Raw genomic sequence first — 57671 nt, 5'->3', positions numbered from 1 at the left:
GGTCCTGGTCCTGGTACTCGACATCGGCAAGAAGGCCGGAGCTGTTCCCGGCTCCGACAGTGAAGCGACCCCGGACGCCGAGACCATCACCCAGGCCGTCATCAAGAGCAACTTCGGCACCGCCCTGATGCTCGGCATCGCCTACGCGGCATCGATCGGTTCGCTCGGCACCATCATCGGCACCCCGCCCAATACCTTGCTGGTCGGCTACCTGGAGGGTCAGGGAATCACCATCGGATTCCTCCAGTGGATGATCGCCGGCGTTCCGCTCGCCGTGATCCTGCTGGCGATCGCATGGTTCCTGCTGACCCACGTGATGTTCAAGCCGGAGATCGACGACATACCCGGTGGCAAACAGCTGATCAGAGGTGAACTCGACGCCCTCGGCAGAATGTCGCAGGGTGAGATCCGGGTCGCAACGGTGTTCTTCGCAGCAGCCGCTTCCTGGGTTGCAGTTCCACTGCTCTTCGACAGCCCTCCGATATCCGACACCGGAATCGCCATGACAGCAGCTCTCCTGCTGTTCCTACTTCCCAGCGGCAGCAAGAAAGGCGTACGCCTGATCGATTGGGAGACCGCCGTCAAACTCCCGTGGGGCGTGTTGCTGCTCTTCGGCGGCGGACTCGCGCTCTCGGCACAGTTCGAGTCCAGCGGCCTGACGGAGTGGATCGGTAGCGTCGCAGGCGGTCTCGACACGATTCCAGTGGTCATGTTGGTCGTCATCGCCACGGCCGCCATCATCTTCCTGACCGAGATCACCAGCAATACCGCGACGGCGGCAACTTTCCTTCCGGTCGCGGGTGGCGTCGCAATGGGTATGAACATCGACATCCTGGTGCTGACCGTCCCCGTGGCACTGGCAGCGACCTGTGCGTTCATGCTGCCGGTCGCGACTCCGCCGAATGCGGTGTCCTACGCCAGCGGCTACATCACGATCGGTCAGATGATGCGAGGCGGTTTCTGGCTCAATCTGATCGCCATCTCACTGATCACCATCGCCGCGTACACGGTGTTCGCGTGGTCTCTGGGCATTCAGTTCTGACGCAGAGGGCAGAAGAAATCGGTAATCACGCACCCACTTCGGCCGATTTCGCCCAGACAACCGTGCTTCGGGTTTACGATGACGACTTCATCCAGGCGGATGACCCGTTCCAGGTGCTCGCCGCCATCCCCTGGTCGGTGCTGAGTCGGCATTGCTGTCGGCTCGGCAAGGCACGGGGGTTGGGGCATGGTCTCGGACGTCATCGACTGCAGCACGGTCTTCGCACACGATATCGAGCAGGTGTGCGGGGTGTTGAGCGCGGTCGAGCTGTACCCGCGCTACTTTCCCGGGCTCGACTACTGCACGCTTCGTGAAGCCACGGCCGGCTACCGATGCGGAGTCGGCGGTGTCGAGCATGCCCTCGACCTGGTGGTGAACAGACGAAACCGGCCGATCATCACCATCGAGCACGTCGAGTCCGGCGGGTTCATCAGATTCACCCTCACTGCCCGCTCGGCAGGCGAGACGAAGATCGATGTCACCGTGTTCAGAGCGGGACTCGGCGGGTCCTACTCACCCCAACCCGAACACAACCGGGCCGTGGTCGAATGGGTGATGGGTGGTCTGCGTCGACTGGACAACTCCCTGTCCGGAACCTCGACGTCGATCGTGTCCAACACCGGGGATTCGCGGTCGCTACCGCTGGCTATCATGAAGACGATGGTGGGAACCGGCGTCATTCGTGCTGCACGTCCCGACCGCGCGTACCGGCAGTTGAACTCGCTGGCGAAGTGGGGCTTCACCCTTGGCGGCGGTTTCGCTGCCGCAGCAGCGAAGTCCCCGAACGAGATCGCGTTGATCGACGACAGAGGGACCAGGACCTTCGCAGAGATCCACCACCGTTCGCACCGCATCGCGGCAGGTCTCCACGCGTCCGGAATCAGCCCTGGAAGCACCGTCGGAATTCTGGCCCGCAACCACTCGGCGATGATCGAGTGCACCGTCGCGTGCGGCATGCTCGGAGTCGAGGTGGTTCTTCTCAACACCGGTCTCGCTGCCCGCCAGATCGAGACGATCGCTGCCCGCCACCAGCTCCGAGTACTGTTCGTCGACGACGAGTTCGACTCGATGGTGCGCTACCTGCCCGACGATGTCACCCGTGTGAGCCTGTCGTCTCATACCGCCGTTCCGCGTCGGCGCACGCTCGAACACTTCGTCGCACCACCGTCCGCCACATTCACCAGGCCGGATCGGCCAGGATCGGTGGTCGTGTTGACCTCCGGAACCAGCGGGTCGCCGAAGGGTGCGGTACGTCCCACACCGAAGGGCTTCGGAACAGTGGCGGCCATGCTGTCTCGCATGCCCCTTCGGATGAACGAGAGGATGCTGATCGCGGCACCGATGTTCCACAGCTGGGGACTGGCGGCACTGCAGATCAGTACTCCGCTGCGCGCCACGGTGGTTCTCCAGGATCGGTTCGATCCGGAAGATTGCTTGCGGGCGATCGAGGCGCACCGTTGCACCTCGTTGATTGCAGTTCCGATCATGCTGCAGCGGATACTCGACCTGCCCGACGAGGTCCGATCACGCTACGACACCTCGAGCCTGCGAGTCGTCGCGTGCAGTGGGTCGGCATTGACCGGATCGACCGTGAGCCGCTTCATGGACGTCTTCGGTGACGTCCTCTACAACTTCTACGGTTCCACCGAGGTCTCGTGGGCCACGATCGCTACTCCGGAAGACCTGCGCGCAGCCCCCGCCACCGCCGGACGGCCCCCGCTGGGGACGACGGTCGCGGTTCTCGACGCGAACGGTACTGCCGTTCCGGTGGGAACCCTGGGCCGAATTTTCGTCGGCAACGACATGTTGTTCGACGGGTACACCAACGCCGAACCGCCGTCGACCGCGTCCGCCCGTGGAGCTGCCCTGATGGATACCGGCGATCTCGGCTACATCGACTGCAACGGTCGGCTGTTCGTCTGTGGCAGGGACGACGAGATGATCATTTCCGGAGGCGAGAACGTCTTTCCCGGCCCCGTCGAGGATGCGATCGCCAATCTTCCTCAGGTCGGCGAGGTCGCGGTCGTCGGTGTGCCCGACCCGGAATACGGGCAGCGTTTGGCCGCATTCGTCGTCGGCCGCGGATCGGCAGGCCTCGATGCAGACATGGTGCGCGCCTACATCCGAAATCGGTTGAGCCGCTTCTGCGTTCCCCGCGACATCACGTTCCTCGACGAGCTGCCCCGAACGGCGACCGGCAAGGTGATCAAGAGGATGCTGATCGAGCCGCCCACCGCCGCTGGGATGTAGCCCGTCAACCGAAGGCGCGGGCAGCGATGGCCGGCCCCTCTGCGATGCGTTGCAGCTTGGGCACCCTCGACGCCCACACACACCGTTAGGATTTACTCGATCGCCACCTCCTTCCGATCGTTCACTTAGTGCCGCGCTTTGTACCTACTGTCTCAGTTGCTTAACTATTCAGAATCTGAGACTGTTGTTCGCGACACGGGAGGAACGCGAATCGCTATGTCGAAGGCATCGGAAGACCCCCGAGAGGGAAGACCCGCGCAGGACCGAAGCGCGCATTCTTCCTTCCTTCAACTGTTCCTCGAAGCAACTCGCGCAGAACAAGTCTCCGACGACACACAGGCTTCACGCGACAACCGTGACGGTGGGCCAGTTTCTCTGCGCTGAACAGATCGACAGATACCTCCGTCCTGGTTCCATCACCCGAGCCGGTCCCATGCCTGATAATTGTCAGTGACCGGTGGGTTGACCGAAGGTGAGGATCGGAGGCCGTCATGAACACATCGTTGGCGCTGGTTGCCGTAGTCGCCGGCTTCGCCGTCGTTCTGGGAGCCTTCGTCGTCGTTGCACGCATACTTCGCTCGCGCATGCGGCGAGGTCGCTTCCACGGAATCGACAGTGCTGTCGGAGGATCGGCCTTCATGGGCTCACCACGCGAGCGTGGGATCACTCCCCCCGATCACGGTGATCCACGTACGAACACCGAACAGATCGAACCGTAGCCGAGTTCGCCTCCGCCTGCGGTTCCGCTGGAAACCCCTGCCATGATCTGTCGACACCGCAGACAAGGGAGAGGGACGCCATGATCGACGAAGAATCCACGAATCGGAACAGGGGACCACGCTTCGAGGACGGACTCGAGGTCCGCCAGAACGTGATGGGCGAAGACTACGTCGACAAAGCGTTTGCCGATGCCGCCGACACCGACTCCGCTGCACTGCAAGACTTCGTCACCGACACCGTGTGGGGCGGCGTGTGGACGCGCCCCGGACTCGATCACCGCAGCCGCAGTCTGCTCAATCTCGGAATCCTCATCGCGTTGCGCGCCCACGAGGAACTTGCAGGCCACGTGCGCGGAGCGCTTCGTAACGGCCTCACCAGAACGGAAATCACCGAGACCGTCATTCACACAGCGGGCTACTGCGGAGCACCGGCCGCGCTGGCGGCGATGCGCGTCGTACAGAAAGTGCTCGACGCCGAACTAGGACCACTCGGTCCCGCACGTGGGTCGAACGACCGATGACGGCACATACTTTCGCTTAAGATGTTGCGATTCGACGCGGTCCAGGGAGCAAGATGTCCGACATTCGAGGGTGATCGCAGACGACGACGTACTGCTGCGTGAGGGCATGTCCAGCCTGCTCACCGAGGCGGGTCTGAGCGTCGTCGGCCGAGCAGGCGATGCCGAAGAACTGCTGGCGCTGCTCGCTCGAGACCAACCCGACCTGGCGATCATCGACATCAGGATGCCACCGTCCTACACCGCCGAGGGGCTCGATGCGGCACTGCGTATTCGGTCCGAATTCCCGGACGTGGCGCTGTTGCTGCTGTCCGCACACGTTGAGGTCGACCACGCACTCGAGCTTCTCGACAGTGGACACAACGGCGCGAAGGGCGTCGGATATCTACTCAAGAGCAGGGTGACCGATGTGGCCGATTTCGTCTCGACGATCGATCGCGTCGCCGCCGGCGCATCGGTGATCGATCCGGCGCTGGTCTACGAGTTGGTGGCGGCGAAGCGTCGCGGAGACCCTTTGGGCGCATTGAGTACTCGCGAACGCGACGTTCTGACGTTGATGGCCGAGGGACTGTCGAATTCCGGCATCGGTAAGCGTCTGTGGATCACCGAGGGAACCGTCGAGAAACATGTGCGCAGCATCCTCACCAAACTGGACCTGGCGGAGACGGCCGACGACCATCGTCGGGTACGGGCAGTGATCCTCTACCTCGACACCGTCGGATGACACCCGGTCATGGGCGCAGCATGGTGTCGATGGCGGCGGCCGAGAGTTCGAACTTGGGAAGGAACCCGACAGCCGAGCTGGCTTCCACCAGGTCCACGAAGTCGTCCGCGTCGTGTGTGGAGACCAGAATGATGGCCGGTTTCGGTGTGAGGACCACCGAATCGAGCGCTTCGACGACGTCGAAGCCGCTGTCGGTGCCGAGATCTATATCCACCAGTACGAGACTGGGGTGTGTCGACTGTGCGGCGCGAACGGCGTCGAGCAACGTCGATGCCGTGCCGACCACAACGATGCCCGCCGATTCGAGCAGCCGACTCGCAGCGACGCAGAACGCGTCGCTGTCGTCGACTATCAAACACCGCAGGCTGGAAGACGTCACTCCATCGAGGGTGTCAGAGATAGCGGGATCCGGCATTCCAGCTAACGGTACTATCGTCCTCCGGATTCGGCGATGACCGCCGACATCGCTCTTCGCGATCGGCTCACGACGCTCGTTCTGCGACCGAGCTCGCCCCCGGTTGCGTGGGGAGCGGTGCTGGCAGCTGCGTTGATCGCGGCCGAAGTATTCATCGTGCTGCTCCTCAAACGCATCGCCCCCGAGAATGCCTTCGGAGCCGTCTTTCTGTTCGGCGTTCTGGTGGTGTCGGCGGGTTGGGGCTTCCGATTGTCGATAGCGACGTCAGTTGCAAGCGCTGCCGCTTACGCATACATCCACGTCATCGAGAGCAGTGAAAGCCTCGTCCCCGCGGTCATCGTTTTTCTTGCGTTGGCCCTCCTCACCAATATGCTCGTCGGTCAATCACGTTTGCGTGCAGCCGAATCCGATCAACGACGCTGCGAAGCAGACCTGCTCGCGTTGTTCGCACGGACGATGTTGCGCTCGGATTACACACCCCAGATGCTCGATGCCGCCAGCAGCAGACTCGCTGCCGTACTCGACCTGCCCTATGCAGTGTTGGGGTCCGAAGACGCTCCCGTGTCCCCTGATCAGGAGAAGATCCTGTTGCACGACGGGCCCGTCGTGACGGCGTCCCTCGTCGTACCCGAGAATCTGGATCCGACCGCGTCTCGCCGCATCCGACGGGTCGTGCCATCACTCGAGGCTCTACTGGCCGCCGCGCGCGAGCGACAGGACATGCACGGCCGTACCGTTGCACTTGCGCGACAACAAACTTCACTGCGCCGAGTCGCCACCCTGGTCGCGCTGCGTGCCAAACCCGAGGATGTCTTCGCGGCCGTCGCACACGAACTGGCCGACGGTCTCGACAACGAACATGTCTGCGTGGTGCGGTACGCACAGGGTCACTACACGATCGTGGCCCACCGCGACGATGTCGAACACTCACTGACCGTCGGCGATCAGCTGCCGCTCGGTGGACGAAATGTCGCCACCATCGTTGCGGAGACGGGCAGGCCCGCGGCCATCGACTTCACCACCGCGACAGGAGACATCGCGGTTCGGCTGGAAGGTCGAGGAATTCTGCAGTCCGAAGGCGTACCGATCTCCGTGGACGGCGCCACGTGGGGAGCTGTCGTGGTCGGCACCACCACCGTTCGGAACTTCGTGGGCGACGGTATGCGAGATCGATTGACCGACTTCGCCGACCTCATTGCCACCGCCGTCTACAACCACGACACCCGGCTCCAGCTGACCCGGTCTCGATCCCGCGTCGTCGCTGCGGCAGACCAGGCACGACGCGGCATCGAACGTGACCTGCACGACGGTGCACAGCAACGAATCGTCTCGTTGGGAATGGAGCTGCGGGTTGCTCAGGCTGCGGTGCCCGGCCACCTCGGCGAATTGCGGGACAGTTTGGACCGCAGTGTCGAAACGCTTGCTCAGGTGCACACGGATTTGCGAGAGCTCTCGCGCGGCATCCACCCCGCGATACTCTCCCGAGGCGGATTGGCCCCCGCGTTGAAGACCTTGGCGCGGCGCAGCCCTGTGCCCGTCTCACTCACCACCGACATCCCCTCTCGCCTGGACGATTCGGTGGAGGTTGCGGCGTATTACGTTGTCGCCGAGGCGTTGACGAACACAGCCAAGTACGCCGACGCAACGGATGTCGAGATCACGGCGCGCGTGATCGACGAGAACCTCGAACTCACGGTGGTCGACGACGGTCGGGGTGGCGCGGATCCGAACACAGGGTCCGGTCTGATCGGTCTACAGGATCGGGTGGCCGCGGTCGGTGGATCTCTGACCATCTCCTCTCCGCCCGGTGTCGGCACCGTGCTGTCGGTGCGGATCGACCTCACTACCGGGTAGCCGGTAGTGAGAACGCCGATATCCCCTCCCCCGAGTTGGACGCCAGCAGCGACGAATTCGCGGCGATCCTGGACGAATGTTGTCGGTACCCCGAAGGAACACCGACACGCAGGAGCACACCATGCCGTACATCACCACCACCGACGGAACCGAGATCTACTACACCGAGCAGGGCACCGGAAAGCCGGTGCTGCTCAGCCATGGCTGGCCGTTGTCCTCGGACGCATGGCAGCTCGAACTCAAACTGCTCGCCGACGCGGGCTACCGCGCCATCGCCCATGATCGCCGCGGACACGGGCGGTCGTCCAAGACGTCCGTCGGCAACGACATGGACACGTACGCACAGGATCTCGCCGAACTGGTCGAGGCGCTCGATCTGCAGGAGCTCACCCTCATCGGTCATTCGACGGGTGGCGGCGAGGTGGTGCGCTACGCCGCACAGCACGGTGGCAGTCGCGTTGCTCGCATCATCACCGCAGGCGCAGTTCCTCCCATCATGGTGCAGTCGGAATCGAACCCGGAGGGCACCCCGATCGAGGCGCTGGACGATATTCGCAACGGCGTTCTCACCGACCGCTCTCAGTTCTACCGGGATCTGGCCCAGCCGTTCTTCGGAGCAAACCGTGAGGGCTCGAACGTCTCGCAGGGAGCCAAGGACGACTTCTGGCGTCAGGGCATGCTGGTGAACCTGTCCGCAGCCTACGACTGTGTGAAGGCCTTCTCGGAGACCGACTTCACCGAAGATCTCAAGGCGCTCACCGTTCCGATATTCATCGCGCAGGGTGACGACGACCAGATCGTTCCCATCGCCGCGGCTGCGCTCAAGACCGCTGAGCTGGTCAAGGACGGCACCCTCAAGGTCTACCCCGGAGCGCCTCACGGAATCTACGGTGATTACCAGAAGGCCCTGGACGCAGACATTCTCGAGTTCATCGCAAAGTAGACAAAGCTTGGCCCGGTTCGCGTCTGATGTGGCCAACCGGGTCGTTCCTCGAAAGCGAGTCAAATCTCATGACTTCCAAACACGTTCGGTCTTTACTCGACTCCGATCCCCAACACGCGAGTGAGCTCGGTTCGATCACCAGGCTCACCGCAGACACATTTGCGCTATTGAACCGGATGTCGATCAAGCGTCTCGTCCTCGAACCTGGGAGTATTCGCGAGCCGCACTGGCACGCCAATGCGGACGAGCTCGGCTACTGCATCTCCGGGAGCGCTCTTGTCTCCATTCTCGACAACGGAAGTGTGTTCTCCTCCTTCACCATCGATGCCGGTCAGATGTTCACCATCGAATCGGGTTCGCTGCACCACATCGAGAACATCGGCGACACCACAGCGGAATTCATCATCGCGTTCTCGCACGAACAACCGGAGGATTTTCCGTTGCGTTCGGCATTCGGGACGATGACGGACGCGGTGCTGGGAAACACGTTCGGACTCGATGCCGCCGCCTTCGCTCCCATGGCTCTGAACACCACCTCCGCCGATATTGTGTCGCGCAGCGGACCCGCGGTGATCCCCGATACGGCCGGCTTCGGCAATCCACACAAGTTCGACATAGAGTCGATGGCCGCGCCCATCAGGCACTCCTACGCATCGGTGAAAACGTCCCGGTCACAGTTCTGGCCGGCGCTGAAACACCTGTCGATGTATTCGTTGACCATCGCGGAAGACGGCATGCGAGAACCTCATTGGCATCCCATCACCGCCGAGATGGGGTACGTCCACACCGGGCATGCCCGAATGTCGATTCTCGATCCCGACGGATCCGTCGACACGTATCTATTGAAGCCGGGCGATGTCTATTTCATCCCTCGCGCGTATCCGCACCAGATCGAAGTCATCGGTGACGAAGACATCCACTTTCTGATCTTCTTCGATCAGCCCACCCCGGGCGACATCGGCTACCGCGCATCGATCTCGGCGTTCTCTCGGCCGGTGATCGCCGCGATGCTCGGAGTCGAACTCGACTCACTGCCCGAGTTCCCCTTCACACCATCGGATCCACTGCTGGTACCGCGAACCAATCCGGTCGATCCCGTTGAATACGACGTTCCGTGACCTCGGTCGACTCCTCAGGAGGTAAAGCCATTTCCGCGGATGCGAACACATCGGCATGGGCTCCGTTACGAAACACCATGTACCGCAGCCTTTTCATCGCGCAGTTGGTCTCCAACATCGGTGGGTGGATGCAGACCGTGGGCGCGCAGTGGTTTCTGGTCCAGCGAGAAGCGTCGACCACCGTCATCGCAGCTGTGCAAACGGCCAGCCTGCTCCCCACCCTGCTGCTGGCCCTGTTGGCGGGGGCATTGGCGGACGCGCTCGATCGCCGGGTCCTCCTGATCGTCGTCGGATTCGCCTCGATTCTCACCGCAGGCATTCTCACCGCACTCGCATGGACCGACACGTTGTCACCGTGGGGCCTGCTCGCGTGCACGTTCGTTCTGGGTTGCTGGTCGGCTATGTCCGCTCCGGCGTGGCAAGCGATTCAGCCGGAACTGGTTCCGCGTGAGCAGATTCCGGCGGCGTCCGCGCTGGGCGGCGTCACCGTGAACGGTGCGAGAGCAATTGGGCCGGCACTCGCCGGAGTCCTGGTGGCCGTCGCCGGTCCGACGTTCGTGTTCGCCATCAACGCGGCGTCCTTCCTCGCTACGTTGGCTGTCTTGATCGCGTGGAAGCGCCCTCGTAACGTCGTCGTGGATCGGGAGGGTTTGACAGAGTCGATCGTCTCCGGGGTGCGCTATATCCGATCCGGTCCGGTGATTCGGCGAATCATCCTGCGCTCGGCGCTGTTCGCATTTCCGGCGTCCGCTTTGTGGGCTCTTCTACCGTCGGCATCGTCGGCGGTCCTCGGGCTCGGAGCCGTCGGGTACGGCGTGCTGTTGGGTGTCCTGGGTGTCGGAGCCATCGCTGGCGTCGCGCTGACGCCCGCGTTGAGGAGGACCTTCGGTGCGAACACACTTCTCACCGGTTCGGCCGTCGGATACGCCGTCGGGATGGCGGCAGTTGCGTGGCTACCGTTGTGGTCGGTGGTGCCGGCGCTGTTGCTCTCGGGCATCGCGTGGATCACTACCTTGACCGCACTGAACGCATCGATCCAACTGTCGCTTGCGTCATGGGTGCGTGCTCGCGGTATGTCGATGTACCTGCCGGTGTTCATGGGCGCGCAGGCTGTCGGCTCACTGGCGTGGGGTTGGCTGGCGTCCAGAATCGGCATAGTCGATGCACTGGCGGTGGCGGTCGGTGTACTCGTTGTGGTGGCGGCCAGTGTTGCGGTGCTCCCCTTGCGCCCCGAGACGGGGACTCTCGACCGAGCTGTCTCCGTTGCATGGCCCACCCCGACGGTCCTGCTCGAACCCGTGCCCGAGGACGGTCCGGTGCGCGTCACCATCACCTATCGAGTCACGGAAGACGCTGTCAGCGAGTTCATCTCGTCGATGGCACCGGTGGGCGCTGCACGGAAACGAACGGGCGCGTATTCCTGGAACCTGTACCGCAGCCTGGACGTGGCCGACTCGATGGTCGAGCAATTCACCATCCCGTCCTGGAACCAGTACCGGCGACAACGGGACGAACGATGGACCGGATCCGACCACAACGTGATGCAGAATGCGTTGACTCATGTGGTCGGGGGCGCCACCCAGAGCGAAACACACGACATCGCGATTCCGGTACACACCGAGGCCTCGGGGTGGCGCCGGCGGTAGCCGCACGGTGAGCCGATCACATGGTGCATCAGTTGGACTACCCGTTGATTTCGGATGTCCGGTGCGTGAAATTTCGTAACCCATTAGTAACGCCTGCGCTATTGCTGCAGGTCATAGCGTGGCATACGTTTTCCAATGTTAAGTACGGACAGTGTCCGATCTAATTGGGAGCGACATGACAGAAGCTACATCTCACCAATCTCTGAACACCAACTCGATCGGCCTCGTCCAAGGAGTGTTTCAAGCACTCACGCACATGGGACCGGCATCGGGAGTGGCGTCGTCGCTGCTGATTGCAGTGTCGTTCGCCGGACCTGCGACACCTCTGGCGGTTCTACTCGCCCTGGTCGTCGTACTCCTCGTCGGCGTAGCCGTCGGCTCGTTGGCCCGCGTGTTCAGTTCTGCAGGCGGCTTGGCGGACTACGTCGAACAGTGTCTCGGACGGCGCGCAGGCACCTTCGTCGGGTGGCTCTACGCACCGCTCGAGCTGATGATCTCCCCTATCGTCTTCGTGTTCTTCGGCCAATTCGCGTCGGGAACGATCAATTCGTCGCTGGGTGTGAACATCCCCTGGTGGGCCTTCGTCATCCCTGCCGCGCTGCTGGTGTGCTTCCTGAACGTGCGCGGGGTCAAGCAGTCGACTGCCACCGGTGTCGTGTTCGGAATCGCGGAGATCGGCATCATCGCCGTGCTGGCGGTATGGATGATCGTCGACGGAGGAGACCAGAACACCCTCGCCGTCTTCGATCCGTCCAATGCCCTCGAACCCGGCTGGTCCGGCATCTTCAAGGCCGTGGTGTTCTCGATCCTGGCATTCCAGGGATTCGAGACCGCCGCACCACTCGCCGAGGAAACGAAGGACGCTCGCCGAACCATTCCCCGCACGATCATGTACTCCGCGTTGGCATGCGGGTTGTTCTACTTCCTGTGCTCCTACAGTGCAGTGATCGGTTGGGGTCCGAACAACATGGCCGACTTCGCGTCCGCAGACAGCCCGTGGATCGATCTGGCGCACAAGTTCTGGGGTCCACTCTGGGTGCTCGTACTGTTCGCCCTGGTCAATAGTTTCATCGGAAATGCAAATGCCGGGACCATCGCCGCCTCCCGAATCGTGTTTGCGTTCGGTCGAATGGGTCGACTACCCGCTCGATTCGGTCGAACTCATTCCACCCATGCGACACCGACTTTCGCCATCTACTTCCAAACCGGCCTGACCATCGTCGTTGCGCTGGTGCTCGGACTGGCTCTCGGTCCGGTGGCCGCCTTCAGCGTGCTCGGGGCCATGATCACGGTCTTTGCTATCATCATCTACATCATGACCTGCATTGCATGCATCGCGTACCACACCCGCGATCGTGCATCGCGAGGCACCAATCTCGTTGTCCACGTGGTTCTGCCGTCCCTCGCGGTTCTCATCCTGCTCGCACCGCTCTATTACCAGTTCTTCCCATGGCCGTCGTACCCCGGCAATCTGGGGAACATCGCGGCCATCTGCGTGGTCACCGCCGCTGCAGTAGCTGCGTTCCTCTCCACCGGGCCGACTGCGGTCGAGGGGACAGTCGTCGAACCTCTCGCGGTCGATTCGAGGGACCGCGGGTGAGCACAGCTCCGTTGTTCGACAGTCCGCAGCGTGCGAGAGTGCGCAACCGCCGTTCGATTCTCGATGTGGTGCACAGTAATCGCGGCATCACCAGAACGCAGCTGGGCTCGATCATCAAGCTGTCCAAGACTTCCATCAAGGAGATCTGCGACGACCTGATCGCCGAGGGTCTGCTCGAGGAATTTCAGCCCAAATCCGCGGAGCGTCAACAGGGCCGTCCTGCACTGTCTCTGAGAGTCACCACGCATCACGGCGTGCTACTGGGGATCGATATCGGTGCCGACAAGGTGAGCGCGCGCTCGTCCACCTTCGCCGGTGATGTACTCGACTCTTCCGAGGTACGGACTCGCCGCGAAAAGCCCGATAGGGCTTACCTTCTCGGACTTGTCGAGCAGGCCGTATCGGCAATCCGCCCCACCGGTGGCGGTACTGCCGAACAGTTCCACACCGTCGTCGTCAGCACCCCCGGCGTGGTGGATCCGCAGACGAATGTCGTCAGCCTGGCTCCGCAGATCGCCGGGTGGGACGGACTCGACCTTCGTGCTGCAGTGGCCGAATGCATCGGCTGCGATCCGACAAGGGTGTTCGTCGAACGTCAGACGGACCTGTCGGTGCTCGCGGAATCCATTGCGGGAGCGGCGAAAGGGATCGATACCGTCCTGTACGTCCATCTCGGGATCGGCATCGGCGGTGGAATCATCGTGCGAGGCGAGTTGAGTCGAGGTGCCTCCGGTGCAGCAGGCGAGCTCGGCTATCTACCGCTCAGCTTCGGCGACGAACCACCCGCAGGCAGCCGGATAGGTGCCTGGGAATGGGCCGCGGGTGGTCGTGCGTGGGCAAGACACGGCCGTGCCGCAGCACTGGAGCCCGGTGGCGCTCGGTTGTTGGAATTGGCAGACGGTGACGCCGACAGTGTCGACGCCGAAGTGATCTTCCGCGGCGTTCGCGAAGGTGATACCGCCTCTGTGGATGTCTTCGACCGGATGGCCTATCGAATCGCGGCCGGTATCGCTGCTGCCGTATGCGTCATCAATCCCGAACGCGTTCTCGTTGCCGGTGGATTGTCCAAAGGCGGAGAGCTGCTTCTGGATTCGCTGCGAGACGATCTGAGCACACTCGTTCCGATCATGCCGGACATCCAGCTGGCGACGTTCGGCGGCGACGGCGGCGTTGTCGGCGCGCTACACAAGGCAACTGCGCGCGCGTTCGACGCGCTCAATCCCCTGCCCTGATCCAAGGCTTTCGTTCACAGGGCGGGCTCTCTGCCTGCTCACATCATCCGTATTCATCGAAGGAGAACTGCTGTGCAAAAAATCTCGAAGTCGTCCCTGCTCGAATGGTGCTCTGTACCTGCGTCCGAGTTGGAGAATCACCCCGCCCGTCGGGTTCCCTTCCGCATGGTCGAGGACTCGAATGCCATGGGTCGCATCATGGCTCAGGAATTCGTCGATTCCGTCGTGGCCGCACAACAGGACGGCCGCTCGTATCGGGTGATCCTCCCGTGTGGACCGACCGCGTGGATGGCACCGTTCGCTCAGATGGTCAACAGCGGCAGGGTGAATCTCCACAACCTGGAGGTGTTCCACATGGACGAATGCCTGGACTGGCAGGGCCAGGAGGTGCCTTCGAATCACCCCTACAACTTCCGCGGAACAATGGAACGCGACTTCTACGGCGCGATCGACAGTGACCTCCGCCCACCGATCGAGCAGCGTCACTGGCTCAACCCGGATACTCTGCTGCACATCTCAGCGGCACTCATCGCCGAGCCTGCGGACCTGGCGTACGGCGGCTGGGGACAGGACGGCCATGTGGCCTACAACCAAGCTCGACGCAATGCATTCAGCGAAATCAGCGTCGACGATCTGAAGAACTCCGTGGCACGTATCCAGGACAACAACGTGGACACCATCATCGCGCTCTCACAGCGCACACTCGGTGGTGCCTATCAGTTCGTGCCGCCCATGTCCGTCACGTTGGGTATGCGGGAGATACTGGCAGCACGCAAGATTCGACTGTTCAGCGACACAGGTGCGTGGAAGCAGACCGCATTGCGGGTTGCGCTGTTCTCCGATCAAACCCCCGAATACCCGGTCACCCTGCTCCAGGACCACCCTGATGCCCTCCTGACTGCCACCGTCGCAACCGCGGAGCACGTCATCTCGCTCAACCCGGCGTGGGACCTCTCTCAGTGACCGGCGAACAGCTACATCCGTACGACATCGTCATCGGCACGGGTGGTTTGGGAACCGGCACGTCGTTGGCGCTCGAGGGCAATCACACCCTCGGGCGCGAGGAGAGCAGAACCGTCCGAATGCTCGATGTGCAGGACCGTTGCAAGCTGCACATCATCACCCATTACATCGCTCGGCTGGCACCCGCGTCTCTTCGCGTCGTGCCGGTCGGGCGGGTCGGCAACGACGTGATGGGCCACTCCGTTGTCGCAGAACTCGCCGCCGAGGGAATGGACGTCACTCACGTCGGTGTCGACGAGAGCCGTCCGACGTTGCATTCCGTCTGCTTCGGCTACCCGGACGGCGACGGTGGGAACCTCACTGTCGGCGACTCTGCCAGTTCCGCCGTCACCTCGGCGGATATCGAGTCCGCGGAAGCGCTCTTCGCGGAGCACGCAGGGCGCGGCATCGCCCTGTCCGCACCCGAGGTCACCCTCGACGCACGTGTTGCACTGTTACGTAGCGCCACTCGACACGGATTCCTTCGATTCGCGTCCTTCCTGTCCGGAGAGATCCGACAGGCGGCAGCGGACGGAGTACTCGATCTCGTCGATGTGCTGTCGATCAACATCGACGAGGCCGCAGCACTGTCCGATCACAGTGCACCGGCCGATCCGCAGCGCGCCGTCGATCGAGCCTGCACCGATCTTCGGCACGCTAATCCGAATCTGAGGTTCTGCATCACCGCAGGTCGGGCCGGAAGCTGGGTGTGGGATGGCGACACTCTTCATCACCAGGAGCCCGTCACCGTGGAGGCATCCAACACCGCGGGTGCGGGAGACGCCCACCTCGGTGGACTCATTCTGGGGTCCGCCGCAGGCCTAGATCTCGTCACCGCCAACGAGGTTGCCACGGCGCTGTCTGCACTGAGCGTGACGAGTGCGGACACCATCAACACCGAGATCGACCACGACCTGCTCGCAAGGTTCGCACGGCGACGAGGACTGTCCGGGACCGATTACCTGGGCACGGTTGTCGACGGAGGGGCGGTGGCCCGATGAGCACTGTCGAGCTCCGACCGTTCGGGACCACTCATGACGGACACACAGTGCAGCGCGCCGTCCTGTGCAACGACCGTGGAATGACGGCCTCGATCCTGTCCTTCGGTGGAATCCTGCATACTCTCGACGTTCCGGATCGGCACGGTGAGACCACCAATGTCGTCCTCGGTTTCGCAGATCTCGAGAGCTACGAGGCGTCGAACACGTACTTCGGTGCCCTGATCGGCCGCTACGCCAACCGAATTCTCGATGCGACGTTCGCGTTGGGCGATGCGACCTACACACTGGATCGAAACGACGAGTTCGGTACGGTGCACGGCGGCAGCAGCGGTTTCGACCGTCGGGTCTGGGACATGCAGGCCATCGGCAGTTCCGAAGCGGTCGGCGTTCGATTGTCGACCGTCAGCCCGGATGGGGACAACGGTTTTCCCGGAAACCTCACCGTCGAGGTGGCGTACGAGCTCATCCGTGACCGCAATTCTCTGCGAGTGACCTATACGGCCACCACCGACGCAGCGACGGTGGTCAACATGACCGGTCACAGCTATTTCAACCTCGCCGGCGAGGGCTCGGGAAGTGTGCTGGACCATCTGCTCAAGGTGGAGGCCGACGCGTTCCTTCCCGTGACCTCGCAGCTGGTGCCGACCGGCGAACTCGCCGCCGTCGAGAACACTCCGTTCGACTTCCGTGAATCACGGCTCATCGGAGATCGGATCCGGGACAACCACGAGCAGCTAATTCTCGGTCGAGGGTATGACCACAATTTTGCGCTGAGGAAGGAATACTCTGCAAACGCTTTCGAGTGTGCTGCAGAACTTGTCGAGCCGATCTCGGGTCGAGTTCTTGCGGTGTGGACCACCGAGCCGGGGCTCGACGTCTACACGGGCAACTTCCTCGATGCATCTCTGGTGGGCACCAGCGGTCGCATCTATCGCCAAGGAGATGCCATCGCGTTGGAGCCGGAGCATTTCACCGACTCACCCAACCGCCCCGAATTTCCCTCCGTCGAGCTGTATCCCGGTGAAACCTACCGAAGTGCGACCGAGTATCAGTTCGGCATCGTGGAATCGGAGGACGTGGAATCGGAGGACGTGGAATCGGAGGACGACGAAACAGGAGGCGAGGCATGACGATCGACGCGAACATTGCATCCGCGCGGCTGCGTGTGGCGGAGCTGCACGCCGAGCTGGTTCGAAACGAGCTCGTCGTGTGGACCGGCGGCAATGTGTCCGAACGGGTTGTCGGCGGCGACCTGATGGTGATCAAGCCCAGCGGCGTCGCGTACGACGACCTGGGCCCCGAGGACATGATTCTGTGCACCCTGGACGGGCAGGTGGTCCCGAATTCGATCGGCTCACACAGGAACCCGTCGAGTGATACCGCGGCGCACGCCTACGTGTATCGGAACATGCCCGATGTCGGCGGAGTGGTGCACACGCACTCCACCTATGCAGTCGCGTGGTCGGCATTGGGCATTCCGATACCGTGCTGTATCACCGCAATGGCCGACGAGTTCGGTGGGCCGATTCCGATCGGCCCGTTCGCCGTCATCGGCGACGATTCGATCGGTCGCGGCATCGTCGACACTCTTCGTGGCCACCGCAGCCGCGCCGTGCTGATGGCCAACCACGGACCGTTCACGATCGGAACCGATGCGCGTGACGCGGTGAAGGCGGCGGTGATGGTCGAGGACGTCGCCAAGGCGATGTACGTGGCTCGCCAACTCGGAGATCCCGACCCGATTCCGCAGGAGTCCATCGATCGACTTTTCGCCAGATACCAAGGTGTGTACGGACAGCCCGATGCGCACACCGATCGAAGTGTGCCGACATCGTGAGAGGTCGGCCATCGAGTCGAATCGGCTGAGCACTGGGGTCCACCATCCACACCGTGAGTCACAATGACTACGTGAGCTTCGAGTTGTGTGAAGACGCGTCGGCCGGCCAGTGGCTGATCGATCAGAATTTGCCGTGGTACCGCTTGGCCGGTCGCGGTCCGGTCGGGTTCGAGAAGTACTTGCGGGTGTTGTTCATTCCCGATCCTGACTTTCCGGGGCAGCGCACCAGCGACGTCGACTTCGAGCAGAAGATCAGCGAATTGGCACAGGTCGGCGTGGCACTCGACCTCCTGTCTCACTACACGACCACGCCGGACGAGTGTTACTTCGCTCTGTGGGACGGATGGAGTTCGATCGACATCGCCTCACAGCCGAAGTTCGAGGTCCCCAACCGTGACTATTTTCTCTTTCGAGGTTCACTCGCGGACTACGTGAATTGGAGCAGCGACGATCCACTCCTCTGGCCGTACGGCGACTCACCCGATCCCGCGTTCATCTGGCCTGCCGATCGTGCGTGGTGCATCACCAATGATGTCGACCCTCATTTCGCCACGGTCGCAGGCAGCGCCGAGGCCGTCGACCGCGTTCTGGCCGAGACGGCCATCGATACCGTCACCGATCATCCCGACATCGAGCCGCCCTACTGGGACTGACCCACTCGGATCGACCGACCGCGCATAGTGCCCACGAATTGGGTACACCGGATGCATGCCGGAACTACCCGAAGTCGAAAACGCCCGACAGGTCGTCGAGAAAGCTCTCGGTCGCGTCATCGTGGACATCGATGACACCGACACGTTCGAGTGCCGACCACACATGCCGGGCGATATCGCCCGCGCACTGACGGGCGGGAAGCTCACCGAAGCGCGTCGACGAGGCAAGGCGATGTGGTGCGAAACCGTCACGGCAGACGGCTCGAGCGGCCCGACTCTGGGCATTCACCTGGGCATGGGCGGACGCGTCATCGTCACCGCTCCCGACGGTGAGCGGACCTCGCAGTACGGAGGCGGCGATCCACATGTCGGTGAGCGTCCGACCGACAAGCCGGAGTGGACGCGGTTCTCCATGACGTTCGACGACGGTGGGCACCTCCGACTCTTCGACAAGCGCCGCCTCGGCCGGGTTCGACTCGAACCCGATATCGACGCTCTCGGTCCGGACGCTGCGGAGATCACGCGAGACGACTTCCGTCACCGAATCGGTTCCAGCGGTGCACCTCTCAAAGCGAGGCTGCTCGACCAAGCGGCGATAGCGGGGGTCGGCAATCTATTGGCCGACGAGGTGCTGTGGCAGAGCGAGCAATCCCCGTCCAGGCGAGCCAAGACACTCACGACAGAGGAGCTCGACGACCTTCGCGTCGTTCTGCGTCGTGCGATCAGATCAGCGACGAAGAAAGGCGGCGTGCACACCGGCGAGATCATCCCCTTCCGAAAAACGGATGCGGCGTGCCCTCGATGTGGTGCCCCGATGACACGCGGAACGGTGGGCGGACGCACGACCTGGTGGTGTTCTCGCGAGCAATCCTGATCTCGTCCAGTGCGTGGGACGGTGCTCGATCGCGCTGTAGGACAGCATTTTTCGATAAAGTCAAGCGAATCCTGGATGCGGCACAACTACACCGGACGGCGTACGGTGTTGGCAGCTTCGGACGTCACCGAGGCTGCCGACTTCGCCGGAGGGTGCATGCTTTCGACCGCCGACACAGACCCAGCTCCTCACGTCACCTATCTGCCTCACCGTCATTGTTTCGCCGTCTGGCACAGCACCCCGGAGGCGACACTCGAAGGAGAGTCCACCCCCATCGAGCTCGCGCTTCCCGGCGCGGACGGAACCGTTGCCGTTCGTACCGTAGGCGCGCAACTCGTGGCAGCGAACGCCGGCGAGCTCCGAACCGCAGCCCGCTCTGCGACAGGTCCATCTGCTCGCGGATGGTTGGCGATCCTGAACCACGTCGAGGACAACCCCGACGTGAGTGGGATTCCCCGAGCTCTCGTCGATGCACTCCCGCCTGCGGCGCACGCAGTTCCCAACACCGGCGGGTCGAGCATGTTCACAGCACACGGTGCCGCTGAGGCACTCCGCGCCAGCCTGCACCTGCAGAACCATCTGATCGAGCATGCGTCGGCCTTCACGCCCAGGCCCTATCAAGTGCACGGTGCGGCCTGGATGCCGACCGTTCACGAGGTGGGAGGCGGCGGAATCCTCGCCGACGAGATGGGGCTGGGCAAAACGCTCCAGGCCATTTCGCACATGATCGTCGGCGCGCGTCGAGGCGAAGGAAACTACCTGGTTGTGTGCCCGACGTCGTTGATCAGCAACTGGCGGCGAGAAATCGAGAATTTTTCCGACGGCGAATTGGTCGTCAACGTATACCGCGGGCCGTCCCGCACCCTCGAGGAATGCGCCGACGCAGGCTCGGTGACAGTCACCGGGTACCCCACTCTGCGCATCGATACCGAACGATTGTGTGAAATATCCTGGAACACAGTGTTCTTCGATGAGGCGCACGTCATGAAGAACTCCCGGACCAAAATAGCGCGGGCGGCGCGTCGGCTCGATGCCACCACACGCATCGCCCTGACCGGTACACCCGTCGAGAACCGCATGGACGAACTCTGGGCCTTGATCGATCTCACCAACCCCGGTTTGCTCGGAACCCGGGCTCGGTTCACCCGACGATTCTCGGCACCGATCGAGCAGGAAGGCTCGGCGGCCGCACTCGCACAATTGTCGAGCGCCATCGCGCCGGTCGTCCTTCGCCGGACGAAGGCCGAAGTTGCCACGGATCTACCGCCGAAGCAGCACATCGATGTCTTGTGTCCGATTTCGAGTGAGCAAGTAGCACTCTACAATTCGGCCGTCGAAGAAGCATTCGATACCGGGTTCGGCACCAACCGCGGCCGTGGAACAGCAGTGTTGGCCCTATTGACCTCACTCAAACTGATCTGCAACCATCCTGGGCTCGTCAACGGCGACTTGTCTCGGTTGGCCGATCGCTCGGGCAAACTCGACAGGCTTACCGAGATCATCGAAGAACTTGCCGAATCGTCGCAGGCTGCGCTCGTCTTCACCCAGTACCGCCGGACCGGAGAAATCCTGGCGCAGCATCTCGCAGACATCACCGGAGCCCCGATTCCGTTCTTTCACGGCGGGCTCGACGTGGGCGAGCGCGACAGGATGGTCGACGAATTTCAGAACAGCGACCGATCCCCCGTCATGGTCCTCAGCCTGAGGGCGGCGGGGTACGGCCTCAATCTCACCCGTGCCAGCACGGTGATTCACTACGACAGGTGGTGGAACCCCGCCGTCGAGGCGCAGGCCACAGACCGAGTTCACCGTATCGGGCAGAAGTCCGGGGTGACGGTCATGGCACTGACGACGGAGGGGACACTGGAGGAGCATATCGCTTCACTCCATACCCGGAAGAAGGCGATCGCCGGATTGACCGAGAGCAACAACGAGTCGGCTCTGGCGGCGCTCGACGACTCGACATTGCGAGAAACGCTGTCGCTGCGGGCGGTGACGCGCTGATGGCCACAACACCGCAGCCTGCCGCCTTCGGGTCGACGCCCTGGGGGAAAGACTGGATCAGGCGAGTCGAACCCATCGCCGTCACCCGGCCGAACCCGATGCTCCCGCGAGCACGAAGCCTGGTGCGCAACGACGCAGTTGCAGTGGACCCCAGCAAGATCGGAGAGTTTCGCTGCGTCGTGTCAACGGGCAAGAAGGTCGAGACCGCCGTGATCTCCCTCCCCCGGTATGGAGCGGGCGAACGGAAGTTGGTGCTGCGCATCCTCGCCCGCCACACGCGCGGGGCCGTAGCCAGCGGAGACCTCCCCGACGAGGTCCACGCCGAACTCGTAGCGAGCGCACTGTCGCCGGTCCCGAACGTAACCGAAACGTCCTGCACGTGCTCCAGAAGAATCGATCCGTGTCTCCACGTGACGGCCGCTACCTACGCCGTCAGTCTGATCGTCGATCAGATGCCGACGTCGGCATTGGCCGTCCGTGGAGTCGATCTGTCGGCTACAACCGTGTCGACGGACTTTCCACGGCGTTGGATGCCGATAGAAAGTGTCGATGCCACATCGTTTTTCGGCTGAGCCGAGACTGTGCGACTCAGACCAGTCCGCTGGTCAGGAAGTCGCTTCGACTGCCAGCCGAGCGAGTGTGTCGTTCAGCTGGTCCTCGGTGACCAGCGGGAACTTGATCTGCTGCAGAAGCTTTTTGTCCGTCACCTTCGACCAGTCGTAGGTGTGGCGCACCAACGTCTCGTTGGGACCCTGAGACTCCAACTCCCACAGCCACTCCCAGCCGGGAGGCTCGTTGCCTGCGGGTGCCGTCTTCCATGCGAGCAGCTTGTCCTTGATGTAACCGCTGACATGGTTGTCGGTTTGGTACTCGCCTCCCATGTGATCGCCCTGCATGTTCATCGTGAACTTCTCGCCGACCTTCTGAATGCGGTCGGCGTGGTCCACGCTCCGGACGAACCCGGATCCGTCGAGAGCCTGATGACGCTCGGGGTTGGACAGCACATCGAAAACTGCGTCGACGGGCGCTTCGATGGTGCGTTCGACTGTGACCTTGGTGTTCTCTGTCATGCCTACCGCTTGCCCAGAACTCGCCACCTTCAATCGCCGAGCCACGGAAGACGCGACGCCGATGTTGCAGTCCCCCTGCATTCGAGCGTTTTCTGAAACTTTTTGCAACCTATTGCAACAACCTGAACGTCGTGTGAAAGTGGTTACACACAGCTCGGGTTGAGATGTACGCAACAGGACCGAAATGAGGAACCGTGGTCGCAAAGTTGAAGGACGTTGCCATCGAGGCCGGAGTCTCCATGGCGACTGCCTCGCGAGCGTTCACTTCGGTCGACCTGCTGGCCCCGCACACTCGACAGCGGGTATTGGAAGCCGCTCGCCGGATCGGCTACGACGCACCGGCACCGACGAGGGCGCGCACCATCCTCGTCCTGGTTCCCGACGTGTCGAACGCCGTGTACGCGAGAATGTTGCGGGCAATCCAGGAAAAGCTGTGGCCGGGTCGTCACCGCATGCTTCTTGCCGACACCGCCGAGGATCCGGCACGCGAGATCGAGTTGCTCGACACGGTCGGCCGAGAAGCCGACGCGGTGATTCTGTGCTCTCCCCGATCGAACCCAGCGGACGTGGCCCGGGCGATCGGTTCGACCCCACTCGTCGTCGTCAACGGCGAGTCGAACGGCTCTCCCGTTATCTTGATGGATGTCGAGCAGGGTCTGCGTCAAGCTGCAGAACATCTACAGTCTCTCGGGCACCAGTCTTTCGTCTACGTTCCTGGCCCGGCGGCCTCGTGGGCCAACCGCACGCGCGCGCAAATCCTGTCCGACCTGTCGTCCGAGCGAGGGTTCGACCTTGCGGTCGTCGGCAACCAATCGGCGGACGTGCACGGTGGGTTGGCCGCGGCCGCGGCTGTGGCGGCAAGTGGCGCAACGGCGGTAGTCGCGTACAACGACATGGTCGCCATGGGAGTTCAAGCCGGAATCCGTTCCCTCGGCTATCGGTGCCCGACCGACATCAGCATCGTCGGTATCGACAACGTCGATGTCGCAGCAGCATCGGATCCCGGTCTGACCACGGTGATGGTCGACATCGAGAGCAGCGGGTCCCTGAGCATCGGGCTCATCATGGACCAAATCGACGGAAAGCCATGGCGTGAGGGCTCGGTTCGATTGCGATCCCAGCTCATCGTCCGTGGGTCGACGGCCCGACCGCCGGAATCCGCACCCCGATCTGCTCGCAGCGCGCGCGAAATCGAACGCAGCGCGTCAACCTCTCGTTGAAGAAAGAGACGAACAATCATGTTTCATCGATCGAAGTGTGCCGTTTTCACGGCTGCCGTGGTCACGATTCTCGGGATGACCGCGTGCGGTAGCTCGACCGTGGACCGTCCCAATGATTTTCCCGAGGGCTCGACCATGGCCGAGTTGGCGGCGGCACCGAAAATCAAGGTGGGCGCGTCACCGAACCAACCTGGTTTGGCCGAGCTGAACCTTCAGCACGACTGGGAAGGGTTCAACATCGATCTGGCGGTGTTGCTCGTCGAATCCTTGGGCGTGTCCAGCGATGACATCGAATGGGTTCACACCACCGCCGCCAACCGAATTCCCTTTCTGAAGCAGGGGAAGGTGGACCTGTTCGCCACAGCCCTAGCCATCACTCCAGCGCGCGAAGAGGCCATCTCGATCTCCGGACCTTACCTCGACACGGCCCCTCAGTTGATGGTCAGAAAGGACGACGCCGAACGCATCAAGTCGCTCCAGGATGTTCCTGCAGGCACCAAAGTGTGTGTGCTACAGGGCAGCCAGGGACAACCACGCGTGGCGGAGTTCATCCCGCAGGCGGAGATCTCCGAGTTCAACACTCTGACGAACTGCGTCCGGGCACTCGAACAAGGCACCGTCGATGCCATCGACTCGACCGCACCGCTGCTTGCGGGATTCGTGGTCGACAAACCGGACGAGTTCGCTCTTGCGCCCATGACGTACGGCGACGGTGAGAAGTGGGGTATCGGTTTGGCCGACGATCGCAGCGACCTGTGCGAGTACTTCAACGAACAGCTGACGCAGGCTTTCGACGACGGCACCATCGAGGAACTCTGGGACCGCCATATGGGTGCCTCCGGCCTGAAGGCCCCAGTCGCCCCCGAATCCATGACCAGCTGCTGATGCCCGGACCGATTCGGGAAAGGACCTACTCGACATGAACGCAATCATCGACAATATCGACGTCTTCTGGGAAGGGTTCGTCAATACCGTTCTCCTGGTGGTGATCTCGGGACTGATGTCCATGGCGGCCGGATTGGTGCTCGCGTCTTTCGCGATCTCGCCCATCCCGCTACTACAGAGAATCAGCGGCATCTATGTCGGACTCATGCGGAACATTCCCGCCGCAGCGCATCTGTTCTTCACCATCTTCATACTCCCCCTGCTCGGCGTACGTCTGTCGTTCTTCGCACTTGCCACCATCGGCATCACGTTGTACTTCTCGGCCTACTACTGCGACGCAGTCCGTTCCGGTATCAATGCCATCGGCCAGGGCCAACTCGAAGCATCACGCGCCATCGGGCTACGCAAGGCGCAGACGCTTCGGTTGATCGTGTTGCCTCAAGGACTACGTAACTCCGTTCCACCACTGATCAATACGACGATCGCACTCGTCAAGGTGACCGCAATTGCCGGCGTCTTCGGCGTGACCGAATTGTTCGGCGCAATGCTGCAACTCATCAATACCAACGATTCGGCCGTGATCGCACTGATGCTGTTCACCGCACTGCTGTACTCGGCAATAACTGTTCCGGCCGGACTTCTCGCGGCCGCCGTGGAACGAAAGGTTGCGTTCACTTCCTGATGACTACAACACTTTTCGAGCAACCAGGACCAAGGGAACTGCGCCGGATCCGGGCGTGGACCGCAGGCGGGGCCATCCCCATCGTCGCGGTGGTCGCCCTGGCGGCAATAGTCCTGAACAACGCGGACCTGTTCGACCCCGAGATATGGTCGGTACTCGGTCGCGCCGACCTCGCCGCGGCGCTGCTCCGCGGTGTACTCGCCACCCTGCAGGTCGCCCTGTTCACGGTGGTGCTGTCACTGTTCTTCGGTCTGCTGCTCGCGCTTGCGCAGATGTCGTCGAATCCGATGGTCAATGTCCCTGCCCGGATCTGGGTTCAGACACTGCGCGGACTGCCGGAACTGCTCCTGGTCTTCTTCATCTACCTGGGTGTGCCGGCGGCCACCGGTTTCAACATCAGCACCTTCTGGGCGTTGGTCATCGGACTCGTACTCTGGGAGAGCACGTCCATGGCCGAGGTGTTCCGCGGTGGATTCCACGCCCTCCCTCGCGGCCAGAGCGAAGCTGCGATGGCAGTGGGGCTGCGCACCGTCAAGACGCTCCGATTTGTCCTACTCCCCCAGGTCGTACGGCAGATTCTGCCCAGTCTCGTCAGCGAGATGGTGCGCGTCACCAAAGCGTCGTCGCTCGGTTTCGTGATCGGCTACACCGATCTGCTGCTCACTGGAGAACTCGCGATCGAATATCTCGGCGGAGAGTACGCAGCACCGGTCTTCGTCGCCGTGGCTGCTCTGTACGTGCTGCTGTGCCTCATTCTGGGTCGACTGTCGAACATATTGAGTGAAAGGCTTCACTGACAATGACTTTCGTAGAACACAAGGGTTCCGATCATGAGCAAGGTGCATCCTTGCGGGAGGCCGGAACGATGATTTCGGTCAAAGGAGTTCAGAAGTGGTTCGGCAGCCATCAGGCGTTGGCCGATATAGATCTCGAGGTCTCGACCGGTGAGGTCGTCGTCATTCTGGGGCCCTCCGGTTCCGGCAAGTCGACCCTGTGTCGAACCATGAATCGATTGGAGCCGATCGACGGTGGCGTCATCGAGATCGACGGTGTGCCGCTGCCCGAGGAGAGCGCCGAACTCGCCCGGCTGCGCTCGGAAGTCGGAATGGTGTTTCAACAGTTCAACCTGTTCGCACACATGACGGTACTCGAGAACGTCATGCTCGGTCCGGTTCAAGCTCGAGGCGTCGACGCCGGTGAAGCCCGTACGCACGCAATGGATCTCCTCACCCGTGTCGGAGTCGAATCTCAAGCAGACAAACGCCCCGCTCAGCTCTCGGGTGGCCAGCAACAACGTGTCGCCATAGCGCGGGCTCTCGCGATGAACCCCAAGGTGATGCTGTTCGACGAACCGACGTCGGCTCTCGATCCCGAGATGATCAAGGAGGTCCTCGACGTCATCGTCGAACTGACCAAGGGAGGCATGACGATGGTGGTGGTCACGCACGAGATGAAATTCGCGCAGACCGCTGCCGATCGGATCATCTTCATGGCAGACGGGAGAATCGTCGAAGAGAGCACGCCCGACGTGTTCTTCACGGACTGCAAGACCGATCGAGCACGCGAGTTTCTCGCCAAAGTGCTCTGACATCTCACCCGCATCACTGAAATGAGCCTTCTCACAATATGACTCGAAAAATAGTCGACGCCCGCGTCATCGTCACCAGTCCTGGACGAAACTACGTCACTCTGAAGTTGACGACCGACGACGGTCTGATCGGGTGGGGCGATGCCACGGTCAACGGCCGGGAGCTCGCTGTTGCCAGTTACCTTCGCGATCATCTCGCGCCGTTCTTGATCGGTCGCGACGCCGAGCGCATCGAGGACACCTGGCAGTACCTCTACCGTGGTGCCTACTGGCGTCGCGGACCGGTCACGATGGCCGCCATCGGGGCGGTGGATCTGGCCCTGTGGGACATCAAGGGCAAAGCCGCCGACATGCCGGTCTATCAGCTCCTCGGTGGTGCTGCGCGCGACCGTGTTCTGACCTACACGCACGCCACCGGTTGGGACCTGCCCGAGCTTCTCGAATCGGTGAACAAGCGCCGAGACGAGGGGTTCCGTGCTGTCCGTGTGCAATTCGGCGTCCCCGGTCTGGACAAGGTGTACGGCGTCACTCGTGGTTCGGCAAGTTACGAACCCGCGGGGCGCGGCGTCGGCCCTGTCGAGGAGCAGTGGGACACCGCCGCGTACCTCCGACACGCACCGGACATGTTGGCGGCCGTACGCGAGGCGGTCGGACCCGAGTTGCACCTGCTGCACGACGTCCACCATCGGCTCAATCCCACCGAGGCAGCGCGACTCGGCAAAGCCCTCGAAGCGGTGAACCTGTTCTGGCTCGAAGACGTGATGCCCGCCGAGAATCAACAGCTGCTCCGCACGGTCCGGGCGCACACGACGGTTCCACTGGCGATCGGCGAGGTGTTCAACACCGTCTGGGACTGCCAGCAATTGATCACCGAGCGTCTCATCGACTACATCAGGACTGCGATCGTGCACGCGGGTGGCATTTCGCACGTCCGCAAGATATTCGCTCTCGCAGAGATCTTTCAGGTCATGGGTGCGCCGCACGGTCCGTCGGATGTGTCTCCGATCAACCTGTCCGCGTCGTTGCACCTGGGTCTGGCCACCACCAATTTCGCGATACAGGAATTCATGGGTTATCCCGAACAGGTCTCCGAGGTGTTCCGCCCGAGCTACACCTACGACGACGGCTACCTACATCCAGGCGATGCACCCGGCCTCGGCGTCGAGGTGGACGAGGCTGCCGCCGAACGCTTTCCGTACGAACGCGCGTATCTGCCGGTCGCACGTAATCTCGACGGTTCGGTGAAGGACTGGTGACGATCATTCGTACTCCGTTGCCCCGTTTGTCGGCTGCCACGGCCCCACCGTCGTCAACGGGTAGAAACCGTCCACCGGAACGAGGCATCGTCCACCTCGGTCTCGGTAACTTCCACCGGGCGCATCAAGCCGTGTACACCGAGGCAGCACTCGCGCATCAGGACGGTGCCTGGGGCATCCTGGGCGTCGCAAGTAGATCCGGAACGGTAGCCGATGCCTTGCGCGCGCAGGACCTGAGGTACTCGGTGGCGGAAATCTCGCCCGCGGGCGCGACCTACAGCGTTCCTTCGGTTCATACCGGCGCGCTTGTGGCCGCTCGGGAACCGGACGACGTCGTCGCTGCGATCTCGGATCGGACCACGAAGATCGTGTCCTTGACTGTGACCGAGAACGGGTACACGTACAGCCCTGCCATCAAGGGTCTGCAACTCGACCACCCTGATATCGCTCATGATCTTGCCGGCGGTGCACCGAGATCCACCATCGGCTTGATCGTCCGCGGATTGCAGGGGCGCGTCGCGCACAACACGCCTGTGACGGTCCTGAGCTGCGACAACCTGAACGACAACGGTGAGCACACTCGAAGACTGGTGCTGGAGTTCGCAGCCCAGCTGCCGGGCTCCGAATCAGGTGAGCTCTCGACGTGGATCGAGCAGAACGTGGCGTTTCCCTCCACGATGGTCGACCGAATAGTCCCCGCCACCACCGACGCTCATCGGTCGAACCTCTCGCGCGACATGGGTTTCGAGGACTCGATACCCGTGGCTGCCGAACCGTTCAGCATGTGGATTCTGGAGGACAACTTCGCCGCCGGTCGGCCGGCGTGGGAAGCCGGCGGTGCAGTGTTCTCGGACCAAGTCGGCCGGTACGAACAGCTGAAAGTACGACTGTTGAACGGAACTCATTCGCTCATAGCGTATTTGGGTGCCCTGTCGGGCGCGGCGACGATACCGGAGTCGGTTGCACAGAGCTTCGTCGAACGGGCCGCGCACACGATACTGCGGGACGAGTATCTACCGAGCGTGGACGTTCCCGATGGCATAGATCCTGACCTGTACGAGGAACAACTGTTCGTCAGATGGAGCAACACGGCGTTGGGGCACCGTACACAGCAGGTGGGGTCCGACGGTTCGGTCAAACTGCGAGAACGTATTCCGGAACCAGCGATGATGTTCCGTGAGGCCGGGCGGACTCCCCACTTGATGGCTTTGACCACAGCGGCGTACTTGAGCTGCCTGGCCCCGATCGACGGCTTCGATCCAGGACCTCATGCGACCGCCATGCAGGATCCGGCGCGAGGATGGCTTTCCCAGCTTGCATCGCGAAGCACATCAGGTGCGCAGATGGCGAGGGGCGTTCTCACCGACCGGCGGTTGCTCGGTGACGACATCGCCGACTGGGTCCCGTTCGTCGAACGAACCGGCGAGTTGATCGATGTCATCGTCGGACACGGAATCGACGCAGCGACGTCCGAAGCATTGAAAGGTGATCGATGAACCGCAGGAGCGAGCCGTCGGCGCTACTTCGCCAGACCCGCGTCGTAGCTGTCCTACGTGCAAAATCTGCCACCGAGTACGCGCCGGTCGTGGAGGCACTGATCGCCGGTGGGGTTGTGAGCATCGAACTGACCCTGAGCACCCACGGCGTCATCGACGAGTTGCCGAAGCTACTGCAGCGATTCGGTTCAGACGCCGAACTCGGTGTGGGCACCGTGACAACACCCGACCAGGCGAGCGAGGCCATCGATGCAGGTGCCGCGTACCTGGTCACACCGATCACCGAGACACCGATCATCGACATCGCGATCGATCGAGGGGTGCCGGTGTTTCCTGGCGGGTTGACTCCGACCGAACTACATCGCGGCTGGACGGCAGGTGCCACCGCAGTGAAGGTCTTCCCTGCTTCGAAGGTCGGTGCGAACTATGTTGCCGACCTACGTGGACCATTTCCCGATATCGAAGTCATTCCCTCGGGAGGAGTGGGCATCGCCGAGGCGGCCGCGTGGATTCGAGCAGGCGCGGTGGCGGTGAGCATGGGCGGGCCTCTGCTCGGCGACGCGTTCTCCGGTGGAGACATCCGTGAATTGACAAGGCGTGCCGAAGAAATACGCCGTGTCGTGGATGAGGCGGCGGCACTGTGAGGTCGCGACTGTCCGCTCCCTACGTCGTGACCTTCGGCGAAACCATGGCGCTGTTCCGCAGCGAACATCCAGGACCGTTCGCCCATGCCGGAAACGTGGCAGTGGGAATCGGCGGGGCCGAGTCCAACGTCGCGATCGGACTGCAACGGCTGGGTACTTCGGCAGTCTGGTGCAGCAGGCTCGGCTCCGATGCACCGGGTGAGTTGGTACGCAGAGAGATCAGAGCCGAGGGCGTCCACGTCGTCGCGCCCGAGGACTGCACTGCTCCTACCGGCGTCATGGTCAAAGAACTCAGAACGCCCTCCATGCAGCGGGTGACCTACTATCGCGCACACAGCGCGGCATCACGGATCACCCCCGACGACGTCGACTCCGACATCGTGTCGGGCGCAGCCCTGTTGCACGTCACCGGGATAACTCCTGCCCTGTCGGCGCAAGCCTCCGAGACCTGGCGTCAGGTGATCGCTCGGACTCGCGACAGCGGTGTGCGCGTGTCATTCGACGTGAACTATCGCAGCGCTCTCTGGTCGAGCGACGTTGCTGCCCAGGTCTATCGAGACATACTCCCCTTCGTCGACGTCGTGTTCGCGGGCGAGGACGAAGCTGCACTCGTGCTCGGGCCCGCTCACGCCGACGACCCGGAATCACTGGCCCGAGGGCTCGCCGAGTTCGGCCCCTCGCAGGTGGTCATCAAGCGCGGCGCCGACGGTGCCCACGCGATCATCGATGGCGAGACCTACCGACAGGATGCGATCTCGATCGATCCCGTCGACACCGTAGGAGCGGGCGATGCATTCGTCGCGGGCTACCTCGCCGAGTTGATCGACGGCCACGATGCCGCACAGCGGCTGCGCACCGCCGTGCGGACCGGAGCCTTCGCATGTCTGGCCCGTGGGGACTGGGAGGGGTTACCGCGACGAAGTGAGCTCGATCTGCTCGAGGGGTGCGAACCCGTCATCCGATGAACGGGTGATCGACGGTCGAGCAGTTCCTCGTTGTCGGCTTCCACGCGACTGCACAACCGTCAGAGAATGCGACTCAAGAATTGTTGTGTACGAGCGCTTTTGGGACTGTCGAAGAACTCGCCGGGAGGTGCCTCTTCCACGATCTTCCCGTCGCTCATGAAGACGACCCTGTCTGCGGCCGCTTTCGCGAAGCCCATTTCGTGGCTGACCACCACCATCGTCATGCCCTCGTCGCGTAATCGAAGCATGACGTCGAGCACTTCGTTGACCATCTCGGGATCGAGGGCAGACGTGGGCTCGTCGAACAGCATCACTTCGGGCTTCATCGCCAACGCTCGGGCGATCGCCACGCGTTGCTGCTGTCCACCGGACAGTTGCGATGGGTAGTTCTCCCCCTTGTCCGCAAGGCCGACGAGGTCGAGCAGTTCCTGAGCTTGCCTGCGCGCCTTGTCCTTCTGCGTGCCTAGGACATGACGTGGACCCGATGCGACGTTGTCCAGCGCCGTCATCATGGGAAACAGGTTGAAGCTCTGGAACACCATTCCTGTGTGGTGCCGCTGCTTGGCGATCTGTGCCTCCGACAGCGGCGTTCGCTTGGCCCCTTCCGAGAAGCCCATCATCTCGCCGCATACTCGGACGGTCCCGGATTCGATCGTTTCGAGGCAGTTGAGCGTGCGTAGCAAGGTGCTCTTTCCACTTCCCGACGGCCCGAGGAGCAGGACCACTTCCCCCTTGTCCACCGTGAAATCGATGTCGTCGAGAACGACGAGATCGTTGTAGGCCTTCGTCATATTCCTGACCTCGACCATCGTCGTGGTCTTCGTGGTCGCAGATGTCGCACTCGTCATCGGTTCACGGCCTCGGCTTTCATCGCGCTGTCGTCGATCTTCGGACTCGACGGGCCGCCCTTACGGCGGTAATTGCGGTCGTATCCACGCCCTACTCGTACTTCGATCATCTTCTGAATCAACCCCCACAGAGTCGTCAGCACCAGGAAGTACAACGCTGCCGCGCAGAGCCCTTCCAGCACTCGGAAATTCACCTGCACCAAGAACTGTGTGCGTCGCAGCAGTTCCTGTACGGAAATGACCGACACCAGAGTTGTGGTCTTGAGCAACCCGTTGAAGCTGTTGCCGAGTGGAGGAATCATCACCCGCAGCGCCTGTGGAAGAACCACCACGCGGAAGACCTTCGTGGGTGACATGCCCAGGGCCCGTGCCGCTTCCGTCTGTCCGGTGGGAACCGACAGCAACCCGGAACGGACTATTTCCGACAGGTATGCGGCTTCGTTGAGAACCAGGCCCACGAGTGCCGCCTCGATCACACCCAGTTTGATGCCGACCTGAGGCAGTCCGGTGTAGATGATCACCAGCTGCACCAGTAGAGGCGTGCCGCGCATCAGCCACACGTAGAACCCGGCGACTATCCGCAGGGGCACGAGCTTGGATGATCGCGCGGAGGCCACCACCACTGCGAGAGCGAGTCCGAGGATCATGCTGACCACGGTGAGCCAGATCGTGACCCACGCGCCTTCGAGCAGCTGAGTGCTCGTCAGGATGGAGAAGAATGCGTCCCAGGACCACATGGGGGTGCCTTTCGACTTGCGTTGGTCGGATCAGCTGTCGAGAGGACCGGTGCTGACGGCAATATCGCCGTCGTATCCAGTGACGTCGTACTGCTCGAACAGCTCGGGCAGATATCCATCGCTCCTCATCTCCGACAGCACTCGCGCCACCTCAGCGGAGGATTTGCTGCCCTTGGCGAATCCCATTGCCAGGGGTGCCTCGTTGATTCCACCGACGGCTGTCTCGAAGCGTCCGTCTTCCTGGTAGAACGACGTGACCGACTCGACGATGGAGGTGCCGTCGAGCTGTCCCGCCGAAAGCGCCTGATAGGCATCGGCATTGGTTTTGAACGTCTGCACCGTCAGCGCCGGCTTTCCCTCGGCCGCGAATTGCTCGGCCATGGCGGTCAGCGTGTCGAATTCGTATCCGGGCGCTTCGACCCCGATGGTCTTGCCCGCCAGGTCGTCCACGCTGGAGATCGATTCGGGGTTGCCCGACGGCACCGAGATCGAGACTGCCTGCACCTCGTACGGAACGAGATCGATGGTCTCGGCACGTGCAGGCGTGTAGAACATGCCGGTGTCGATCATGTCCCAGCGGCCGGCCTGCACACCGGGAATCTGTGCCTCGAACTCGATGTTGACGAACTTCGGCGTCAGACACAGGCGCTTGGCGATCTCCTTACCGAGGTCGACGCGCATGCCGATCACGTCGCCGTTCGGATCGACGTACTGCATCGGCGGAAGAGTCGCGTTGGTGGCCATCGTCAGTACGCCTTCTTCGGCGAGGTCCGAAGCACCGAGCGTGGGTGTGCAATCCGTCGGCGCGGCTGCGGAATCGTCCGAGGAACTACAGGCAGTGAGGCCGGCCACCACAACAGCGATAGCGGCGAGTCCTGTTAACTTGCGCATTGAGCGAGCCTTTCGATATCGACTGCAGCACTACACGTTCGAGGACGGGGCGGCAGCGATGATGACGGAGTGATTCGAGAAGGGTCGATCCTTTGGGATCGATTGCATCAAGCGTCGCAGACGAATTCGGAGGCGTCAACGCGGTTAACACTGCCGACACGCGGTACATCAACTGTTAACCGTTCGCACGTGATCGCGCTCCCCGTTCCTGCGATCCGAGAACGTCGATCACAGTGCGGCACACGACGCCCGCTCCACCAGACGAGCACCGATTCGATACGTACGCCCGTCGGGTTCGAGTGAGTCCTTGATCTGCTGGAACAACAAGTCCATGGCCACGTTGGCCAATTGGGCCGCGCCGTTGTCGACGACTGTGATTGCCGGCTGCCACATCGCGAGCCACGGCATGTCCTCGTGGCAGATCATCGACAACTCGTCCGGTACCGACACACCTCTGCCGACGAGCGTGGGCAGGATGCCGAAGACAGCCTCGTGGTTGGCCGCGTACAGAGCAGTCATTGCCTGGGGTGCATCCAGTAACGAGTTGATCGCTTCGGCACCGAATTCCGTGGTGAACGGACCTTTCCGGACGATCGTCTCGTCGACCGGAACACCTGCGTCGGCCAGCGCCAGTCGATAACCCTCGTAGCGCTCACGTCCGGACGTCGCATCCTCGTTTCCACCGATATAGCCGATACGACTGTGCCCGAGCTCGATCAGATGCGCTGTCGCATCGCGAGCACCCGTGACGTCGTCTGCCAGCACCGTCGACGCCGAACTCCCCTTTACCGAACGGATCAGGTTGACCACCGCGCGGCCCTGCTCCAGAAGCGCATTCGACGCCGCCGCACTTCGACCGCTGCCGATCACGATGGTTCCGTCGACGCCGTGCTCGCCCAGCATGGCCAGTACGTCGTCCTCGCGCGCCGGATCGGCATCGGTGATGCAGAGCAGGACCTGAAATCCGCTGGCTGCCGCCCTCTTCTGGACGACCTCGGCGACAGTGTGAAAGGTCGCGTTGAGCAGGTTGTTCATGACCAGACCGATCAAGTGCGACCTGTTCGAGCGCAGCGCGCTCGCAGCCCTGTTCGGCCGATACCCGAGAACGCGGGCCGCATCCTCGACCGCTGCCCGTGTCTCCGCGGAGATCAGTGACGATCCACTCAATGCGCGTGATGCCGTGCTGCGCGAAACCCCAGCAGCGCTCGCAACGTCGATCAAGGTGACCGCCATCGGTTCTCCGTTCTCTTGCTTCACGCCTCGGACAAACACATTCGACCGTGGTCGCGTTACAAGTACGTTTCCGGCTTGACGACTCGACCACCCCGAAGGCAGTCTATGCAATCGATCCCACAAATGCGGGTACGACGCGTCGTCGATCGTCCCGAGCCCGAAAGGCACTCCCATGAATCGCGATGATGTCGCGTGGTCCGGTTACTGGCCCGCTGCCCCCACACCGTTCACGCAGTCGGGTGACGTCGACACCGAGGCAATTTTCGACCTGATGAATCTCTACGCGCAGACGGGTGTTCACGGTGTGCTCGTGAACGGCAGCACAGGCGAATGGTGCAGCCAGAGCGACCACGAACGAAAGACCGTCGCGGAAGCGTCGATCGATGCAGTCGCGGGCCGCTTCCCTGTAGTGATCGGTGTCAGTGCGTACACAGCTGCGCAGTCCTCCGCGCTCGCGAAGCACGCTGCTTCCGTCGGCGCAGACGGCATACTGGCAACGCCTCCGCCCTACGTACACACCTCGGCGGAAGAGACCTATCAGTACTACCGAAGCGTCAGCACCGCAACATCGTTGCCGTTCATGGCCTACAACTGGCCACGAGGCGTTGCGGTCGACATGGGGACCTCACCCGACCTGTTCTCTCGACTGGCCGACCTGGAGAACGTCGTCGCGATCAAAGACAGCACCGGTGATTGGCTCGCCATGCTCGACACCGTCGAGGCCGTGTCCGATCGCGTCCGTGTATTCGGGAGTTTCCTGCATCGACGTGGCCTTGCCACGCTGCTCGAACTGGGCGGGGACGGCAACATCGACGGCGGCGGGGTGGGCGCGCCCTTTGCGGTGCCGTTCTACGAGGCCGTCGCTGCACGTGACGCCGACACCGCACGCATGTGGGTCGATCGCTATCGCGCGTTCTCGGGCCGGCTCATCGCCTCGGACTACAGCGGCGTGTACGCCTCCCCCATCCCCCAACTGAAGGCCGTGATGAACCTTCTCGGCCAGCCGGGAGGTACCGTGCGCGAACCGTTACTGCCGGTCACCGACGCCGACACGCTTGCCGCGCTGCAATCGGTCATCGTCGAATCGGGTATCGACGATGCCTACGCGACCGTAGGAGCCGTTCATGCGGTCTGAGGTCGACGTCGTTGTCATCGGAGCCGGAATCGTCGGTGCAGCAACGGCTCTCGCCCTCACCCGCGCGGGATCCCGCGTTGCTGTGCTCGATCGCACCCTACCCAACACCGCCGGCTCCGGTACGACTGCAGGCAACCTGCACATCCAGACCATTCACACGCGCAGGCCTGGGCAGGGCACAGCCGTCGACGTCGAACAACTGCTTCCACTGCAGAAGTCGACGAGCACGCTGTGGAACACACTGGACGAGACGGTGCCCGGTCTCGGGCTGAACCGGTGCGGCGGGTTCATGGTGGCCGAAACCGAGGAGCAGGTCCACGCCCTCATCGCGAAGCACCGATGGGAACGAGCTGCGGGGATCCCGACGGAGGTACTGAGCGGCGACGAGGCTCGGCAGGCGCTACCGTTGCTCGGCCCGAGCATTCAGGCCGCAACCTGGTGTCCGTGGGACGGATTCGCCGAACCCGACCTCGCCGGTCCTGCCCTGTTGCGGCAGGCCGCGGCCGAAGGAGCGTCTGTACATCCGTCGACACCGGTCACTGGATTGACCCGCGACGGTGATGTCTGGACAGTAACTACCAACGGTGGAACGTGGATTGCACCCGTGGTGATAGACGTTGCAGGGCCGTGGATGGCTCCGATCGCGGCTCTGGCAGGGGTATCGCTCGATCTCGTCCCGACCTCGTTGCAGATGCACTCGCTCGATGCCGCACCTCGGACACTCGAAGTGCTGGTACAGCACGTCGGGGAGGGAATGTCGATCAAGCAGAATCGAACGGGACGCCTCGTCCTCGGCGGCGGTTGGCCTGCAGGTGCGTTCCACGACAGCGAGACGGCCCCGAGCAGATCCGACAGCACCACAGGAAACCTGGAGCAGGTCCGACGGCTTCTGCCTGCGCTGGGCCACAATGCGCTTCTCGATACCTGGACCGGGCCCGTGGTCACCACACCCGACGAAATGCCGGTCATCGGCGAACTCGCCGGAACCCCGGGACTTTTCGTGGCAGGCGGCACCTACTCCTTCACGTTCGCCCCGTTGTGGGGGCACATTCTCTCGGACCTGGTACACGGCACCGAACCCGACGTCGACGTATCAGCGTTCTCCCCGAACCGTCTCGTCCGGCTCCGGACTCACTGAAAGAAGGCTTCGCATGGCACTGGTCACGATGTTCGTCAACGGACAGGCGATGTCCGGCGGCACCCTGAACGACGCGTTGCACAAGGCGCGATTCGTGGGGAAAGTCGATACCGCACCGAAATACCGATTCTTTTCCGTGCGCGACGAATTCCCCGGTTTGCACCCGGTCGCAACCGATGGATTCGTGGTACCGGGCGAGCTGTACGAGGTCGAGTACGACGTATTGCGCGACGAGCTCCTTCCCAGAGAGCCGAGTGAACTCGAACTCGGGGTCATCGAGTTGGCGGATGGCTCGGGCTCCCTGTCGATGCGAATGCGCGAGAGCTACCTTTCGGCCGCGGGCGTCACCGACATCAGTGACCGCGGCGGATGGCTGACCTACCTCGCGAGCACACGATGAAGGTCGTGCGCGGCGGAACGGTCGTCGAATCCCATTGGGCCGCTCCGGCAGACCTGCTCATCGACGACGGCAGAGTCGTCGCGGTGCTCACCCCAGGGAGCGAGGTCGACGCGGCAGCGGAGGTCATCGACGCAACCGGGAAACTGGTCATGCCGGGTGGAGTCGATCCGCACTGCCACGTCGGGTTCACCTCCGGTGAATTCACCTCTCTCGACTCGTACCTCGAGTGCACGACGGCGGCCGTGTTCGGCGGCACCACCACGATCATCGACTTCGCTATCCCACGTCCCGGTCAACAGCCGTTGGACGCCGCCGAGGTGCAACGAGCGAAAGCGTCGAGCGGACTGTGCGATTCGGCTCTGCACGCCTGCGTCGTCGAGTGGACCGCCACCACCGCCGACCAGTTGAAGACTCTGGCGGACGCCGGCATTCGGACGGTCAAGATGTTCACCACCTATGCCGGTGAGACGATGGCGAACGAACACACCATCCTCAACACGATGCAGGCCACTCGCGATCTCGGCGGAATGGTCATCATCCACTGCGAGTCGGACGCTATCGTCACCGATGCGCAGAACCTCGCAGCCGTGTCGGGCGGAGTCGATGCAGCACACATGTCGCAGACGCGGCCGGAGCTCGCCGAGACTGCCTCGGTGGCCGCCATTCTCGCGATCGCCGAATCACAGAATGCGCCGGTCTATTTCGTGCACCAGTCGACTCCGGCTGCAGTCGAATTGGTCGCGGACGCCCGCAAACGAGGGCTCGTCGCCTTCACCGAATCGGTCGCCCACCATCTGATCCTCGACGACTCGGCCTACGCGGGTGAACAACCCGAACGTTTCGTCTGCTGCCCACCGCTGCGCTCGGCCGAGGTGGTCGAGGAACTGGGGCGTCACCTGTTCACCGGGCACATCACCACCATCGGTTCCGACCATTGCTGCTACGACACCGCACAGAAGCAGGTGCACAGCCACGACGTGCGTCATATGCCCAACGGACTCCCCGGAGTCGAGACGCGCCTTCCGGTGATCTACTCGCACTACGTCGACGGATTGGGTCTGACGGCAAGCAGATTCGTGGAGTTGACCTCGGCTAATCCAGCACGCACCAATGGCCTCTATCCACGCAAGGGATCACTGATGCCGGGGTCCGACGCCGACATCGCGATCTGGGATCCCGAACTGGAATGGACGGTGACCACCGAAACGCTGCACATGGCGACCGACTACACCCCCTACGAGGGGCATCGACTTCGGGGAAAGCCGGTCACCATGATCGTGGGGGGCGAGATTGTTGTCCACGACGGCGAACTCGTCGACGTCACTCCCCGCGGACGCCACCTCGAGGCGGCGCCACTCGACTTCAGCGGAGCATTCAGCATGTGAGGCCCGGACTTCTACCGTCGGCTGCCTCGACGTGGTGCTACTTCGGACTACTTGTCGGCGAGAGCTACTGCCGCCGCCAGGTATTCACGTGCGTCTCGAAACGTCTGCGCGACCCCACGTCCCGCGATGGCGTGATATCGACTGATCTGATCGTCATCGAGCGCGTCGAGGACGGTGCTGGAGTCCGCGTGCATCCATCCACCGTCTCGGACCAGTTCGTGGGCACGTTTGCCGTGCAGGGCAGAAATGCCCTCGACCCTGATCCCCTTCGGATCGGTCGACGCCGCGAGGTAGTAGGCCTTCTTGCCGGAGTAGCCGGCCTTGACCTTCTCGCGCAACCGGAAGACGGCATCGGCCGCGTCGTCGATAGCCGATGCCTGTTCGTCGGAGCCCGATTCGGCGGCAGAGATTCGCGCGATCTCCGCATCGATCGCAGAAAGCAAAGTGGCGAGGTATTCGGGATCGCTCATAGGCCCATGATGCCCTAGAGCAGTGACCTCTCGAACCAGCACCCGACTGGAGAGTATTGACACCCGTACCGCTCGGGGGTCAACCTGACCGACCGCACGGTCCAAATGCCTGCCGGCGATGTCATGGGCCGCTGACGAGGCGGAGTTCCCCGAACGGTTGCCCGCACCACCTGCAACTTCCACCGATGTAGTCGTGGCCGTCTTCACGCTCGCATTCGTCGACTGCGCATCCGCTGCCGCACGAGAGCATCTGGCCACATCGGCACCGCTCACCGTCACAGCCCGGGTGGTGACAGTCACGCGGCATACAGACGAAAAAGACGGCCCCGGATTTCTCCGAAACCGTCTTCGACCTGCAATGTGTCGGGCTGACAGGATTTGAACCTGCGACCACTTGACCCCCAGTCAAGTGCGCTACCAAGCTGCGCCACAGCCCGCCGCGCCTCGAAAGGCGCTTGCTGAGATTACCCCAGCCCTACCCCTGAGAGGAAATCGCCTGCTCAGGGGCGGGGTCGGGCCACATCAGCGGTTGTTGCCCTTGCCCGGCCGTTCCCGCTTCTCGCGGATACGCACCGAGACACGCACGGGGCTGCCGTCGAAGTTGAACTCCTCACGCAGACGCCGCTCGATGAATCGGCGGTAGCCGGCCTCGAGGAAGCCGGTGGTGAACAGCACGAACGTCGGCGGCCGTGTGCTGGCCTGCGTCGCGAACATGATGCGCGGCAGACGTCCACCTCGCATCGGCGGCGGAGTGGCCGCCACGACCTCCTTGAGCCACGTGTTCAACCTGCCGGTGGGTACGCGCTTGTCCCACGACTCCAGAGCCGTCTCCAGAGCGGGCACGAGCTTCTGGACCGCACGGCCCGTCTGAGCCGAGATGTTCACTCGCTGCGCCCACGGCACCCGAGCGAGATCGCGATCGATCTCCTTCTCTAGCTGCTGACGACGATCGTCGTCCACCAGATCCCACTTGTTGAACGCCAGCACCAACGCGCGGCCGGCATCGGCGACCATGCTGAGCACGCGCATGTCCTGCTCCGAGATCACCTCGGAGGCATCGAGAAGCAGAATCGCGACCTCGGCGGCCTCGATCGCGGACTTGGTGCGCAGCGACGCGTAGAACTCGGCACCACTGGCATGACTGACGCGCTTGCGCAGCCCGGCGGTGTCGACGAATCGCCATGTCTTGCCGCCCAATTCGACCAACGAGTCGACGGGATCGACGGTGGTTCCGGCAACATCGTGCACCACCGAGCGCTCGTCACCCGAGAGCTTGTTGATCAGCGAGGACTTGCCCACGTTCGGCTTACCGACCAGAGCGACACGCCTGGGTCCCCCACCGGGGATCCCTTCGCGCGGAGTCTCGGGCAACGCCTCGAGCACACGGTCCAGCAGATCACCCGTTCCGCGGCCGTGAGTGGCCGAGACCGACAGCGGCTCCCCCAGACCCAGCGACCACAGTGCGGCGACCTCGGACTCGGTGCGGCCGTCGTCGACCTTGTTGGCCACCAACAGAACCGGAGTCTTCGACCGACGCAGCACTCGTGCGACAGCCTCGTCCGTCGTCGTCGAGCCGACTCGCGCGTCGACGACCAACAGGATCGCGTCGGCGGTGTGCATGGCCAACTCGGCTTGGCGCGCAACGGATGCCTGCAGACCCTTGGCGTCGGGTTCCCAACCGCCGGTGTCCTGCACCAGGAAGCGTCGACCACTCCAGTTGGCCTCGTACGACACCCGGTCGCGGGTGACGCCGGGGACGTCCTCGACCACTGCTTCACGTCGTCCGATGATGCGGTTGACGAGCGTCGACTTACCGACGTTCGGACGACCCACCACGGCGAGAGTCGGTACGGCAACGGCATCTTCGCCGTCTTCGCCCTCGTTGAGGTCGACGTACTCCCACTCGCCCTCGTCACTCCATATTCCGTCGCCCGCGGTTTCCGCTGCGCCGGAGAAGAATTCTTCACTCACTGCACTGCTCCACTTCTGTCGTTCACCACGAGCAGCAAACGCTCGATCACGCCGTCGAGATCCAGCTCGCTGGTATCGACGATCACCGAATCCTCGGCGGGACGAAGCGGTGACACTGCTCTCGTCGAATCTGCGTGATCGCGGCGTTGCACATCCGCGAGCACGGATTCGTAGTCGTCGTCGCGACCCTGTTCGATGTTCTGTTTGTTGCGACGCTCTGCCCGCGCCTCCGGTGAGGCAGTCAGGAACACCTTCACGTCGGCGTCGGGAAGAACGACGGTGCCGATGTCGCGGCCCTCCACCACGATTCGCGTCGACGAGCTCGCGAGGTCGCGCTGCATCTGCACCAACAGCTCGCGCACCGCAGGCACTGCGGACACGGCCGAGACGGCCTTGGTGACTGCATCGCCGCGGATTTCGCCGCTGACGTCCTCACCGTCGAGCAACACGGTCTCGGACAGCGGGTCCTTGCCGATCTCGAGGGGAAGCGCAGCAACAGCTTTCGCGACTGCATCCGCATCGGTGGGCTCGACGCCCGAACGGAGAACCCATACCGTCGCGACGCGGTACATCGCACCGGTGTCGAGGTAGCTCGCTTCCAGCGCCGACGCGAGTCTGCGCGAAACCGACGACTTACCGGTGCCCGAAGGACCGTCCATCGCCACGACGAGCGCACTCATCACAGGCCTACGGATTCGTAGAGCTTGCCGATCTCGCCGCGACCGAGAACACGCAGTGTTCCCGGACGCTGATCGCCGAGCACGATGTTGCCGACATCGGTACGCACGAGGCGTCCGACCGGGAATCCGACCTTGTCGAACAACCGACGCACGATGTGCTTGCGGCCCTCGTGCAGGGTCACCTTGACGAGCGACTTGCCGTCCGAGATGTCGAGCAGCTGGAAGCCGTCGACCTTCACCGGTCCGTCGTCGAGAGTGACGCCCTCACGCAGCTGCTTGCCGAGCGTGCGGGGAATGGTGCCCGACAACGTCGCGAGGTAGGTCTTCGAAACCTCGAACGACGGGTGCATCAGGCGGTGAGCAAGATCACCGTCGTTGGTGAAGAGCAACAGCCCTTCGGTATCGGCATCGAGGCGGCCGACGTGGAACAGTCGCTGACCCGCCTGGACCCGCTCGGAGACGATGTCGCCGACGCACGGGCGTCCCAGATCGTCGGACATGGTGCACTGCCATCCACGCGGCTTGTTCATCGCGAGATGAACCAGCTCTTCCTTCACCACCACGCGAGTGCCGTCGACACGGACCACGGCGATGTTGGGATCGATGCGGATGCCCTGTTCGGTCACGATGCGTCCGTCGACCTCGACGCGGCCGTCGGCGATCAGTTCCTCGGCGGCGCGACGCGATGCGACGCCTGCCTGTGCGAGCACCTTCTGCAACCGAACACCTTCACCGGCGGGCACATGCTTGCGCGGTGAGGAATCGGTGTGCTGATGCTTCGCCGGCTTGGCGTTGCTGATCGTGGTCGACGGAACCTGCTTCTTCTGCGGCTTCGGCGGCTTGGGACGCGAGGGCTTCTTGCGCGGAACAGCGTCGTTGCTGCGGTCGTTGACGCCGGTCTCGACGGGCGTGTAATCGATCGATTCGTCCTGCTCGACGCCACGGCGAGGGGCAGGTCGGGCTCCTGTGCGAGGAGCTCCGGTACGTGGCGCACCTGCGCGAGGTCCCCCGGTGCGGGGAGCTCCGGTGCGCGGGGCTCCGGTACGGGGAGCGCCGTCGCGGGGCGCTGCGTCGCGGGTGCGATCTCCGCGGCGCGCGTCACGCGGAGTGTCCGACCTACCTGCGGTCGGCTTCCTGCGTGGGTCTTGTCTCTTGTTACGGTCCGGTGTGCCATCACGGCGAGCGGGCTTGTTCACTTGTCTTACCTATCAGTCGTCCGAGTCGAGCTCGGCTGCCGGATCGGGTTTCGATCCGCGGTTCTTGGTGGAGCGGGTCATTCTCGGGTCGGTGTCCATGCTGTCACTGATCTCGTCGATCAGGTCCACACCCGGCAACAGCGGTGCCAGTTCGGGTAGATCACCGAGCGATGCGAGCCCGAGCCGTTCGAGGAACAACTCGGTGGTGCAGTACATCGTGCCGGTCGTCTCCGGGTCGGTTCCTGCTTCGGAGATCAGTCCACGGGCGAGCAACGTACGCATCACTCCATCGACATTGACTCCTCGCACGGCGCTGACTCGTGCGCGGGTCAACGGTTGACGATATGCGATCACGGCCAGGGTTTCCAATGCCGCGCGTGTGAGCTTGGACCGAGCGCCGTCCAGAAGCAGCCGTTCGACGTACGGCGCATAGGCGGTTCGGGTGTAGAAACGCCATCCGTCACCGGCGTAGCGAAGGTCGATTCCGCTGGTTCGTTCGGTCAGTTCGGCGGCCATCGCCGTCAAGGCCGCGCGCACGCGGGCCACCGAGGCACCCACGGCCGAGGCAAGCTGCTCGTCCGACGCGGGAGTGTCGACGATCAGCAACACAGCTTCCAGAGCCGACGCGAGAGTGGTGTCGTCCAGCTCCTCGGAATCCTCGACGTCCTCAAGCTCGAGTTCTGGATCGGCACTCATGCGTAGTCCTCTTCCGTGACCACGATGGGTCCTTCGTCCTTACCGGTCCAACTCACTCGAAGATCGCCGAGCGGCTCGGGCTGCTCGAACGCGATCACCTGTTGCCGGAACAGCTCCAGCAACGCCAGGAATCGAGCGATTATTTCCACCTGCACCTCGCAGTCCTGCACCAACTCCGAGAACGACGCCCACTCGTTCAGGCCTCGCCCCTGCAGATTCTTGAGCAACCACGCTGCCTGCTCGGGAATCGAGACCGCGTGCTGATGGATGTGATCGAGTCCCACCTGGGGAATCGGCTTGGGCCTGAAGGCCGCTGCGGCGATGTCTGCGAATGTGGCCGGGTCGACGCCGAGCAGCACCTCGGGAATCAAATCGGCGTATCTGTCCTCCACCGACACCGACCGCGGATAACGCCGCAGCGCAGCAGCTTCCAGCTCACCGAACAGCAGAGCGACCTGCTTGTAGGCGCGGTACTGCAGCAACCGCGCGAACAGCAGATCTCGCACTTCGAGCAGCGCCAGATCCTCGGCGTCCTCCACATCACCAGAGGGCAGCAATCGTGCCGCCTTGAGATCGAGCAATGTGGCGGCAACGACGAGGAATTCCGTCGTCTGGTCGAGGCCGACATCGGCACCGAGTGATTTGGTGAACGAGATGAAATCGTCGGTGACGGTGTGCAACGCCACTTCGGTGACGTCCATGCGGTGCTGACTGATCAGCGACAGCAGCAGATCGAACGGACCCTCGAAGTTGAGCAGACGCACCCGAAATTTCGACGGATCCGCGTCGGCGGGAACCTCGATCGGGGCCTCGTCGGCAGCGTCGACGGTCACGGACCCGACCGGTAGATCACCTCGCGCGCAAGGGCGCGGTACGCCTGCGCGCCGCCGGATTTCGGAGCCCAGGTAGTGATCGGCTCGCCGGCGACACTGGTCTCGGGGAAGCGGACCGTTCTGGTGATCACCGTGTCGTAGACGACGTCGCCGAACACCTCGACCACTCGCGTCATCACCTCACGCGAGTGCAGAGTGCGGGCGTCGAACATCGTCACCACGATGCCGGCCAACTTCAGCCGTGGGTTGAGACGATCGCGCACCTTCTCGACGGTGTCGTTGAGCAATGCCAGCCCGCGAAGGCTGAAGTACTCGCACTCCATCGGGATCAACACTTCGTCGGCACACGTGAGCGCATTGACCGTCAACAGACCGAGGGACGGCTGGCAATCGATGAGGACGTAGTCGTAACGATCGAGAATCGGATGCAGCACCCGCCCGAGTGTCTGCTCCCGGCCGACCTCGGTGACCAACTGAATTTCGGCGGCCGAGAGGTCGATGTTGCTGGGCATCAGATCGAGGTTCTCGACGCGAGTCCGCATGATGATGTCGTCGGCAGAGACCTTAGCTTCGACGAGGAGGTTGTAGACCGTCAGATCGAGCTCGTGATGTGCGACACCCAATCCCGCGGACAGTGCGCCCTGCGGGTCGAGGTCCACGAGGAGCACGCGACGGCCGTAGCCGGCCAACGAGGCGCCGAGATTGATGGTCGACGTCGTCTTACCGACGCCACCCTTCTGGTTGCACATCGCAATGATCTTGGCCGGGCCGTGGCTGGACAACGGCTGCGGATCCGGGACCGGCCGAGTCATACGACCCGTGGGCCCGAGCTCGTTAGGAGCAGGAGTGATGTCGCGTGTCTCCCGACTGGATTCCGGTTGACGCGTCTGGAACAGGGCGCCGTCGAGATGTGGATGTTCCAAAGCTGACTCCGCCGCTGGCGGCTGCGGTGTCGACACGTTCCAGCGCTCCCCTGTCCCGTTCGTCTTCGAGTAGATCTGGCAAACGCTACCGCTTGGTGCGCCGGCAACGTCATCGGACACGCTGACACACGGCCGCGGGGCTCGTGCTACCTCGCCCGCGGATGCGCGCCGGCCCACACTTCGCGCAGCGTGTTGACGGTGACGAGGGTGTAGATCTGCGTCGTCGTCACCGAAGCGTGCCCCAACAGCTCCTGCACGACGCGGACATCGGCACCGCCGTCGAGCAGATGAGTAGCGAACGAATGCCGCAGGACGTGCGGTGAGACCCCCGCGGTGATCCCGGCCCGCACGGCCGAATCCTGCAACACCTGCCACGCGCTCTGCCGAGACAACCTGCCGCCCCGGACGTTGAGGAACAGCGCAGGATCGGAGCGCGAGACCAGCCCCGGCCGGCCGCGCACCAGGTAGGCGTCGACGGCCTCGATCGCGGGCCGCCCCACCGGGACGATGCGGTGCTTGCCACCTTTGCCGCGTAACAGCACCGAGCGGGCCTCGGTGTCGATGTCGTCGACGTCGAGCCCCACTGCCTCGGAAATACGAGCCCCGGTCGAATACAGCAGTTCCAACAGGGCCCGATCCCGCAGACCGCGCGGGGCATCGGGACCGGCAACGGACGCCGATTCGAGCAACGCCACCACCTGGTCGACGGGGAGCGACTTCGGTAGTCGCTTCGCCGGTTGGGGCGGCTTGACCTCGCTCGCCACGTTGCGCTCGACCATGCCCTCCGCGAGCGCGAATCGGTGCAGACCCCGCACCGCGATCAACGTCCGGGCAGCCGAACTCGCTGCGAGAGCCGGGAAATCGTCGTCACCGCGCCGCAGATAGAGCACGAACTCGGTGATGTCGTTGTCGGCGACCTTCGCCAGATCGGTGATGCCGTAGCCGCTGAGGAACCGCTCGTAGCGCACCAGATCGCGACGGTAGGACGACACCGTGTTCGGTGCCGACCCGCGCTCGACCACCAGATGGTCGAGGTACGTCTGAATCTGCTGGCCGATCACGGTGGCTACTTTCGTGAACTCTTCCGCTTCTCGAATGCTGTCGGCAGATCGGGCCACGGGGAGTCGGCGGTGCGCAGTTCGGTACCGGTAGCACGTGCCGCGGCGAATGCGAGAACGCCCGCCACCGCGGATGCGTTGACGATCTCGCCCGACAGAGCCCGACGGACGGCCTCGTCCACCGGCACGTACGAAAGCTCGATATCGGCTTCCTCGTCGTGAGCCTCGGGCCGATCGACCTCGGTCAGGCCCTGAGCCAGGAAGATCCGCACGGCCTCGTCGGTGAACCCGGGCGAGGCCAGTACGTCGACCAGAACCGACCACGTCCGAGCGGCGAGCCCGGTTTCCTCGGCGAGCTCACGCTGAGCCGCCAGCACGGGCCGCTCCCCCGGCTCGTCCAGCAGACCGGCAGGCAACTCCCACAGTCGACGACCGACGGGATGACGGTACTGCTCGATCATCACCACACGATCCTGATCGTCGACGGCCAGAATTCCGACCGCGCCGTGATGCTCGATCACCTCACGCTCGGCCTGACGACCGTTCGGCATCGCGACCTGATCGAGCCGAAGCGCAAGGATCGCGCCGGAATACGGCACCGACGAGTCGAGGGTGGTGAACTCGTGCCGGGGCTCGCTCATCCGACGGTCTCGGCCGCGTCCGATTCCTCTGCCGCCACGGTGTCACCGTGAATGTCGACCGGCAGCCGCTCTGCAGCCTTGTACTTCAATGCCGCATTGATCAACGATGCGAACAACGGATGCGGACGAGTCGGCCGGCTCTTGAGCTCCGGATGCGCCTGCGTGGCGACGAAGAACGGGTGCACCGAAGCGGGCAGTTCGACGAACTCGACAAGGTGGCCGTCCGGGGAGGTACCGCTGAACACCAAGCCGCTCTTGGCAATTCGGTCCCGGTAGTCGTTGTTGACCTCGTAGCGATGACGGTGGCGCTCCGAGACGTTCTCGGTGCCGTACGACGCCGCGACAACCGAGCCCTTCTGCAGAGTGGCCGGGTAGGCACCGAGGCGCATCGTGCCGCCGAGATCGGCGTCACCGGCGACGGCGTCTTCCTGATCGGCCATCGTGGAGATCACCGGATCCTTGGTGTCCGGATCGAACTCGGCGGAATTGGCATCGGTCAGACCGACCGAACGAGCCGCCTCGATGACCACACACTGCAATCCGAGGCACAACCCCAGCAACGGAATCTTGCGGGTACGTGCGAACTCGATGGCCCCGAGCTTGCCCTCGATGCCGCGGATACCGAAACCACCGGGAATGAGCACGGCATCGACATCACCCAACGCGGCCTGCGCCCCCGCAGGCGTCGAGCACTCGTCGGATGGAACCCACTTGATCTCGACCTTCGCGCGATGGGCGAATCCACCGGCACGCAGCGCCTCGGTGACCGAGAGGTACGCGTCGGGCAGGTCCACGTACTTGCCGACCAAGCCGACGCGCACGGTTTCGCGCGGCTGGTGGACGCGCTCGAGCAGTCCACCCCAGATGGTCCAGTCCACATCGCGGAACGGGAGACCGAGCTGACGGACGACGTACGCGTCCAGGCCTTCCTTGTGCAGCACCTTGGGAATGTCGTAGATCGACGGCGCGTCGGGCGTGGAGATGCAGCCGTCGACGTCGACGTCGCACATGAGCGCGATCTTGTTCTTGAGCCCCGGCGGCACGTCGCGATCGCAACGCAGGATCAACGCGTCGGGCTGGATACCGATGCTGCGCAGTGCTGCGACGGAGTGCTGAGTGGGCTTGGTCTTGAGTTCACCGGACGGAGCCAGGAACGGAACCAACGACACGTGCAGGAAGAACACGTTGTTGCGGCCGACGTCGTGGCGCACCTGACGCGCTGCTTCGAGGAACGGCTGCGACTCGATATCGCCGACGGTGCCGCCGATTTCGGTGATCACGACATCTGGCTGGTGACCCTGCAGGTCCGGGCCGTTCATGGCGAGAATGCGACGCTTGATCTCGTCGGTGATGTGCGGGATGACCTGAACGGTGTCGCCCAGGTATTCACCGCGGCGTTCCTTGGCGATGACCGTCGAGTACACCTGGCCGGTGGTGACATTGGCGAAACCGGACAGATCACGGTCGAGGAATCGCTCGTAGTGGCCGACGTCGAGATCGGTCTCGGAGCCGTCCTCGGTGACGAAGACCTCACCGTGCTGGAACGGGTTCATCGTGCCGGGATCGACATTGAGGTATGGATCGAGCTTCTGCATGGTCACGCGCAGTCCGCGTGCGGTCAGTAGCTGGCCGAGGCTGGATGCCGTCAGGCCTTTTCCGAGTGAGGACGCGACGCCCCCACTGACGAAAATGTGCTTGGTGTCGGAACGCGACTGAAGGCGTGACAATGAGGCTCCCGTGACGAGTCTGCAGGGCTTGCTCCTATCAGGGGGCTGATAAGAGAGGTGAAGCGTGAAAATTGGGCCTGCTACCCACGGGACTTCACGGTAACACCAGTACCTACCTCACCGCCAACGACACGCGCGTTCCGACGACGATCAGCTCGCCGGCGCTCCGACGGTCACGGCGTTCGCGTTGGCTCCGGTGCCGTAGCGGCCCGACGCCCCGTCCAGCTGCTCCGCCAAGGCGAGAACAGTGGTGATCCGTCCTGCTTCACGGTCGACGTTGTCGACCGTGCTGAGAGCGGACGACAGCGCCGAATCGGCGCGCACCACAGCGATGGAACCGTTGCCCTCTGCAGCGCCGGACCGGCCGGCCAGTACCGCGCCAGCACCACGCGAGTCGAGAGCGCCCGCGAACCGCGCGACGATGGCACCGCGATTGCCGTCCTCCACGTCCGAGGTACCGGAACCGGTGACGACCACAGCCAATTGAGCGGGCGCGACGGCACCGTTGTCGTAGGCGATGAACCCGCCGCTACGCAGCGTCTCCAGCGCCAGTGACAGCTCCTCGGGAGTCGACTGTGGCTGAGCCGTCTCGGCGTTGAGTAGCAGCACCGAACCCAGCAGGTCTCCGGCGAGGCTGCCCTGGTCCACGGCGCCGGTGCGCAACTGCACGCCGGCCGGAATGACGTTGGTCAGGCGCGTACGGAGATCGTCCCCGTTCGCAGCGGAGACGAACGAATCGGTCAGCGACACCCGGCCGGTGACGGTGGCACCCGAGGCTCCGATCGACCGTGTGACTCCGTCCACGTCGCCGGGGTCGGCATCCGGGGTGGTGATGACCACGACGCTGCGATCGACCAACGTGTCCCGTAGAACCCGGCCCGATACCGCAGCGTCGAAGCCGTCGGCCGAGTTGAGCTGCTCACCGAGCTGATTGTTGGTCGCCTGCAGATCGTCCACCTGAGTTTCGAGACCGGTCTTGTCGTCTCGAAGGCCCGATACCAGTCCGCTCGAGAGCAGACCCGAACCGAGCACGATGCCGATGGCCAGTGCCACGAAGACCGCTGCCAGCGAAATGGCATGTTGGCGAAGCGAAATCACGAAAGCAACCCCTGGAACCACAGGGCGAACCGGTTCCACAGATCGATTGCCCAATCCAACGATTCGCCGCCGATGTTGGACACGGCCAACGCCACGATGACGGCGACGAGCGCCGCCAGAATCAACAGAGCGATCGCACCGCCGGACACACGGCTGCGATACAGCGTCGCCACAGCTTTGGCGTCGACCAGCTTGGCCCCGACCTTCAGACGTGTCATGAATGCGGCCGGGTTCGTGTTGCGTCGACCGCGATCGAAGAACTCGTCCAGGCTGGCCGGGCTACCGACCGACACGATGAGCGAGGCCCCGTGATGATCGGCCAACAGCAGCGCGAGATCGGCAGCGGCACCGGTGGCCGGGAACGTCATGGCACCGATACCCAGATCCTGAATGCGTTCGAGGCCCTGCGCGTGTCCGTCGGAATCTGCCGGAAGTACCACCTCGGCACCGCATTTGAGCGTCTGCGCAGTGACGTCCTCGGGATCCCCGACGATGAGATCAGGGCGATGCCCCGCCTTCATCGCGGTGTCGGCACCCGCGCCGACTCCGATGATGACGGGCGAGTACTCCTTGATGAACGGCTTGAGGTTCTTCAGATCCTCGGCGTGCCCGGGACCGTCGGCCACGATCACCACATGACGACCCTTGAGATCGATGTCGATGTCCGGCACTCCGACGCCGTCGATGAGCAACGGGCTCTCGGTTCGGATGAACTCGATCGTGTTGCCCGAGAACGCTTCCAGATGGTCGACCAGACCCGTCTTGGCCTCGATCATCTTGTCCGAGATCTCGGCTTCGCTCTGCTCGTCACCCTTCGCGAGGCGCCGATCGCCGGTGTAGACACCGCCGTCGTTGAGGCGAATCTTGGTGCCATCCTTGATCTTCTTGAAGATCTCGGTGCCGGCCGAGTCGATCAAGGTGATCCCGTTGGCCACGATGGCCTCGGGGCCCAGGTTCGGGTAGCGCCCGGAGATCGAGGGGGACGCGTTGACGACCGCGAGCACCCCTGCCTCGACGAGCGCATCGGCGGTCAGGCGGTCCAGGTCGAGCTCGTCGAGCACGACGATGTCACCGGGGCCGACCCGTTTGAGGAGCTTGGCCGTGTTGCGATCGACTCGCGCGATACCGGTGATTCCGGGCAGCGAATCCTGACTACGTGACAGCAGAGCCGGCATCTTCATGGGAACCATGATGACCCGATCGACACGCCCGACGACGGAGGCGCGCCGAAACAACTACCACACTGATCACATCAGCACCAAAAGTTACAAGGCGGCTCTATCCGCATTTGCGGTGGCCAGCAGCTCCTCGGCATGCGCGCGACCGGTCTCCGTGTCGTCCAGACCCGCGAGCATTCTCGCGAGCTCGACGACGCGTTCCGACGAAGACAGCGTCCGAACCCCACTGTTCGCCGCGCCCTTCTTCGCATCGGTCTTGTCGACCACCAGGTGTGTATCGGCGAATGCTGCAACCTGCGGCAAGTGGGTGACCACGATGACCTGGTGCGTGCGCGCCAACCGGCCGAGTCGACGCCCGACCTCGACGGCCGCGCGACCACCCACTCCGGCGTCGACCTCGTCGAAGACCATCGTCGCGCCCTTGTCCGAGCCCGCCAGCACCACTTCGAGCGCCAACATCACCCGCGACAGCTCACCGCCCGACGCACTCTTGCTGATCGGAAGAGCCTGGGCACCGTCGTGCGCGGACAGACGAAACTCGACCTCGTCGACGCCGCTGCTGCCCGCATGCAGTTCGGTGCCGTCGACGACGATCGGGGCAGTGTCGGACGGTCCGGCGGGAAGTGCGCGAACATCGATCTGCAGCTTGGCTTTTCCCATCGCCAGGCCCGCCAGCTCGACGCTGACCGCTTTCGAGAGCTTCACGGCTGCCTTCGCTCGAGCCGCACTGAGCTTCGACGCAGCCGCCGCGACGTCGATCGCAGCCGCGTCGACCTTGGCGCTCAACTCGGCGAGCGCATCGGCCGAGGTGTCGATGTGCGAGAGTCGCTCGCGGGCGTCTTCCGCCCAGGCGATGACGCCGTCGACATCGGCGGCGTACTTGCGCGTCAACGACTTCAACTCGGCCTGCCGGTTCAGGATCGTGTCGAGGGCACCCGGATCGGACGGCAGATCCGTCAAGTACGAGGTGAGGTCTGCCCCGATGTCGCCCACGATCGCCATCGCGTCGTTCAGTCGCGGCAACAGCTCGGTCAGTGCTGCGTCCTCGGCATGTTCGAGGCGAGAGCGAGCCTCACCCAGCAGATACAGCGCGGACGCCGTGTCCGACGCCTCCTCGGTACTCCCGACGAGTGCTGCCGAAGCACCTTCCGCGGTCTCACGCAGCGAATCGAGATCGCCCAGCCGACGCACATCCTCGGCCACGGAGCGATCCTCACCCGGCTCCGGTGCCAGAGAGTCGATCTCCTGCAGGCCGAACTGCAGCCGATCGGCTTCCTGCGCCAACTCGCGGCTGCGTTCGGTGCGGTCGATCAGCTCGTTGCGCGCGTCGAGCCACGTCTTGCGCGCGGTGCGGTACTTCGAAACCAGGGACGCCACCGCATCCCCCGCGAATCTGTCCAGCGCGCCGAGTTGCTGATCGGGACGCAGCAGACGCAGCTGATCGTTCTGACCGTGGACCGTCAGCAACGAGTCGGTGAAGTTCGACAGCACCGATGCGGGGACACTGCGCCCACCGAGGTGCGCACGAGAACGACCGTCCGAGTTGACGGTTCGCACGGCGATGATCGAATTGTCCTCGTCCCGTTGACCTCCCGAGGACTCGAGCACCTTGTCGACGTCGTCGATCACCTGCTCCGACGCGGTGTCGGTGCTGAATCGCCCCTCGACCACGGCACGCTGCGCGCCGAGCCGAACCCGGCCTGCGTCGGCGCGGGCACCCGACAACAGGTGCAGACTGGTGACCACCATGGTCTTACCGGCACCCGTTTCGCCGGTGAGTACGGTCAGCCCCTCGTGAAATTGTGCGCTGGCACCGGAAATGACTCCGAGGCTGTCGATCCGAATCTCTTCGAGCATCCCTACCTCGCTCTCCCCCGCCACCCGGTCACGGGCAGTTCGAATTTCTTGACCATGCGATCGGCGAACGGTGCCGAATCGAGTCGAACCCACTTGATCGGTGACGCTCCCCGCACCACCTCGACGCGAGCACCTGCCGGCAGGCTCAATGTGCGCCTGCCGTCGCAGAATACGAATCCTGCGTGTCCGCCGGCATCGATTTCGACCGCGATGATCGACTCGGGGCTGGTGACGAGCGGCCGCGCGAACAACGCGTGTGCGTTGCTCGGAATGACCAATATCGCTTCGAGTTCCGGCCAGACCACAGGCCCACCGGCCGAGAACGCGTAGGCCGTCGAGCCCGTCGGTGTGGAGATGAGGACGCCGTCGCACCCGAATGCGGACACCGGTCGTCCGTCGACTTCGAGTACGACCTCGAGCACTCCGAGCCTCGACCCGTTCTCGATGCTGGCTTCGTTCAATGCCCAGCCACGATCGACCACCTGGTCGCCGACGCGAATCGCAATGTCCAACGTCATGCGTTGCTCGATGCGGTAGTCCCCGGCGATGACGCGGGCCAGGGCACCTTCGAGATGGTCGGCTTCGGCCTCGGCCAGGAATCCGACGTGGCCGAGGTTGATGCCGAGCACCGGAATCGAGGCCGCTTGCGCGAGTTCGGCTGCGCGCAGGAAGGTCCCGTCACCGCCGAGCACGAGGACCATCTCGCAGCCGGCGGCTGCGTCCGGTCCGAACTCGACGACGTTGAGCTTCATGTCCGCGACGAATACGTGGTCGTGTTCCTCGGTGTCGGAGGCTTCGATCTTCGACGGCTCGACCTCGTCCACGAGCACGCGAAGGCAGATGCCCGCTTCGTCGAACACCTTGCCCACGCGACGCGCGGTTTCGGCGATGTCCGGTCGACCAGGATGGGCGACGAGAAGAATTTCTCGAGTCGACTCCCGTTCCGGTGCTGCGTGGGACGGAGTCACTGTGGTCCTTCCTCGATCGCGAGCCGGACGAGTTCCGTGATGTCGGCGCGTGGCGAATCCTCGCCTGCACCTGCCCTCAGCCACAAAAAGTACTCGACATTGCCCGACGGCCCCGGCAGTGGGCTTGCCGCTACCGCCTGCACCGTGAGATTCGACGCGACGGCCGCATTGGCCACATCCTCGACGGCCTCGGCTCTCAGCGCGGGATCTCGCACCACACCACCGGAACCCACGCGATCCTTGCCGACCTCGAACTGCGGCTTGACCATCAACACCATGTCGGTACCCGGCTTCGCGCATGCAACGAAAGCGGGAAGAACGAGCTTCAACGAGATGAACGACAGATCTGCGACGATCACGTCCACCGGTCCGCCGATCGTCTCGGCGTCGATCGACCGAACGTTGGTGCGATCGATGACATGAACGCGGTCGTCGGATTGCAGGCGCCACACCAGCTGCCCGTAACCCACGTCGACGGCAACCACTTCACGCACGCCTCGACTGAGTAGAACGTCGGTGAACCCTCCGGTGGATGCACCGGCGTCCAGACAACGAGCCTGCTCGACGGTCAGACCCAGCGGCTCGAATGCGTCGAGGGCACCGAGCAACTTGTGGGCACCGCGGGAGGCCCACGAGACCTCGTTGTCTTCTTCGGCCACCAGCAACGGTGTGCCCGGCTCCACCGCGGTCGCGGGCTTCGAGGCCACGGTCCCTGCGATCTTCACCCGGCCTGCTTCGATCAACTCGGAAGCGTGCTCGCGAGATCGGGCGAGTCCACGACGAACCAGCTCGGCGTCGACACGTGCGCGACGAGCCACGTCAGGTCTTGTCGACGGTGGTCAGGGCGCGCACGAGTACCTCGTGCGCGCGGTCGAGCAGACTCGCGTCGCGCGCAAGGGCGTCGGAGTCCACAGCCTCGGATTCCCCATCGTCCGTCGACTCGATGGTGAGCTGATTCAGCAGCGAGGACACTTCGGTGCGAACAGTGTCCGGATCAGCCGACGACTCATCGCCGGCACCGCTCGGCCGGTGCTGTCCTGGTAGTGGAATAGACGCGCTCATCGCCTCTCACGCTATCGGATGGGTCCGACGAACGCCCGATCGCCGCTCTCCGAACGGTGCTGTCGAATGCTGTGTCAGCACCCGAGCAGGGAACGCAGATCGCCGAGCCGATCACCCTCGAAGCGAACGTCCGAGAAGGCCGAGCCGGACCAGGCGACGTGCAGTGTGGCGAGCGCACCCTCGAACGCATCCGGCGCACCGTCTCCGCTGTACTGCACCGAAAGCACCTCGTTCTCGATGCCGACCGTCCAACCGGTCTTGCTACCGACCCTCGACGCCGTCTCGTCCTCGTTCAGGACTCCGAGATCGGCGCCGATATGAGTGGGCTGCAGACGCCGAGGAGCACGCAACAACTCGGCAGCGGTACTGACGCCGGTCAGAACCAGCAGCGACGGAAGGTCGATTTCGTTCGCTCCAGCGATGTCGGTGTCTAGTCTGTCTCCTACGACCAGTGCCGAGCGTGCTCCGCTGCGCTCGATGGCGTCGTGCATGATCGGGGCGGCCGGCTTGCCCGCCACGATCGGCTCGATCTCGGTGGCGTTGCGCACCGCTGCGACCATCGAGCCGTTGCCCAGAACGAGTCCTCGCTCGGTCGGCAGGGTGGCATCGATGTTCGTGGCCACCCACAGCGCACCCGCACGAATGGCGAGGACTGCCTCGGCCAGCATCTTCCAGCCTGTATCGACCGAGTGACCCTGCACCACTGCGACCGGATCGTCGTCGGCAGAGCGGACCGGCACCAGTCCTACCTTGGTGATCTCGTTCGCCAATGCGTCGGTGCCGACGACGAGCACGCGGGAACCTTGGTCCAACTTGCCCGCCAACACGCGGGCGCCGGCCTCGGAACTGGTGACGACGAACTCTGCTGTGGTGTCGAACCCGAGACCACGCAGATGTTCGGCAACGTCCTCGGGGGCTCGACTGGCGTTGTTGGTGACGAAGTACTGCTTCTCCGAACCACCCGACAGTGCTTCCACTGCACCGGGAATGGGATCCTTGCCGGCATAGACGGTGCCGTCGAGATCGAGCAGCAGAACATCGTGGAGATCACGCAGCACCGTCACTGACCGCCTCCGGACAGCTCCTCGACCCGCTCTTCTGCGTCGGTCTCACCATCGACGTCGGCTGCAGCGGCATTGAGGAACCACTTCACACCTTCGTCGACGCGACCCGCCGCAACCAGCGCATCGGCGTAGACGTAGAAGAGCCGAGCAGCAGCAGTGCCGGAGCGCGACGCGTCGAGATCAGGGGTCTGCAGCGTGACCACGGCCTGGTCGTACTGGTTCAGATCCATTCGGGCACCTGCCACGACGATCCGAAGCTCCGACGCTTCCTCGCCGGTCAACTCGCGAGCCTCGTCGCTGCGACCGAGCTCGATAGCGCGCTCTGGACGTCCGAGTCCGCGCTCGCAGTCGGCCATCACAGCGATGAGGCCCGGTCCGCCTGCCATCCGTCGGGCGGCGCGAAGCTCGGACAGTGCTTCGGCCCACTCACCGGCGTGGTACGCCGCGATACCCGCGGTCTCACGGACCACGGCGATGCGGCCGGCGCGCTGACGAGCCGCGCGCGCGTGCAGCAGCGCCAACTGCGGATCGTCGTCGAGCAGCCTGCTGGTCATCACGAGGTGACGTGCGACGGCAGTTGCGTTGTTCTTGTCCAAGCTCAACAGATCTCGACGCACTGCTGGTTCGAGCTGGCCTGCTTCGACCTCGTCGGGCAGATCCGGCTCATCGGGACGCGGCGGTCGACGGTCGGACGGTGCGCTGTTTCCGCGCCGGTCTCCGGAGAACCCGCCCTCACCGCCACGCCTGCGGGGCGGACCGTCCGAACGACGCGGGTCGCCGCGGCGGTCCTGAGCGCGGGGGTTGCGGTCTCGGGACTCGCTCGGGCGGTTGCCGCCGTCCCCTCGGGAGGGGCGACGATCGTTGTTGTCTTCCGACACGGGCGTCCTTTCGGATTTCGGTACAAACGCAAAAAGGGGACCCACCAAGTGGGTCCCCTTCTTACAACGGGTGTTCGGCGGTGTCCTACTCTCCCACACCCTGTCGAGTGCAGTACCATCGGCGCTGGAGGGCTTAGCTTCCGGGTTCGGAATGGGACCGGGCGTTTCCCCTCCGCTATGGCCGCCGTAACTCTGCGAAACAGTGTCACGAGCGAACCTGTCACCCACACATATATGGGTGGCGGATTCGTGTATTCGATTGTGTAACTGAACAACTCGTGTGTTGTTTCAGATATTGCACAGTGGACGCGTAGCTTCTTTGTGGTAAGTCCTCGGCCTATTAGTACCAGTCACCTGCATCGGTTA

General features: G+C 63.4%; 56 protein-coding genes, 1 tRNA gene and 1 rRNA gene (1 of these 58 running past the window's edge). 32 read left to right on the top strand and 26 right to left on the bottom strand.

Going from position 1 to position 57671, the window contains the following annotated elements; translation table 11 throughout:
- From CH295_RS21410 to CH295_RS21390, 5 genes are all read left to right on the top strand, one after another.
- Window positions 1–1042 carry the 3' portion of an SLC13 family permease gene (locus CH295_RS21410; RefSeq protein WP_094742162.1) on the top strand. The gene continues 563 nt to the left of window position 1, outside the view, so only the last 1042 of its 1605 coding nucleotides appear in the window; its start codon lies beyond the left edge, outside the window; its stop codon occupies window positions 1040–1042.
- Window positions 1043–1228: 186 nt separating this feature from the next.
- Window positions 1229–3292, top strand: coding sequence for an AMP-binding protein (locus tag CH295_RS21405; RefSeq protein ID WP_094741893.1), 2064 nt, complete (start codon window positions 1229–1231; stop codon window positions 3290–3292).
- A gap of 491 nt (window positions 3293–3783) precedes the next feature.
- The gene (locus CH295_RS21400) at window positions 3784–4011 is read left to right on the top strand and encodes a hypothetical protein (RefSeq protein WP_094741892.1); all 228 of its coding nucleotides are present in this window, start codon (window positions 3784–3786) and stop codon (window positions 4009–4011) included.
- 80 nt (window positions 4012–4091) lie between these two features.
- On the top strand, window positions 4092–4532 hold the full coding sequence (locus CH295_RS21395) for a carboxymuconolactone decarboxylase family protein (protein WP_094741891.1): 441 nt from the start codon (window positions 4092–4094) through the stop codon (window positions 4530–4532).
- A gap of 70 nt (window positions 4533–4602) precedes the next feature.
- The gene (locus tag CH295_RS21390) at window positions 4603–5253 is read left to right on the top strand and encodes a response regulator (protein WP_288143196.1); all 651 of its coding nucleotides are present in this window, start codon (window positions 4603–4605) and stop codon (window positions 5251–5253) included.
- A 7-nt stretch (window positions 5254–5260) separates the two neighbouring features.
- On the opposite strand, the gene CH295_RS21385 is transcribed toward CH295_RS21390, so the two are convergent.
- Window positions 5261–5632: a response regulator gene (locus CH295_RS21385; protein WP_353955480.1), complete on the bottom strand. Its 372-nt coding sequence runs from the start codon at window positions 5630–5632 to the stop codon at window positions 5261–5263.
- A gap of 72 nt (window positions 5633–5704) precedes the next feature.
- On the opposite strand from CH295_RS21385, the gene CH295_RS21380 reads away from it, so the two are divergent.
- From CH295_RS21380 to CH295_RS21315, 14 genes are all read left to right on the top strand, one after another.
- Window positions 5705–7522, top strand: a complete 1818-nt coding sequence (locus CH295_RS21380; RefSeq protein ID WP_094741889.1) for a sensor histidine kinase — start codon at window positions 5705–5707, stop codon at window positions 7520–7522.
- A 121-nt stretch (window positions 7523–7643) separates the two neighbouring features.
- Window positions 7644–8465, top strand: coding sequence for an alpha/beta fold hydrolase (locus tag CH295_RS21375; protein ID WP_094742160.1), 822 nt, complete (start codon window positions 7644–7646; stop codon window positions 8463–8465).
- Between the two features lie 68 nt (window positions 8466–8533).
- Entirely contained in the window at window positions 8534–9583 is a 1050-nt protein-coding gene (locus CH295_RS21370; protein ID WP_094741888.1) for a cupin domain-containing protein, read from the top strand.
- Window positions 9580–11229, top strand: coding sequence for an MFS transporter (locus tag CH295_RS21365; protein ID WP_353955479.1), 1650 nt, complete (start codon window positions 9580–9582; stop codon window positions 11227–11229). The genes CH295_RS21370 and CH295_RS21365 overlap by 4 nt, the downstream gene beginning before the upstream one ends.
- Before the next feature lie 175 nt (window positions 11230–11404).
- Window positions 11405–12829 (top strand): APC family permease, encoded by a 1425-nt coding sequence (locus CH295_RS21360; protein WP_094741887.1) that lies wholly within the window; start codon window positions 11405–11407, stop codon window positions 12827–12829.
- Window positions 12826–14061 (top strand): ROK family transcriptional regulator, encoded by a 1236-nt coding sequence (locus CH295_RS21355; RefSeq protein ID WP_170946012.1) that lies wholly within the window; start codon window positions 12826–12828, stop codon window positions 14059–14061. Before CH295_RS21360 ends, CH295_RS21355 begins: the two co-directional genes overlap by 4 nt.
- Before the next feature lie 72 nt (window positions 14062–14133).
- Window positions 14134–15024 (top strand): 6-phosphogluconolactonase, encoded by an 891-nt coding sequence (locus CH295_RS21350; protein WP_212556201.1) that lies wholly within the window; start codon window positions 14134–14136, stop codon window positions 15022–15024.
- Window positions 15021–16064, top strand: coding sequence for a carbohydrate kinase family protein (locus CH295_RS21345; protein ID WP_094741885.1), 1044 nt, complete (start codon window positions 15021–15023; stop codon window positions 16062–16064). The genes CH295_RS21350 and CH295_RS21345 overlap by 4 nt, the downstream gene beginning before the upstream one ends.
- Window positions 16061–17194, top strand: coding sequence for an aldose epimerase family protein (locus tag CH295_RS21340; RefSeq protein ID WP_094741884.1), 1134 nt, complete (start codon window positions 16061–16063; stop codon window positions 17192–17194). Before CH295_RS21345 ends, CH295_RS21340 begins: the two co-directional genes overlap by 4 nt.
- Entirely contained in the window at window positions 17191–17901 is a 711-nt protein-coding gene (locus CH295_RS21335; protein ID WP_094741883.1) for an L-ribulose-5-phosphate 4-epimerase, read from the top strand. The genes CH295_RS21340 and CH295_RS21335 overlap by 4 nt, the downstream gene beginning before the upstream one ends.
- Window positions 17902–17954: 53 nt before the next feature.
- A complete protein-coding gene (locus tag CH295_RS21330) occupies window positions 17955–18554 on the top strand; it encodes a hypothetical protein (protein ID WP_252342131.1) in 600 nt (199 codons plus the stop codon).
- 55 nt (window positions 18555–18609) lie between these two features.
- Complete coding sequence (locus CH295_RS21325; RefSeq protein WP_094741882.1) at window positions 18610–19428, top strand: Fpg/Nei family DNA glycosylase; 819 nt, start codon at window positions 18610–18612, stop codon at window positions 19426–19428.
- A gap of 75 nt (window positions 19429–19503) precedes the next feature.
- Window positions 19504–21432 carry a DEAD/DEAH box helicase gene (locus CH295_RS21320; protein ID WP_252342130.1) on the top strand — a complete coding sequence of 643 codons (1929 nt, stop codon included), beginning with the start codon at window positions 19504–19506 and terminating at the stop codon, window positions 21430–21432.
- Window positions 21432–22004: a hypothetical protein gene (locus CH295_RS21315; RefSeq protein ID WP_141217066.1), complete on the top strand. Its 573-nt coding sequence runs from the start codon at window positions 21432–21434 to the stop codon at window positions 22002–22004. The genes CH295_RS21320 and CH295_RS21315 overlap by 1 nt, the downstream gene beginning before the upstream one ends.
- 33 nt (window positions 22005–22037) lie before the next feature.
- On the opposite strand, the gene CH295_RS21310 is transcribed toward CH295_RS21315, so the two are convergent.
- Window positions 22038–22502: an SRPBCC family protein gene (locus tag CH295_RS21310; protein WP_037189215.1), complete on the bottom strand. Its 465-nt coding sequence runs from the start codon at window positions 22500–22502 to the stop codon at window positions 22038–22040.
- A gap of 194 nt (window positions 22503–22696) precedes the next feature.
- Between CH295_RS21310 and CH295_RS21305 the strand changes: the two genes are divergently transcribed.
- The 9 genes from CH295_RS21305 to CH295_RS21265 all read left to right on the top strand — a co-directional run bounded on the left by CH295_RS21305 (window position 22697) and on the right by CH295_RS21265 (window position 31238).
- A complete protein-coding gene (locus CH295_RS21305; RefSeq protein ID WP_094741880.1) occupies window positions 22697–23722 on the top strand; it encodes a LacI family DNA-binding transcriptional regulator in 1026 nt (341 codons plus the stop codon).
- A 99-nt stretch (window positions 23723–23821) separates the two neighbouring features.
- A complete protein-coding gene (locus CH295_RS21300; protein WP_212556200.1) occupies window positions 23822–24607 on the top strand; it encodes a transporter substrate-binding domain-containing protein in 786 nt (261 codons plus the stop codon).
- 34 nt (window positions 24608–24641) lie between these two features.
- Window positions 24642–25289 carry an amino acid ABC transporter permease gene (locus CH295_RS21295; protein WP_037189213.1) on the top strand — a complete coding sequence of 216 codons (648 nt, stop codon included), beginning with the start codon at window positions 24642–24644 and terminating at the stop codon, window positions 25287–25289.
- A complete protein-coding gene (locus CH295_RS21290; protein ID WP_094741879.1) occupies window positions 25289–26086 on the top strand; it encodes an amino acid ABC transporter permease in 798 nt (265 codons plus the stop codon). Before CH295_RS21295 ends, CH295_RS21290 begins: the two co-directional genes overlap by 1 nt.
- Before the next feature lie 68 nt (window positions 26087–26154).
- A complete protein-coding gene (locus CH295_RS21285) occupies window positions 26155–26877 on the top strand; it encodes an amino acid ABC transporter ATP-binding protein (protein WP_037189953.1) in 723 nt (240 codons plus the stop codon).
- 38 nt (window positions 26878–26915) lie between these two features.
- Window positions 26916–28133 carry a D-mannonate dehydratase ManD gene (manD, locus tag CH295_RS21280; RefSeq protein ID WP_094741878.1) on the top strand — a complete coding sequence of 406 codons (1218 nt, stop codon included), beginning with the start codon at window positions 26916–26918 and terminating at the stop codon, window positions 28131–28133.
- A complete protein-coding gene (locus CH295_RS21275) occupies window positions 28130–29629 on the top strand; it encodes a mannitol dehydrogenase family protein (protein ID WP_252342129.1) in 1500 nt (499 codons plus the stop codon). The genes manD and CH295_RS21275 overlap by 4 nt, the downstream gene beginning before the upstream one ends.
- The gene (locus CH295_RS21270; protein WP_094741877.1) at window positions 29626–30273 is read left to right on the top strand and encodes a bifunctional 4-hydroxy-2-oxoglutarate aldolase/2-dehydro-3-deoxy-phosphogluconate aldolase; all 648 of its coding nucleotides are present in this window, start codon (window positions 29626–29628) and stop codon (window positions 30271–30273) included. Before CH295_RS21275 ends, CH295_RS21270 begins: the two co-directional genes overlap by 4 nt.
- Window positions 30270–31238, top strand: coding sequence for a sugar kinase (locus CH295_RS21265; protein ID WP_252342128.1), 969 nt, complete (start codon window positions 30270–30272; stop codon window positions 31236–31238). Before CH295_RS21270 ends, CH295_RS21265 begins: the two co-directional genes overlap by 4 nt.
- Before the next feature lie 59 nt (window positions 31239–31297).
- On the opposite strand, the gene CH295_RS21260 is transcribed toward CH295_RS21265, so the two are convergent.
- From CH295_RS21260 to CH295_RS21245, 4 genes are all read right to left on the bottom strand, one after another.
- A complete protein-coding gene (locus CH295_RS21260; RefSeq protein WP_288143195.1) occupies window positions 31298–32029 on the bottom strand; it encodes an amino acid ABC transporter ATP-binding protein in 732 nt (243 codons plus the stop codon).
- 53 nt (window positions 32030–32082) lie between these two features.
- Entirely contained in the window at window positions 32083–32823 is a 741-nt protein-coding gene (locus CH295_RS21255) for an amino acid ABC transporter permease (protein WP_094634473.1), read from the bottom strand.
- Window positions 32824–32853: 30 nt separating this feature from the next.
- Window positions 32854–33714, bottom strand: a complete 861-nt coding sequence (locus tag CH295_RS21250; protein ID WP_037189208.1) for an ABC transporter substrate-binding protein — start codon at window positions 33712–33714, stop codon at window positions 32854–32856.
- Between the two features lie 228 nt (window positions 33715–33942).
- Window positions 33943–34947, bottom strand: a complete 1005-nt coding sequence (locus tag CH295_RS21245; RefSeq protein ID WP_037189949.1) for a LacI family DNA-binding transcriptional regulator — start codon at window positions 34945–34947, stop codon at window positions 33943–33945.
- A 172-nt stretch (window positions 34948–35119) separates the two neighbouring features.
- On the opposite strand from CH295_RS21245, the gene CH295_RS21240 reads away from it, so the two are divergent.
- The 4 genes from CH295_RS21240 to hydA are packed head-to-tail and all read left to right on the top strand — an operon-like array spanning window position 35120 to window position 39005.
- Window positions 35120–36082 carry a dihydrodipicolinate synthase family protein gene (locus CH295_RS21240; RefSeq protein ID WP_094741876.1) on the top strand — a complete coding sequence of 321 codons (963 nt, stop codon included), beginning with the start codon at window positions 35120–35122 and terminating at the stop codon, window positions 36080–36082.
- The gene (locus tag CH295_RS21235) at window positions 36072–37220 is read left to right on the top strand and encodes an NAD(P)/FAD-dependent oxidoreductase (RefSeq protein ID WP_094741875.1); all 1149 of its coding nucleotides are present in this window, start codon (window positions 36072–36074) and stop codon (window positions 37218–37220) included. The genes CH295_RS21240 and CH295_RS21235 overlap by 11 nt, the downstream gene beginning before the upstream one ends.
- A gap of 13 nt (window positions 37221–37233) precedes the next feature.
- Window positions 37234–37620, top strand: a complete 387-nt coding sequence (locus CH295_RS21230; RefSeq protein WP_094741874.1) for an allophanate hydrolase-related protein — start codon at window positions 37234–37236, stop codon at window positions 37618–37620.
- The gene (gene hydA / locus CH295_RS21225; RefSeq protein ID WP_252342127.1) at window positions 37590–39005 is read left to right on the top strand and encodes a dihydropyrimidinase; all 1416 of its coding nucleotides are present in this window, start codon (window positions 37590–37592) and stop codon (window positions 39003–39005) included. Before CH295_RS21230 ends, hydA begins: the two co-directional genes overlap by 31 nt.
- A gap of 47 nt (window positions 39006–39052) precedes the next feature.
- Here the strand turns inward: hydA and CH295_RS21220 are convergent, their stop codons facing one another.
- The 20 genes from CH295_RS21220 to rrf all read right to left on the bottom strand — a co-directional run bounded on the left by CH295_RS21220 (window position 39053) and on the right by rrf (window position 57494).
- A complete protein-coding gene (locus CH295_RS21220) occupies window positions 39053–39475 on the bottom strand; it encodes a phosphate acetyltransferase (protein ID WP_094634476.1) in 423 nt (140 codons plus the stop codon).
- A 363-nt stretch (window positions 39476–39838) separates the two neighbouring features.
- Window positions 39839–39912: transfer RNA gene (locus CH295_RS21215), tRNA-Pro, on the bottom strand.
- A gap of 85 nt (window positions 39913–39997) precedes the next feature.
- Complete coding sequence (der, locus tag CH295_RS21210; RefSeq protein WP_037189204.1) at window positions 39998–41446, bottom strand: ribosome biogenesis GTPase Der; 1449 nt, start codon at window positions 41444–41446, stop codon at window positions 39998–40000.
- Window positions 41443–42126 (bottom strand): (d)CMP kinase, encoded by a 684-nt coding sequence (gene cmk, locus CH295_RS21205; protein ID WP_094668760.1) that lies wholly within the window; start codon window positions 42124–42126, stop codon window positions 41443–41445. The genes der and cmk overlap by 4 nt, the downstream gene beginning before the upstream one ends.
- Window positions 42126–43322 (bottom strand): pseudouridine synthase, encoded by a 1197-nt coding sequence (locus tag CH295_RS21200; protein ID WP_094741873.1) that lies wholly within the window; start codon window positions 43320–43322, stop codon window positions 42126–42128. The genes cmk and CH295_RS21200 overlap by 1 nt, the downstream gene beginning before the upstream one ends.
- Before the next feature lie 12 nt (window positions 43323–43334).
- Entirely contained in the window at window positions 43335–44018 is a 684-nt protein-coding gene (scpB, locus tag CH295_RS21195; protein WP_037189202.1) for an SMC-Scp complex subunit ScpB, read from the bottom strand.
- Window positions 44015–44851: a segregation and condensation protein A gene (locus CH295_RS21190; RefSeq protein WP_094741872.1), complete on the bottom strand. Its 837-nt coding sequence runs from the start codon at window positions 44849–44851 to the stop codon at window positions 44015–44017. Before CH295_RS21190 ends, scpB begins: the two co-directional genes overlap by 4 nt.
- Window positions 44848–45810, bottom strand: a complete 963-nt coding sequence (locus tag CH295_RS21185) for a ParA family protein (RefSeq protein WP_037189200.1) — start codon at window positions 45808–45810, stop codon at window positions 44848–44850. The genes CH295_RS21190 and CH295_RS21185 overlap by 4 nt, the downstream gene beginning before the upstream one ends.
- Before the next feature lie 110 nt (window positions 45811–45920).
- On the bottom strand, window positions 45921–46835 hold the full coding sequence (gene xerD, locus CH295_RS21180) for a site-specific tyrosine recombinase XerD (protein ID WP_094741871.1): 915 nt from the start codon (window positions 46833–46835) through the stop codon (window positions 45921–45923).
- A 5-nt stretch (window positions 46836–46840) separates the two neighbouring features.
- Entirely contained in the window at window positions 46841–47473 is a 633-nt protein-coding gene (locus CH295_RS21175) for an NUDIX domain-containing protein (RefSeq protein ID WP_094741870.1), read from the bottom strand.
- Window positions 47470–49200, bottom strand: a complete 1731-nt coding sequence (gene pyrG, locus CH295_RS21170) for a CTP synthase (protein WP_094632045.1) — start codon at window positions 49198–49200, stop codon at window positions 47470–47472. Before pyrG ends, CH295_RS21175 begins: the two co-directional genes overlap by 4 nt.
- Window positions 49201–49350: 150 nt before the next feature.
- A complete protein-coding gene (locus tag CH295_RS21165) occupies window positions 49351–50298 on the bottom strand; it encodes a copper transporter (RefSeq protein WP_094632063.1) in 948 nt (315 codons plus the stop codon).
- Window positions 50295–51479 carry a putative cytokinetic ring protein SteA gene (gene steA, locus CH295_RS21160; protein ID WP_037189196.1) on the bottom strand — a complete coding sequence of 395 codons (1185 nt, stop codon included), beginning with the start codon at window positions 51477–51479 and terminating at the stop codon, window positions 50295–50297. Before steA ends, CH295_RS21165 begins: the two co-directional genes overlap by 4 nt.
- Window positions 51480–51563: 84 nt before the next feature.
- Window positions 51564–53333 carry a DNA repair protein RecN gene (gene recN, locus CH295_RS21155; protein WP_037189938.1) on the bottom strand — a complete coding sequence of 590 codons (1770 nt, stop codon included), beginning with the start codon at window positions 53331–53333 and terminating at the stop codon, window positions 51564–51566.
- A 2-nt stretch (window positions 53334–53335) separates the two neighbouring features.
- The gene (locus tag CH295_RS21150) at window positions 53336–54301 is read right to left on the bottom strand and encodes an NAD kinase (RefSeq protein WP_037189195.1); all 966 of its coding nucleotides are present in this window, start codon (window positions 54299–54301) and stop codon (window positions 53336–53338) included.
- Window positions 54298–55119, bottom strand: coding sequence for a TlyA family RNA methyltransferase (locus CH295_RS21145; RefSeq protein WP_037189194.1), 822 nt, complete (start codon window positions 55117–55119; stop codon window positions 54298–54300). The genes CH295_RS21150 and CH295_RS21145 overlap by 4 nt, the downstream gene beginning before the upstream one ends.
- A gap of 1 nt (window position 55120) precedes the next feature.
- A complete protein-coding gene (locus CH295_RS21140) occupies window positions 55121–55363 on the bottom strand; it encodes a hypothetical protein (RefSeq protein ID WP_094632051.1) in 243 nt (80 codons plus the stop codon).
- Window positions 55364–55437: 74 nt separating this feature from the next.
- The gene (locus tag CH295_RS28135; RefSeq protein WP_094741869.1) at window positions 55438–56427 is read right to left on the bottom strand and encodes an HAD-IIA family hydrolase; all 990 of its coding nucleotides are present in this window, start codon (window positions 56425–56427) and stop codon (window positions 55438–55440) included.
- Window positions 56424–57305: a tetratricopeptide repeat protein gene (locus CH295_RS28130; RefSeq protein WP_082323568.1), complete on the bottom strand. Its 882-nt coding sequence runs from the start codon at window positions 57303–57305 to the stop codon at window positions 56424–56426. The genes CH295_RS28135 and CH295_RS28130 overlap by 4 nt, the downstream gene beginning before the upstream one ends.
- A gap of 72 nt (window positions 57306–57377) precedes the next feature.
- A 5S ribosomal RNA gene (gene rrf / locus CH295_RS21125) occupies window positions 57378–57494 on the bottom strand.
- Window positions 57495–57671: the final 177 nt, after the last annotated feature.

It is taken from the genome of Rhodococcus sp. 14-2483-1-2, assembly GCF_002259405.1.
Taxonomy (GTDB): domain Bacteria; phylum Actinomycetota; class Actinomycetes; order Mycobacteriales; family Mycobacteriaceae; genus Rhodococcoides.
This window is presented reverse-complemented; position numbering and strand designations above follow the sequence as displayed.

What these genes read in the sequence shown, in the direction of transcription:
- CH295_RS21240 (WP_094741876.1), top strand. Translation starts at nt 35,120, where the DNA reads ATGAATCGCGATGATGTCGCGTGGTCCGGTTACTGGCCCGCTGCCCCC.
- CH295_RS21295 (WP_037189213.1), top strand. Translation starts at nt 24,642, where the DNA reads ATGAACGCAATCATCGACAATATCGACGTCTTCTGGGAAGGGTTCGTC.
- CH295_RS21335 (WP_094741883.1), top strand. Translation starts at nt 17,191, where the DNA reads ATGACGATCGACGCGAACATTGCATCCGCGCGGCTGCGTGTGGCGGAG.
- CH295_RS21370 (WP_094741888.1), top strand. Translation starts at nt 8,534, where the DNA reads ATGACTTCCAAACACGTTCGGTCTTTACTCGACTCCGATCCCCAACAC.
- CH295_RS21340 (WP_094741884.1), top strand. Translation starts at nt 16,061, where the DNA reads ATGAGCACTGTCGAGCTCCGACCGTTCGGGACCACTCATGACGGACAC.
- manD (WP_094741878.1), top strand. Translation starts at nt 26,916, where the DNA reads ATGACTCGAAAAATAGTCGACGCCCGCGTCATCGTCACCAGTCCTGGA.
- CH295_RS21230 (WP_094741874.1), top strand. Translation starts at nt 37,234, where the DNA reads ATGGCACTGGTCACGATGTTCGTCAACGGACAGGCGATGTCCGGCGGC.
- CH295_RS21310 (WP_037189215.1), bottom strand. Translation starts at nt 22,502, where the DNA reads ATGACAGAGAACACCAAGGTCACAGTCGAACGCACCATCGAAGCGCCC.
- CH295_RS21400 (WP_094741892.1), top strand. Translation starts at nt 3,784, where the DNA reads ATGAACACATCGTTGGCGCTGGTTGCCGTAGTCGCCGGCTTCGCCGTC.
- recN (WP_037189938.1), bottom strand. Translation starts at nt 53,333, where the DNA reads ATGCTCGAAGAGATTCGGATCGACAGCCTCGGAGTCATTTCCGGTGCC.
- CH295_RS21395 (WP_094741891.1), top strand. Translation starts at nt 4,092, where the DNA reads ATGATCGACGAAGAATCCACGAATCGGAACAGGGGACCACGCTTCGAG.
- CH295_RS21375 (WP_094742160.1), top strand. Translation starts at nt 7,644, where the DNA reads ATGCCGTACATCACCACCACCGACGGAACCGAGATCTACTACACCGAG.
- CH295_RS21320 (WP_252342130.1), top strand. Translation starts at nt 19,504, where the DNA reads ATGCGGCACAACTACACCGGACGGCGTACGGTGTTGGCAGCTTCGGAC.
- CH295_RS21325 (WP_094741882.1), top strand. Translation starts at nt 18,610, where the DNA reads ATGCCGGAACTACCCGAAGTCGAAAACGCCCGACAGGTCGTCGAGAAA.
- CH295_RS21175 (WP_094741870.1), bottom strand. Translation starts at nt 47,473, where the DNA reads ATGAGCGAGCCCCGGCACGAGTTCACCACCCTCGACTCGTCGGTGCCG.
- scpB (WP_037189202.1), bottom strand. Translation starts at nt 44,018, where the DNA reads ATGAGTGCCGATCCAGAACTCGAGCTTGAGGACGTCGAGGATTCCGAG.
- CH295_RS21270 (WP_094741877.1), top strand. Translation starts at nt 29,626, where the DNA reads ATGAACCGCAGGAGCGAGCCGTCGGCGCTACTTCGCCAGACCCGCGTC.
- CH295_RS21255 (WP_094634473.1), bottom strand. Translation starts at nt 32,823, where the DNA reads ATGTGGTCCTGGGACGCATTCTTCTCCATCCTGACGAGCACTCAGCTG.
- CH295_RS21245 (WP_037189949.1), bottom strand. Translation starts at nt 34,947, where the DNA reads ATGGCGGTCACCTTGATCGACGTTGCGAGCGCTGCTGGGGTTTCGCGC.
- CH295_RS21405 (WP_094741893.1), top strand. Translation starts at nt 1,229, where the DNA reads ATGGTCTCGGACGTCATCGACTGCAGCACGGTCTTCGCACACGATATC.
- CH295_RS21250 (WP_037189208.1), bottom strand. Translation starts at nt 33,714, where the DNA reads ATGCGCAAGTTAACAGGACTCGCCGCTATCGCTGTTGTGGTGGCCGGC.
- cmk (WP_094668760.1), bottom strand. Translation starts at nt 42,126, where the DNA reads ATGAGTGCGCTCGTCGTGGCGATGGACGGTCCTTCGGGCACCGGTAAG.
- CH295_RS21285 (WP_037189953.1), top strand. Translation starts at nt 26,155, where the DNA reads ATGATTTCGGTCAAAGGAGTTCAGAAGTGGTTCGGCAGCCATCAGGCG.
- CH295_RS21260 (WP_288143195.1), bottom strand. Translation starts at nt 32,029, where the DNA reads ATGACGAAGGCCTACAACGATCTCGTCGTTCTCGACGACATCGATTTC.
- CH295_RS21140 (WP_094632051.1), bottom strand. Translation starts at nt 55,363, where the DNA reads ATGAGCGCGTCTATTCCACTACCAGGACAGCACCGGCCGAGCGGTGCC.
- CH295_RS21380 (WP_094741889.1), top strand. Translation starts at nt 5,705, where the DNA reads ATGACCGCCGACATCGCTCTTCGCGATCGGCTCACGACGCTCGTTCTG.
- steA (WP_037189196.1), bottom strand. Translation starts at nt 51,479, where the DNA reads ATGAAGATGCCGGCTCTGCTGTCACGTAGTCAGGATTCGCTGCCCGGA.
- CH295_RS21315 (WP_141217066.1), top strand. Translation starts at nt 21,432, where the DNA reads ATGGCCACAACACCGCAGCCTGCCGCCTTCGGGTCGACGCCCTGGGGG.
- CH295_RS21220 (WP_094634476.1), bottom strand. Translation starts at nt 39,475, where the DNA reads ATGAGCGATCCCGAATACCTCGCCACTTTGCTTTCTGCGATCGATGCG.
- CH295_RS21290 (WP_094741879.1), top strand. Translation starts at nt 25,289, where the DNA reads ATGACTACAACACTTTTCGAGCAACCAGGACCAAGGGAACTGCGCCGG.
- CH295_RS21235 (WP_094741875.1), top strand. Translation starts at nt 36,072, where the DNA reads ATGCGGTCTGAGGTCGACGTCGTTGTCATCGGAGCCGGAATCGTCGGT.
- CH295_RS21360 (WP_094741887.1), top strand. Translation starts at nt 11,405, where the DNA reads ATGACAGAAGCTACATCTCACCAATCTCTGAACACCAACTCGATCGGC.
- hydA (WP_252342127.1), top strand. Translation starts at nt 37,590, where the DNA reads ATGGCTGACCTACCTCGCGAGCACACGATGAAGGTCGTGCGCGGCGGA.